We start from the raw sequence: 52,094 nt of genomic DNA, 5'->3' as shown, positions 1-52,094 counted from the left end.
TTAAATTGTTAAAGAGCTTTACTTGTTGAGCCTTCCTTTTAGTAAGGAGCCTCTCGAAGTGGACGGCCATTCTAGCGGATTAGATTCCAGTGTCAAACACTTTTTCCAGCTAATTTTTCAAAGCATCTTAAATGCTTATCACCGTCTTGTTACTCAGTTCAAACCGCTTGGTTATCCTTGGCAACGGAGGCGCATTATAGAGAGAATAATCCTTTGTACAAGGCTAAAAACGAAAAAAAGCCGCCACCGGCGACCGTTCGAACACCATTCATACAAAGCGTTTAAAATAGGTACGATTAAGCCTTAATTTCGGCCAATCGTACCTACCGCTCTTACTTCAACTATTGGTGAGCAATAATGCGGTCGCTGTTTACTAATAGCTGCACTTTCTTATCTGGATTAATTTTTCCTGCCAGTATCGCTTTCGCTAACGGGTTCTCGACACTTTGTTGAATCGCTCTTTTCAAAGGTCGCGCGCCATATACTGGATCAAAGCCAACTTGAGAAATCAACTTGAGTGCTTTATCCGAAACTTCAAGCTCATAACCATTGTCTTCCATTCGCTTCTTAAGGTGCTCAAGCTGAATAGCAGCTATCGACTGAATGTGCTCTTGACCCAATGGATGGAACACCACGCTTTCATCAACTCGGTTCAAAAACTCAGGACGGAAATGTTTACCTACCACTTCCATCACTTCATTCTTTATTCCTTGGTAGTCGAGCGTATTGAAGTTCTCTTGAATTCTCGAAGAGCCAAGGTTGGATGTCATGATCACTACCGTGTTTCTAAAATCGACTGTACGACCTTGTCCATCAGTTAAGCGTCCATCATCAAGCACCTGCAATAAGATATTGAAAACATCCGGATGCGCTTTCTCTACTTCATCTAACAAAATCACCGAGTAAGGCTTGCGACGTACCGCTTCTGTTAAGTAGCCACCTTCTTCATATCCAACGTAACCCGGAGGAGCACCAACTAAGCGAGCAACAGAGTGTTTCTCCATAAATTCAGACATGTCGATACGCACCATTGCATCGTCACTATCAAACATGAAGTTCGCGAGTGTTTTACACAACTCGGTTTTACCAACGCCGGTTGGGCCAAGGAATAAGAAAGAGCCAATCGGCTTGTTCGGATCAGATAAACCTGCACGGCTACGACGAATCGCATTCGATACCACTTCGACTGCTTCCGCTTGGCCAATAACGCGCTTATGCAGAACACCTTCCATTTTAAGAAGCTTCTCTTTCTCAGCTTCTAGCATTTTAGAAACAGGGATGCCTGTTTGCTTCGATAACACATCTGCAATTTCTGCATCCGTGACCTTATTACGCAGCAGTGTCATTTCTTGCATTTCAGCTTGAGTCGCAAGATCTAACTGCTTCTCTAATTCTGGGATTCGACCGTATTGCAATTCAGACATTCGGTTAAGATCACCAGCACGTCTCGCAAAATCCATATCCATACGAGCCTGTTCTAGCTCTGACTTGATGTGTTGCGTGCCTGAAAGCGCGGCTTTCTCTGCATTCCACACTTCTTCAAGCTCTGCGAAATCGCGTTCTTTGTCAGAAAGCTCTTCTTGTAATGTTCGAAGACGTTTTTCACTGGCTTCATCATTTTCATTGGTAAGAGCTTGCTGCTCGATCTTCAATTGAATGATCTTACGCTCGAGCTTATCTAGCGACTCAGGTTTTGAGTCGATCTGCATACGGATACTCGAAGCCGCTTCATCAATCAGATCAATCGCCTTATCTGGCAGCTGACGATCAGAAACGTATCGATGAGATAATGTTGCCGCCGCAACAATCGCTGGGTCGGTAATTTCTACATGATGGTGAAGTTCATAGCGCTCTTTCAAACCGCGGAGAATTGCGACCGTGTCTTCCACGGTTGGCTCATCGACAAGCACTTTTTGGAATCGACGCTCTAACGCAGGATCTTTCTCTATATACTGGCGATATTCATCGAGTGTGGTTGCCCCTACACAGTGAAGCTCACCACGAGCCAATGCTGGTTTTAGCATATTACCCGCATCCATAGAGCCTTCGCCTTTACCCGCACCTACCATGGTGTGAATTTCATCGATGAAGAGAATGATATTGCCCTCTTCTTTCGATAATTCGTTAAGAACTGATTTCAAACGTTCTTCAAATTCACCACGATATTTAGCGCCTGCAATCAAAGAGCCCATATCTAACGAAAGTACACGTCGGCCTCTCAAGCCTTCAGGTACTTCATTATTGATAATACGCTGTGCTAAACCTTCGACTATCGCTGTTTTACCAACACCTGGTTCACCGATAATGACGGGGTTGTTCTTAGTGCGGCGTTGAAGTACTTGGATCGTGCGACGGATTTCGTCGTCTCGGCCAATTACCGGATCCAGCTTGCCTTGCTCTGCTCTTTCGGTCAGATCAATGGTGAACTTCTCGAGCGCTTGGCGTCTATCTTCCGCATTCGGGTCATCGACCTTCTGACCACCGCGAACTTGTTCAATAGCTTGAGATAATTTTGGCTCAGTAAGACCTAGTTCTTTAAGTAGGTTTCCTAAAGGACCTTTGTCTTCAATAGCAGCAAGTAGGAATACTTCTGAAGATATGTAACTGTCTTGACGCTTTTGCGCGACCTTATCACATAGGTTAAACAACGTTCCCATCGCATTCGATAGCTGAACGTCACCACCGATGCCGCTTACTTTAGGCACTCGGTCTAATATTTCGCTCAATTTAGAACGCAATTGAACCACATCAATATTCAGCATGGTGAGCAATGGGCGAATTGCACTACCATCTTGATTAAGCAAAGACACCATTAGGTGTACAGGTTCTATATATTGGTGATCACGACCTAATGCGAGCGACTGAGCATCAGATATCGCAATTTGGAATTTACTAGTGAATCGATCGAGACGCATGCCAACCTTCCTACTCTTAGATATGTTTATCTTATGGTTAGAAGATGGATACGGTAACGCGGATTTTCAAGGGATAAGAATGAAGAATAGAGCTGATATAAAAATATAAATTAACTGGATGACTAGTTGCACTAGCTAAAGGTTACTCTAGCCAAATAAAAGTAGCTTGGCGCCCAGTAATACCATCACGACGATAAGAATAGAACGCATCCGCATCAGCGAAGGTACATAGATTGGAGTCTGTCACAGAAGTGACACCAACTTTGTTCAGTCGTTGCGTTGCAAGCTGAGACATATTCGCTAGCCATTTGCCTGGTTCAGCTTTGGCTTCAAATGCGAGCTTAGCTTGAGGGTCAAAACTAACGAAAGCTTCCAACACATCATCGCCTACTTCAAAGGCTTGTTTGCCTATTGCAGGACCAAGCCAAGCAATGAGCTTATTCTCTGAATCTAGGTTTGAAAACTTTGCGACGGCATTTTCAAGAATTCCACCAGCAAGACCACGCCAACCAGCATGAACAGCAGCAACTTGAGTGCCTTTGGTATCAGTAAGGATTACAGGTAAGCAATCGGCTGTCATCGCAGAACAAACAACACCTTTAGCTGTGGTAAATGCACCGTCAGCATTAAGAATATCTGCCGTAGATTGTAAAACCGTAACGACATCTGTTGAGTGAGTTTGATTTAGCCATACCGGAGCTGCAGGCATATTAGCGTGTTGCTTGAGCCAGGTTCTGTTGTTTTCAACAAGCGAAGTATCATCCCCAACATGCGTACCTAGGTTTAATCCTTGATACTCACCAGTTGAAAAACCATCAAAACGTGTCGAAGCAAATGCTTTCACGTTTTTTGGTGCATTCCAGTTAGGGATGATCATCGACATGATTAAATGTCGTCTTCCAAGTTTTCGCGAGCATCAACACGTAACGCTTCAGCCATCACAACCATGTCATTTGGCACAGGAGCGTGGAACTCAACTTCTTCACCTGTAATTGGGTGAACAAATTTAAGCATAACGGCGTGCAGTGCTTGGCGATCAAAAGAACGAATCATAGTTGTTAGTTCTTCAGATGCACCTTTTGGAATACGAGCACGACCACCGTATGCAACATCACCTAGCAGCGGGTGCTGAAGGTATGACATGTGAACACGAATTTGGTGAGTACGACCCGTTTCTAGGCGTAGACGAATACGAGTATGCTCGCGGAAGTGCTCAGCAACACGGTAGTGAGTTACCGCAGGCTTTCCTAATTCATTTACGTCCATCAAGGTACGCTTAGTTGCATGACGGCTAATGCCTTTCTCTACCACACCACCAGCGGTCATTTTGCCAATTGCAATTGCTTCATATTCACGAGTAATACGACGCTTAGCAAGAGCACGCACAAGACGAGTTTGAGCTGGAACCGTTTTAGCCACAACCATAAGGCCTGTTGTGTCTTTATCAAGACGGTGCACAATACCTGCACGAGGCACTTCTGCAATCTGTGGGTAATGGAAAAGCAATGCGTTTAGTATGGTTCCATCCGGTGTGCCTGCGCCTGGGTGTACAACCAGATCGCGAGGCTTATTGATAACCAATAAGTCATCATCTTCGTAGACAATGTCTAGAGGAATATCTTGTGCTTCCCAGCGCTCTTCATCTGCAAGTTCAGCTTGCAAGATGATCTCTTCACCGCCCAAAACCTTAACGCGCGGCTTAGTAATAACTTCGCCATCCACTTGGATTTTGCCGTCAAGAAGCCACTCTTTAATGCGAGAGCGAGAAAAATCGGTAAATAGTTCAGCGACAGCTTGGTCTAAACGTTGACCTAACTGGCTGCTTTTTACTGTGTCTGTTAATGTGATCTGCTGAGCCATATCGAACTTTTTTAAAAACCGTGAGACTAATACCCATTAGTATGGATAAAATAGAATAATTGCATCATTGTATCTGTTACTGGTTAGAAAGTAACGGAAGCTTACGAAATATTTAATTCAAGGAATCGACGCCTGACATGAAACACCTTACTTTATCGGGTCTATTAGCCGTATCACTCTTGGTTGGTTGTTCAAGTAGTGAAGAGATAGTGCCAGATGTACCACCATCGGTTCTCTACTCTGACGCGCAAGAATCACTGCAGAGCGGTAGCTGGCTTTCAGCAATAGAAAAGCTAGAAGCCCTAGACTCACGTTACCCATTCGGCGCCTATTCTGAGCAAGTACAGCTCGATCTGATTTACGCTTACTACAAAAATGATGACTTGGCACTTGGCCTTGCTACCATTTCACGTTTCCTACGTTTGAACCCAACGCATGAGAAACAAGACTGGGTTCTTTACATGCGCGGCTTAACGCACATGGCACAAGATCGAAACTTCATGCACGATATTTTTAATATCGACCGTAGTGACCGAGATCCTGAACCAGTGAAGCTTGCGTTTGCTGACTTCAAGCGACTACTCGAACGTTTCCCTAGCAGCCCTTATGCTGAAGATGCACAAAAACGCATGTTCGCACTTAAGAACCGCCTAGCAGAGTATGACTTAGCAACCGCTGATTTCTACCTACGCCGCGAAGCTTGGATTGCTGCGATCAACAGAACGCAAGAGCTGCAAAAAACTTACCCAGACACCATTGCTGCGCGTAAGTCTTTAGATATCCAGCTAAAAGCTTATCAACAACTCGGCCTAGATGACGCTGTGTTAAGAACAGAAAAGTTGATTGAGTTAAACCCACTACCTTAATCAAACCTCTTACATCTCAATCCTAAAAGCGCGCTAATTTACTAGCGCGCTTTTTTTCATCTACATATCGCAAACTTGATGGATCGCATAATACACGGTATCTTCAAAAGATAACTTTTAACAAAACATCAACATGGAGTGTGGATGTGAGTAGGTTGTTATTATTTATCTGGATATCGCTGTTTAGCCACTTATCCTACGCATTAGAACTGTCTCCATTAAGCAATAAGCCTTACATGGGTGACTTGGATGTGCTCAAAACCAAAGGAACGGTTAGAGTGCTAGTGTCTGCCGATCTTGGTTTCTATTACATCGAGGATGGCAAGCCAAAAGGCATCGTGGCAGAAATGCTCTACCACTTTGAGAAAAGCCTTCGTAAGAAACATCCCTATCTCAATGTTCAAATCATCCCCGTGCAACGAGATGATCTACTTCCCTCTTTAGAGTCTGGCTATGGTGATGTCGCTGTCGCTAACCTAACGATCACCGATAAACGATTACGAACCATCGATTTTTCGGATCCGATGATTAAAGATGGTAAAGAACTCATTATCACAGGGAAAAAGGCCGAACCTATCACCGAAATCAAGCAATTGAGTGGCAAAGAGGTGTGGATACGAGCAAGCTCGAGTTACTTCGAGAGTGTACAAAGAGTTAATAAGGAGCTTAACGAGCTAGGTTTACCACCACTGCATGTCCACTTTATCGAGGAGTCATTACAAGACTACGAGCTGATAGAACTGGTTAACCAAGGTTATATACAAGGCACAATTCTGGATAACCATAAAGCCAAGCTCTGGATCGATGTAATGGAAAACATTCAAGTCCATAACGACTTACCTTTACGAGAAAATGGTCGTATTGCTTGGGCTTTAAGAAAAGACAGCCCTCAACTGAAGAAAGAGATAAACAAATACGTCAAGACCGCACGAACAGGCACCCTGCTTGGGAATGTCATCTACCAGAAATACATCGACAATACTCGCTGGTTAGGCCGAGCACTCAACCCCAATAAAGTAGACCGAGTAGCTAAACTCTCAGATGTCTTTGAAAAGTATTCGAGCAAGTATGAATTTGATCCTTTGATGATGTCAGCTCAAGGTTTCCAAGAATCAGGACTGGATCAGAGCCGGATTTCTCATCGCGGGGCTATTGGTGTGATGCAGGTATTACCGAGTACCGCCAAAGATAAAAACGTCAACATCAAGAACATCCATAAGGTGGATAACAACATCCATGCGGGTGTGAAGTATATGCGCTTTATCAAAGACCGATATTTTGACGACCCGGCAATATCACCCGACAATCAAATCTACTTTACCTTGGCTTCTTACAACGCTGGTCCTGCTAAGATCAGAAAGATGAGGAGCATTGCCAAGCAGAAAGGTTACAACCCAAACATCTGGTTTAAAAACGTAGAAATCATCACTCGCAAATACGTGAGTAAAGAACCCGTAACCTATGTTGCCAACATCAATCGTTACTTCGTAATCTATAAACAATTACAAGCTATCAATGCTATCCGAGAGGACGGCACAGCGAGATTACTGAACACTAACGATTAAGATCGCCTCCATCCCAGAGCTGGGGAGCCAAAGGTATTAGGTAAAGCTAAAAAACACAAAAGCCGCATAAGAATACTTATGCGGCTTTTGTTTATCTAATTCTGAAGAAGCTTATGTAGCGACCTATATTACAAGACCTATATCACAAAACACTATTGAGTAAATTTCAATCAAGCACTTTCCATAGGCTGTAGGACGCCCCTAAAAACTGATTTAATTTTTAGCGAAGCCTTGCCTCCAAGTTATCGTTTTTCATAAGGATAACAAGCATTTTTCGCCAAAAAGATACTAAGACTTGCGTAAGATCACATTTGATTTTAATGCTTATCCCACCCAACCAAAAAAAGATCTAGATCACATTCTTTATTCCTAAAAGTCGTAATCTGAAGTTAACCCATGAGGGATACAACAGAGGAAAACTTCTATGAAAATGAACATCACTGGTAAAAACATCGACATTACCTCTGCAATCCGTGATCACATAGAAAGCAAATTTAAAAAGCTAGATAAATGGCAAGTAGACATCATTGGCTGCCAAGCGAGCTTTAGCGAAGAACCAAACAAGAAGAAGAAATTTGAAGCGGTACTAACCGTACCAAAAGGCCAACTTGTTGCTTCATCAATCCATGACGACCTCTACGTAGCGATCAACGAAGTAGAACAAAAACTAGAGCGTCAACTCAACAAGCTACGCCATAAACCAGAAGCGCGCCGCGCTGAAAAGCCTGAAATCGAAGAGCTAGAAGCTGAAGTAGAATAAGGAAAGAGAACAGATTAAAAAATAGCGCCTCAGGGCGCTATTTTTTTGCTTGACGCTCGTAGCTCGCTTGCTTATTGTGTTTAAACATTCATAAAACAATCACTTTTTATGCACACTCAATCTTTGTTTATTTTTGACTTCTTTTTTCTTCCGTAAATCGGAGGCTAAGTCGTTTTAGAAAAACAAGTCAAAAACGAACAAGAAGCCTCCCACACTAGGGAGGCTTTTTTATAAGGACACATTTATGACTGACCGCTCAATTTCACTGGATGATATCCGCCTTCGTCTTAATGATTTAGACGACGAACTCCTGAAGTTACTTTCAGAGCGTCGCAAGCTAAGTATCGAAGTCGCTAAAAGCAAAGTAGAGACATCAAAACCAGTTCGTGATGCAGTACGAGAACAACAACTATTAGTTAAGCTGATCAACAACGGCAAAGATAAATACGAACTTGATGCGCAGTACATTACCAAGCTGTTTCACACCATCATCGAAGATTCCGTTTTACTACAACAGTCATACTTACAAAACCTAGCGAACCCGCAAAGCCGTAAACCATTGGCTCGCGTTGCATTCTTAGGTTCTAAGGGATCGTATTCTCACCTTGCGAGCCGCGAATACTTCAGCCGCAAGAATATGGAATTGATTGAGCTGAACTGTAATCACTTCAAAGAAGTCGCATCAACAGTAGAGTCTGGCCATGCCGACTACGGTGTCCTGCCGATTGAGAACACCAGTTCAGGGTCAATTAACGAGGTCTACGACCTGTTACAGCATACGACTCTATACATTGTTGGCGAACTTTCTCAACCGATTGAGCACTGCCTTGTTGCTAAAAGTGATATCCGTTTAGAAGACATCAAAACACTCTACTCGCATCCACAACCTCATCAACAATGCAGTGAGTTCTTGAGCCGCCTTAAGGGTGTCAACCTTGAGTCTTGCGCAAGCACCGCTGATGCAATGAAAAAAGTTAAAGAATTGGGTGGTAATGACGTAGCTGCTATTGGTAATGCATCGAGCGGTAAGCTTTATGGACTACAGCCAATCCAGAGCAATATTGCAAACCAAACAGAGAACCACACTCGTTTCATCGTTGTGGCGCGTAAGCCTGTTGAAGTATCGACTCAAATACCAGCGAAAACAACGCTCATCATGTCGACATCTCAAGAGGCGGGTTCTTTGGTAGAAACACTACTGATCCTGCAACGCTTAGGCATCAACATGACTAAGCTAGAATCTCGTCCTATCATGGGTAACCCTTGGGAAGAGATGTTCTATGTCGATTTAGAGGCGCATCTGGATTCAGATAATATGCAACAAGCGATAACGGAACTAACAGCCATTACTCGCCACCTTAAAGTGTTGGGTTGCTACCCAAGTGAGAACATCAAAGCGACTCAAGTTAAGTTGTCATAGCTGAAAGTGAGTATCAGCTTTTAGCTAACATAAGTATTTGGCCTACAGCAGGCCAAATACTTAAATCACCCTCTAGTCGAGTACTATTCTCGCTAAGAAAACTCACCCTAGCATGCCTGAAACACAATTCACTTGTTTCGCACATTCGGCACGCTTACTCTCTCCACTACTTGAGCCTTTCTAACAAAAACTCATTAGTGGCTTTTTTTATCAATAAAGACAAAACCTTACCCCCTTCACAGGAAATCATCGAACTACGTATAATTAATAGCGAGTAAGCATTAAGTAACATAAACTTATGCGCTTAATTTATAAATAGTGTTGTCATTAACTATGAAGCTAAGTACTAAAATCTTACTACTAATAGCCCCTGTGATACTGATCAGTACCGCGGCTTCTAGCTATATTATTTATTCGACGCAAAAAAGCAGTTTCATCAAACGCGAAGACAACGCACTTCAACTGAACATGGAAAAACTAGCCGGATACTTTCGCCAATCTCGTTCGTTCCTCAATAGCTACTCTTACACCTTGACCCAGAGTGATATGGTGAAGCGTTATTTTCTCACTGATCAAAATCTATCTCGCGATCTTGAACTGGTCAGTAATCTTCGAGAAGCCATTCATTTCCTGCAAGATGACGATGAAAGCTATACAGGTTTAGCGCTTCTTAATGGTGATCGAAAACTGCGTTATTACGCGGATAATAGCAATGACTCACGCACTCAGATTGACAGTAAGATATTGGAATATGTTGACCTGCACTATCAAGACACCTTAGCAACATCGAGTACCAACTATATTCAAAACTCCCAAGGCGAAGGGATGTTGGTTCACTATGACAAGGTAGATAGAAAAGCGATTTTCCCAACCGTTAACAATCAACCCGACGATGTGTTCTTTGTTGTTGTCTCTGTCTCTCTCGACAAATTTAATGCGCTGAGAAAACAGATAGAGTTCGACTACCAAACCAGTTTATTCTTCACATCCATAGCGGTTTCTTTGGAAAATGATGTCACCCACTCAGTCAAGCTTGCTCCAGAACTTTACGCCACAGTCGATCCGGCGCAATTCCTATTAGAAAACAAGCTCGATTCAATTTGGAACAAGCTGAGTTTGTCGTTTGCCCTGTCTGCGTTTGTGACTGTCGCTCTGCTACTCATGCTTCTGTCTCGCACTGTGATTACTCCAATAACGCGGCTCGATCGACAGCTACAGCAAGTCGAAAAAAAACAACGTAAGAACATTGAACGCTTAGGCACTCGTGATGAACTTGGCCGCTTATCACAGCGTTTTTATGACATGTACCAAGAGCTAGACAACACCTACCAGCAAACCAAGCTCTTGGCCGAAAATGATCAGTTAACCCAAATAGCCAATAGGCATCAGTTTCAAACCTTCGTTCAGCAATCGTTGCCAAAACCGAGTTCGAATACCGAAACCTGGGTTCTCTATTTTGACTTGGACAACTTCAAGTTTGTGAACGACAAATACGGGCATCAAATCGGCGACTCGATTCTGGTTTCTTTTGCTCAGCGTATTTCAGATATTTGTCGTCATTATAAAGAGGAATTCGACGCTCATTGTATGCCAGCCCGACTTTCTGGAGACGAGTTCGTTGTCTACATTAACGCTCCTAGTCACCGAGGAAATGTCGCGCATCGATTCTCGAACGATTTGCTCACTCCACTGCAAAAAGGCTTTGTCACCGAATCAGGCAGCTTTCCGATCACGGTCAGTATTGGTATTGCGACCTACCCTAATGATGGCAACTCAATCGAGAAGCTTCTGTCCAACGCGGATACCGCGATGTACCAAGCCAAGCGTGCCGGTAAAAACCAATTTGCTGACTATTCACGGGATTTAGACAAAGCCATTCAGCGCCAAGCAGACATTGAACGTGCGCTTAGAGGTAAGAATTTTGATGATGAATTCAGGCTCGTTTACATGCCCTACATGGATTCTACCGGGACTGATGTTATTGGCGTTGAGGTGTTATTACGTTGGAATTCAAAGCAACTTGGTTTGGTTCCACCGGATGAGTTCATTCCAATAGCCGAACAAACCGGGCTGTTCGAACATGTTGACCGCTGGGTAATACAGAATGCGTTTGCTTCATTCCATCGACTTCAGACTCAATTTGATCACTCGATTCAATTGTCGATCAACTTATCTTCTGCTGGCATTGAAACCACTCACCTTGCGGGTTTCATTAAAGAACACGCGGAGTTAAATCGAATTCCACCAAGCCTAATCGATTTTGAAATCACTGAAACCTTTTACTCAAACTCAGAAGGCTTCCCATTGCTGAATGAGCTGTCATGCATGGGTTATCGACTGGCGATTGATGACTTTGGTTCCGGTTACACCTCTATCACTCAACTGGTGCAGTATCCAACTCAGAAAATTAAATTGGATAAAGCGTTTTTGGATACCTTAATTGAAACCGATAACCAGAACATCGTAAAACCAGTTATCGGGTTGTGTCATGCTCAGGGGAAAAAGGTCACCGCCGAAGGGATTGAAACTCAAGACATGCACCAGTGGTTACAGGATGCACAGTGCGATATGCTGCAAGGCTATTACTTTGGTAAACCCATGCCACTAGAAGAATTGAGTGACTGGTACCGACAACATCAACTCAATCTAATCGACAACAAAAAGAATCCGACACATGAAATCTGTAATCATCGCATCGCTGAACCCAGCTAAAATAAACGCCGTTAAAAGTGCGTTCTTATCTGCTTTTCCTGATACTGAATTTGATTTCAAAGGCATCAGCGTCCCTAGTGGTGTCGCCGATCAACCGATGAGCAATGATGAAACCTATCAAGGTGCCGTGAATCGAGTTCACAACGCAACTCAAGCTCAGCCTGATGCAGACTTCTATGTTGGTCTAGAAGCGGGAATAGAAACAAACGTCACCTTTGCCTGGATGGTGATCGAAACGAATGGCCAACGTGGCGAGTCTCGTTCAGCAAGTCTGATGCTGCCACCAGCCGTGCTTGAGAAACTAGAGCATGCAAACGAGTTAGGGGATGTGATGGATGAAGTGTTTGGTACCGACAATATCAAACAGAAAGGTGGTGCCATTGGCCTACTGACACATAACCAATTATCACGCAGTTCGGTCTATCATCAAGCTTTAATTTTGGCTCTGATCCCATTTGTGAATCCTGAACACTTTCCTATTTAGTATTTGAGGCTTCCTTAAACTTCAAAAGATTCCAAGAACAATCTTCAGAAACAAAAAACGCTAACATCCAGTTAGCGTTTTTTATCGAATTCGTATTCATACTATCGCGTGATAGCTTAATTCCATTATTACTTTAGCAATAGGTCGGCGATCACGATTTTCTCTTGCTCAGATTTGGCCTTTAGCTCATTTGAGCCTCTGGTTATCGTCGCTACGCCTACGCCCAGCATTTGACTCACCTGTCGTTGAGACATATCGCCTTTCATCAGCTCACAGAAGATATTAATTCGAGCAACCAGAGCATCTCGCTCGTCTGGTGTCATCATCATAGTCAACAACAGCTCGTGCTGATCTTTTTCGACAGCCGTCTTTACCAAGTCCATCAGTTGTTGCCAATTATCATATTCAGGTTGTGATGCCATATCTCTACACTTACTTTTAAATTCTGACTTTAAAGAGTCGCTTAACGATTGAAAGCGTTTAACACTTTATACCGAAACACTTGATGCGATCCAATGTAAAAAGGCAGTAAGTGGAAATGGTTCGCACTCACTGCCTTTATTCTTACTCAGTTTCGGGCCAAATGCCGAAGGCTTAGTATTTCGTTTTTGCCTCATGGGGCGCTAAAAACGTCCCTTTCTCACCCAAGATATCTCGATAGTAGGTCTCAAACATCAAGATATTCTGAACGTAGCCACGTGTCTCTTTGAATGGGATCATTTCGATAAATGCAAAGGCATCGAGCTTTTCATCGCTGCGTGAACGCCACTGTTTCACACGGCTAGGTCCAGCATTATAAGCCGCAAACGCAAAGATACGGTTGTCATCATATTGAGCGAGTAAACCATCTAAGTAGTGACTGCCAATCTCAATGTTTTTGCCGACATCATAAAGATCATCGCTGCCCTGATACTTAATCTTATGTTTGTTCGCTGTGTATTGCGCCGTCTTGGGCATAATTTGCATAATGCCACGCGCGCCAACTGGAGAGCGAGCTTCTGAATCCATCGCACTCTCTTGTCTTGCTAAAGACATCAAAGTGATTGGATCGAGATCGTGCTTTTCAGCGTAGAAGTTAAACCACCACTTATGAGCAACAGGGAAGCGCAGCGCAATGTTATCCCACATCTTCGCAGAGATACTCGCTGTTACGGTAAAGTGATTCCAACGCTGTGTCGCAGCGTAAGCGGCAAGCATCTCTTTTTGCTCTTTATCTGCATTGGTCAGTAACCAGCGCCATTCACTTTTCGCTGCCGCAATTTTGTCTCGGTCAATCAGTTCACCAATACGCACCAAAGAGGTGTCGAATGGCTTCACTGTTTCAGCATTGTATTTAAGTGTCGATGTTGGATATTGAACTGGCTTACCTAACTGCTTAGCCGCAGCCACACTGTAGAAATTACGCTGACCCAAGATATCTGACAGTCGCTTATTGCCTTTGTCAGTATCGCCCGTCGCGATTTCAGCTCTGCCCTGCCAATATTGCCAACGAAGCGAAGCCTGATGTTTATCATCCAAGCGCGCTATCCACTCTTTCAAACCCGTCCAATCGGCATGTTGAATTGCTAAGCGAGCACGTCGTTCCAGCAGAACTTGCTTTGATGAACTCGCGAGCATTTTGTCGCGCCACACCATTAACTCTTCAGAGTCGGTGTTGATCAGACGAAACGTTAGGTAATCAGCGAGCTCTTGAGATTTCTCTTTCGAAAACTTCTGAGCCTTGATGACATCATCAAACACCTTTTGAGCACTGCTTGATGATTTCCTTGCTAGCTTCTCGAAAGCAAACTCGGTTTGAGCTTGGTAGAATTCATTCGCTGGATGTTTTTTAGCAAACGCGAGTACATTTTCAGGCTTGTTGTACAACGCCTTCATCTGCTTCGCTTGAGCAATTGACTCATCATGATCCAATTGCTTAATCAGATAGCTCATTAACTTACCGTTACGGCCCTCGAACGCTAGCAGCATTCTATCCAGAATCAGCTCATCAGTTCTTAGCCCAGCTTGATCCCAGCTTTTAAATAAAGGGTCACAAGCGTCATCAACACCACTACCACTCAACCAAAGTTGTTTAGCTCCTTTAAAGGCAAGCTCTTGGTTACCTTGCTCGTAATGCGCTCGATAATAAATACATTGGTATTTTTCACCGACAGGCTCTTTGGTTTGAAACTCAAGGATCGTCTTCCACTGTTTTTGAGAAGCCAATGAGTCCAAATAAGGTGCGCGCATTCGATTGGAGAAAGGCAATGCCTTGTTCTCTTCAATGAAAGCATCGACCTCAGCAGGTGTGCGATCACCTAAGCCAATCAGAAAGGCCCGATAATCGGTGTAAGGTGTTAAAGGGTATGTTTGAATTTTGTTACGCAGCGCGGAGTAAGCTTTTAGATCACGGCTGTCTAAAACCTCTTGCGCTTTGTCATAAACGTCACGCTGCATTTCAAGCTCGGATGCATTGCTAGCCATAGCGACCGGAGCCAGTGAAACCGAAGACAAAATTGCCGATGCAGCCACAGCAATTTTCGTATTACCAATGCGGAAAAACATTCGCTCTTTCCTTAGTGCGTGTATGAATACGTGAAGTCTATTTACGCCCGACATCACATCAAATGTAAAGGATTTGAGTGTAAATATTATTAATATTTAACACTTCGCCTCAGAAGCCCATTAAATATAGTTTTAATGACCAATGTGACAATAATAGGTAAGGATTTGTTCAAGAGTGGCTTTTCTGCCCTAGGAGTAACATCTTTGAGGATATTGGTATAAAATAACAGACAATTTTGAACAATAATTAGGATCGATCGGCAATGGCTGAATACGTATATACCATGTCTCGGGTGAGCAAAACTGTTCCACCTAAGCGTCAAATTCTTAAAGACATTTCTCTTAGCTTTTTTCCTGGCGCTAAAATCGGTGTTTTGGGTCTAAATGGTTCAGGTAAATCTACCCTACTACGTATCATGGCTGGTATTGATACTGATATTGATGGTGAAGCACGTGCACAACAAGGCCTTAAAGTAGGTTATCTACCACAAGAGCCTGTGCTAGACGAATCAAAAACTGTTCGTGAAATCGTAGAAGAAGCGGTTTCTGACGTTGCTGACGCACTTAAGCGTATTGATGCGGTTTACGCAGCTTACGCAGAACCAGATGCAGACTTCGATGCACTGGCAAAAGAGCAAGGCGAACTAGAAGCTCTGATTCAAGCAAAAGACGGTCACAACTTAGAGACTGCTCTAGAGCGTGCTGCTGATGCACTTCGTCTTCCTGAGTGGGATGCGAAAATTGAATTCCTATCAGGTGGTGAGCGTCGTCGTGTTGCTATCTGTCGTCTACTTCTTGAAAAGCCAGACATGCTGCTTCTTGATGAACCAACCAACCACTTGGATGCAGAATCAGTAGCATGGCTTGAGCACTTCCTTGTTGATTACAGTGGTACTGTTGTGGCGATTACCCACGACCGTTACTTCCTAGACAACGCAGCTGGCTGGATTCTAGAACTTGACCGTGGTGAAGGTATCCCATGGGAAGGTAACTACACGTCTTGGCTAGAGCAAAAAGACGAGCGTCTTAAGCAAGAAAAAGCGGGCGAAAGCGCACGTCAAAAGACAATCGAGAAAGAACTTGAATGGGTTCGTCAAAACCCTAAAGGCCGTCAAGCTAAGTCTAAAGCTCGTATGGCTCGTTTTGAAGAACTGACAACTGGCCAATACCAGAAGCGTAACGAAACTAACGAACTGTTTATCCCGCCAGGTGAGCGTCTAGGTGACAAAGTTCTTGAAGTGAACAACCTAACTAAATCGTTTGGTGATCGCGTTCTTATCGACGACCTATCGTTCAGCATGCCTAAGGGTGCAATCGTCGGTATCGTTGGTGCCAACGGTGCAGGTAAATCAACACTATTCAAGATGCTAAGCGGTGCAGAACAGCCAGATTCAGGTACAGTTGAACTAGGCGAAACCGTTAAGCTTGCTTCTGTTGATCAGTTCCGTGACAGCATGGACGACACTAAGACAGTATTCCAAGAGATCTCTGAAGGCGCTGATATCATTAAGATCAACAACTTCGAAATCCCTGCGCGTGCTTACTGTTCTCGTTTCAACTTTAAAGGCAACGACCAACAGAAGATCATCGGTGAGCTTTCTGGTGGTGAACGTAACCGTGTTCACTTAGCGAAACTGCTAAAAGCGGGCGGTAACGTACTGCTACTCGATGAGCCTACCAACGACCTTGACGTTGAAACGCTACGTGCTCTTGAAGAAGCACTGCTTGAATTCCCGGGCTGTGCAATGGTTATCTCGCATGACCGTTGGTTCCTTGACCGTATTGCGACCCATATCTTAGACTACCGTGATGAAGGTCAAGTTAACTTCTACGAAGGTAACTATACTGAGTACACTGAGTGGCTTAAGCAGACTCTAGGCGCACAAGCGGCAGAGCCGCACCGTATCAAGTACAAGCGTATAGCTAAGTAAATAAGCTTGTATTTTGAACAAAGGCCGCGATAATAGCGGCCTTTGATATATCTGGCTTACGTGTAATGCATCGATATAGAGAGATTACTTATGGTTGAAAGACGTCAATTTTCACGAGTTATTTATCAAGTCCCGACTGAGATCTCACAAGGACAAGTAAAGGTATCAGGCTCAGTGCAAGACTTATCACTCCATGGTTTACTCATTCAATGCAATGAATCAAAACAACTTAGCCATGATGTCCCTGTTCAAGTGAGCTTTAAACTCGAAAACAGTGATATCAATATTCAGTTAGAAGCAACGATAGTCTCTACCATCAATACCTCAATGCGTTTACGCATAGAGCATTTAGATATTGATAGTATCAGCCACCTTAAGCGCCTTGTTGAGCTTAATGTTGGTGACAATGACCTGCTTTATAGAGAGATTGAACACCTTACCGACTTAGGCAAGGAATAATATCTCCATTACCCTTTTTCTATTAGAAGCATTTAGTTAATACAGAACCATGTCTAAAAAAGTGTCCATTACTATTCCCTCTAGTCAGGGGGAACAGACGTTTTACTTCGGCCGTAAAGCCGTGCTCATTTGCACTACTGCCATTTTTTCAGTACCGCTATTGATTGGCGGAGCGGCGTACATGCACTTCGAGAGTAAACAAGAACTCGCACTGCAAGCGGGTGATGCCCAACAGTTGATTGAAACACTGATTGTTGAAAAAGAACAAACAGAATTTCTTTATGCTGAGCAAGTAGAAACCAACCATTCGCTATCGCAAACACTGACCGAGAAAGAAGGCACGATTCAGCTACTTGGTAAGCGTGTATTCGATGTGGAATCAGTACTGGGTCTTGCTGATGAAGATCTGCTTACCGATGATATTTCTTTAGAAGATCGCATTGATGCGGCTGCAGTCGATTCAGCAGTAAGAGCCACAATGTTCCGCTTGATTCCAAACGACAGTCCGATGGCTTATCAACGTATATCTTCTTCTTATGGTAGCCGCACTAACCCTATTTCAGGGAAACGCCATGTACATACTGGTATCGATCTAACGTGTAAGCGTGGTGAAGATATTGTCGCGCCCGCAGATGGAGTCATTGAAACGGTACGCCCAAGTAAAAAAGGCTTCGGCAACTTTATTACTATGCGTCACTCGTTTGGTTTCATGAGTTCTTATGCGCACCTACAGAAGTTCAAGGTACGTAGCGGTCAGTTTGTGAGTAAAGGCGATGTGATTGCGAGCTGTGGTAACTCAGGTAACTCAACCGGCCCACACTTGCATTATGAAGTACGCTTCCTTGGTCGTTCATTGAACCCTCAATACTTGATGGATTGGACACCGGAAAACTTCAACTACGTGTTCGAGAAAGAGAAAAAGGTTAAGTGGGGCCCACTCGTTCAGCTGATTGATAATGTGGTTCGCTTGCAGATCAACCTGACTAACGTGCCTTACATTAGCTCGACCATCGACACCGTATCGAGTGAAGATAGCAAAAAACCTATCACGACTAACTAGTTGTTAATAGCTAAGACCTGTTGATTTGGCCTATGATGGTCTAATTGCTTTTAGTCTACTGTAGGCAAAATGCTTTCATAGCGTTCAGCACAAACAAAAAGAGCGACCAGATGGTCGCTCTTTTTTATGATTTCAAATCAGTATTAACCACGATGAATCGAGTCATGTGCTTGTTTTAGAAGACTTTGGCTCTCTTGCAAGAATTGTTGTGAGTAGTCACCAAACCAATCACTCACTTGGTTGAAGCTCTCAACAAACTTAGCCTTATCTTTGCCATCTAGGATTTCTAACGCTTCTCCGAAACAGCTATGGAAGCGTCGAATCATCTCTATATTCTCATCCGAAGACAGAATGATATCACCGTACAAGTTCGGGTCTTGAGCAAATAGACGACCAACCATCGCAATCTCAAGTCGGTAGATTGGTGAGCTTAGTTTCAGAAGTTGATCAATGTTCGGGTTCTCTTTACTCAGGTGCAAGCCGTAAGCAAAAGAGGTGAAGTGACGAAGTGCTTGAATCAAGGTCATGCCGTGATCGTGTTCAGCTGCATCCATCTGGCAAAGGCTCGCGCCCCAAATACCAAATTGATTCAGTAGCCATTGGTAACTTTCAGAACCACGACCATCACTGTAAACAATCACCTGCTTAGCAAGGCTAGGAACATCAGGACCAAACATTGGGTGCAATCCAACTACTGGGCCTTGATGCATGTTCATCATTGCTTGTAGAGGTTTAGATTTAATTGACGTCAAATCACATAGAATACAATCGCTTGGTAGATTACCTAGCTTCGCAATCACACCTTCCGTTAGGTGAATTGGAACCGTAACAACCACAAGCCCAGCATTATCTAAGATTTCGTCGGCCTTATCCCAATCTTGGCTGCCAAGGATTTTTACTTCGTAGCCAGACAGTTTGAACATACGACCAAACAAGCCACCAAGTTGACCATTACCACCAACGATAACCACTGAACGTAACTCTGGGTTTAGACACTTAAAACCAGAATCTTTCTCACTGGCATAAGACTCACGCATAGTACGACGCAAAATATCTTCGATTAGCTGTGGTGGAACCCCTATTTTCTCGGCTTCTTGACGACGAGATGCCAGCATTGCAGCCTCACGCTCTGGTACATAAATAGGTAAACCATGTTCACTTTTTACTTCACCGACTTTCTCTACTAGAGCCAATCGCTGAGCAAGTAAATCCAACATTTGTTTATCGACAGCATCGATTTGGTCGCGTAATTCGTTCAGTTCAACGGCCATTTTATTCCTTACTAATCTATAAGCCCGTACTAACGCTGATTTCGCTAGTAACAGATCTTAAAATGCCCCATTAGATGAGGCACTTAAATTTAAAACTCTGACTAACCTTTCAAACGGTTCTCTAAGAACGGGACTAATTCCGTATGTGCATGCTTCAATAGTGCCTCAGTTGAATCCCAATTGATACACGCGTCGGTAATAGAAACGCCGTATTTCATCTCATTGAGAGGTATATCCGAAGATTGGTTTCCTTCGTTAATATGGCTTTCAATCATCAGGCCGATAATCGACTTGTTGCCTTCACGAATTTGGTGAATCACATCTTCTGCAACTAAAGGTTGGCGACGGAAATCTTTACGAGAGTTCGCGTGGCTACAGTCGACCATTAGCGCTGCCTCTAAACCAGATTTACCCAGCTCTTGCTCACATTCGTGTACCGATACTGAATCGTAGTTCGTCTGCTTACCGCCACGTAAAATCACGTGACCATTTGGGTTACCTTGCGTTGTTAGTAGTGCAACCTGACCTTCGCGGCTGATACCCATGAAACGGTGGCTAGAAGAAGCCGCCTGCATTGCGTTGATTGCAGTGCCTAGGTTGCCATCGGTGCCGTTTTTAAAACCGATTGGCATTGAAAGACCACTTGCCATCTCACGGTGAGTTTGAGATTCAGTCGTACGAGCGCCAATAGCCGCCCAGCTGAAGGTATCTGCTAGGTATTGCGGGCTAATTGGGTCTAATGCTTCAGTCGCTAGTGGGATTTCCATCTCAGCGAGTTCAACAAGTAGTTCACGACCAACATGCAGACCATGCTCAATATCGAAAGTGCCGTCTAGATGTGGGTCATTGATCAAACCTTTCCAACCGACAGTGGTACGAGGTTTCTCAAAGTAAACACGCATAACAATATACAGTTGATCGCTAAGTTGCTCAGATAAGGCTTTTAGGCGTTTCGCGTACTCTTTCGCAGCTTCAATGTCATGGATAGAACATGGGCCACATACAACAAGCATGCGATGATCTTTCTTATGAATGATGTTTGCGATAGTTTGACGAGACTCTTGAATGAAACGACGAGCATTATCACTCAAAGGCAGTTTTGCTTTTAACTCCTCAGGAGTAATCAGTACCTGTTCGTCGATGATATTGACATTGCTTAATTCACTTTTCTGCATAACTCAACCTGTATATTTATTTTTACACCCAACATTTCCATTTGGGCTAACAATCTTTAAAAACACAATAACAGCTAAAAAAACGATTGCAAGTGTAAACAATAAAAAACATTAACTGTAAATTTTATCTTACACATTGAATTTAGCTCACTCTAAGAGATAAATAGGTTTAAACCATGGATCACACATACAAAAAAGGCGATATTTATCATATCGCCTTATCTAAAATTATTATGTGTTTATTTATCACTCACTGCCTAGCATTCGCTTAATCGTCTCTGAGGTCTCTTTCCACCTAGCATCCGAGTGAAGTTTCGACAAATCAAAGCTGTGTTTTTTAAGCAATGAGTTGGCTAAAGGCACCTCTTGAATCGCTAAGTTATCCAGAGCTTCAATTTGTGCATCTCGTTTATTACACATCAACACCATGTCACAACCTGCATTCAAGGCCGCTTTCGCTCTGTCGGCTGGTCCACCCATTATGGCAGCGCCTTCCATCGTTAAATCATCAGAGAACACCAAGCCTTTAAACCCAAGCTGCTGCTTCAATACTTTCTGCAGCCAATACTGTGAACCGCTCGCAGGTTGATCATCATAGTGAGAGAAAACCACGTGAGCTGGCATCATGGCATCCAATATTCCAGCTTCAATTTGCGCCTTGAAGATTGCCATGTCTGTTTCAAAGATGTCGTCTCTAGGGTCATATGGCGTCTCTAAGTGTGAGTCAGCAATCACGCCACCGTGTCCAGGGAAGTGCTTGCCTGTCGTCGCCATGCCAACCGACTTCATGCCTTTGATGAAAGCGCTGCTATGACGAACAATAGTATCAATATCTTCGCCAAACGCTCGGCTACCAATCGCTTTACAGTCATGGCTTTTGTCTAATACTGGCGCAAAGCTCAGATCGATATCGTGGGCAATCAATTCTGCCGCCATCAGCCAGCCCGCTTGTTCTGCTAACTGTTCGCCATTATTCTTAGTCGCGAATTCTTGAGCAGCTGGGATAATTGAAAAGCCATCGCGGAAGCGCTGAACTCGGCCACCTTCTTGATCGACACCAATCAAAATAGGACGTTTCGCTACCTTACGAATTTCTTTGTTTAACGCCGATAACTGTTTGCTATCGTGGTAGTTTCGAGCAAATAAGATGAGACCACCAACAGTTGGGTGATCTAAAATTTCTCTGTCTTCAGCTGTCAGCTCGTAGCCTGCAACATCAACCCACAACGGTCCCATATTTATCCCTTATTAAACCTAATTTCATAAACTTCCCGAGATTATTCTCTTTAAATTTGCTTTACAATGTTTTTAAACCAATCTGTGGAAGACTTTAAGAATGCAGTGCAAGAGCTTAGAAATGGATCATAAAGAACTGTATATCGGTGTGATGTCAGGGACGAGTATGGACGGTGTTGATACTGCCTTAGTGTCGATTGAAGATACGCGCATCACATTGCTTGCTCATGATGAGTTCCCAATGCCTGACGACCTCAAAGCGCGTCTGCTTGAAGTTTGTATTGGTCAGAAAACCGATTTAATTGCCATTGGAGAACTCGACCACCAGCTTGGCCATCTGTTTGGCGATGCGGTTTTGCAACTTCTCGAAAAGTCAGGTACACCTGCATCTTCTGTGACTGCGATTGGTAATCATGGTCAAACGGTATTCCACCAGCCAAGCGGCGAATCTCCATTTACCATGCAGTTGGGTGATGCCAACATCATTGCCGCTAAAACACAGATTCAAACGGTTGCCGATTTCAGGCGTAAAGACATGGCATTAGGCGGACAAGGTGCGCCATTAGTCCCTGCCTTCCACCATACTATTTTCCAGCCACAAGACAGCTCAGTTGTGGTGTTGAATATTGGTGGTATCTCGAATATTTCAGTGCTGCGCCCTAATCAGCCAACGCTTGGTTATGATACAGGTCCGGGCAATATGTTGATGGACGCTTGGGTTGATAAACACACGGGTGAGAAGTTTGACCGTGATGCGCAATTTGCGCTTAAAGGTCAACTCAATCAAGCTTTACTCGAACAGTTGTTAAATGAGTCTTATCTATCTCAAATGCCACCGAAAAGTACTGGTAGAGAACTATTCAACCTACCTTGGCTAGAGCAACAATTAACAGAATTTAAAGATCTTGCAGTAGAAGATGTTCAGCGCACGCTTTGTGAATACACCGCATTGACGATAGCCAATGAAGTGGAGACTTATCGCTTGGGTAACCAGCCTGCACTGTATGTGTGTGGCGGTGGTACAAGAAACCCATTGTTGATGAAGAGACTGTCTGAACTGCTTCCAAGTTGGGAGGTTGACTCAACCACCAGTAAAGGCGTGGATGCCGATTACATGGAAGCAATGGCCTTTGCGTGGCTTGCTCAGCGTCATGTTCATAAACTGCCAAGCAATTTACCAGAAGTGACTGGCGCAAGCAGAGCGGCCTCTCTAGGCGTTCTCTATCGAGCTGACTAAACAACTTTAGAACCATAATTTTAGAATCACCATTTAAGGATCATTATGAGTAACGACGCTCTCATATCAGCGCTCTCGCACCTCGTTTCGGAGGGGAGAAACCCTGACACTATGGATATTGATCTGCTCACCTCTCTCGAAGTGGTTGAAAAGATTAACCAACAAGACAAACAAGTCCCACTGGCGATTGAAGCGGAACTGCCACAGATCGCGAAAGCGGTCGATAAAATTGCTCATGCCTTTCAAAACGGTGGTCGACTGATTTATATGGGCGCAGGCACCAGTGGTCGATTAGGTGTGTTAGACGCCTCAGAATGCCCACCGACTTTCGGTGTTTCGGACAAAATGGTTATCGGCTTAATTGCAGGCGGACCAGAGGCGATTTTAAAAGCCAAAGAAGGTGCAGAAGACTCGCTAACTCTCGGCATTGAAGATCTGAAAGCGATTCAGTTTTCAGAAAATGATGTCGTGGTAGGTATTGCTGCGAGCGGTCGCACACCTTACGTGATTGGTGCACTCAACTATGCCAATCAGCTTGGCGCAGTAACGGTTGCATTATCTTGTAACCCTGACTCTCCAATTGCTGAAATCGCTCAAATCGCAATTAGCCCGGTGGTTGGCCCAGAAGCATTGACTGGTTCAACACGACTCAAATCAGGTACAGCACAAAAGCTGGTGCTTAATATGCTGACCACTGCCAGCATGATTCGCATTGGTAAGAGCTACCAAAACCTTATGGTCGACGTAAAAGCGACCAATGAAAAGTTGGTTGCCCGCGCCGCTCGTATCGTTATCCAAGCAACGGAGTGCGATAAAGCACTGGCGGTGTCGACACTTAAAGCGACTGATTACGATGTGAAGTTATCTATTTTGATGATTCTAACAGGGCTAGATTTAGAGTTAGCCAAGGCTCAGCTTGATAAGCAAAATGGCTTCTTGAGAAAAGCCGTCGAGAATAATCAGTAATCTGCTTCTGTTACTCTCACTACAAACAAAAAGACCAGTACACATGCGGTACTGGTCTTTTTAGTTTTAATTTTTTATCGCTAGCTTGGGCTTAATAGTCGTTTGAGAACTCATCCCAGCCACGTTGCCATTCCATGCGGAAACGTTGAGCATCTTCCGTACCAGAGCACACGCCTTCATACACCTGACCAGATAAACCAATCTGATAAGCATGGTTCGGATTACAATATTCAGTCACACCTAGGTGATAACCTTCTGTGTAACTCGCTTGATCAACTGCGCCAAGCTCAGTCATCTCTGAATACGAACGCTGAGTGTGGCCTTTGATACCATCACGATAGCCAATCTCTTGCCAATTGCCCTCAGCGGCTAAATCTTGAACATTGGCGCTGCATCCTGCAAGGCTAAATGCCACGGCGAATAGTACGATTATTTTTTTCATTTCAATCCTTTATATTGTTACTTCACCACTTTCTGACGAAGCGCTGCCTTTGTGGTGATTCTCCGCTGAACACGTACTGATGTCCACTCATTGTCTGTTGTTGTCCTCTTAAGCAAGAGAACAAACCGCTCAATCAGTTATAACACCACTTAATTAGCTATTCGACCACTCACTCTCATAGCGGAAGTTTCTTCTCATACACTCCTTTAATATACACCCTGACTTAATTAATACATTCAGGGATAACAAATTATGATGTGGTTTCTTACCTGTGTTGCAGCACTCATTGGTGGCTACTTTATTTACGGTGCCTTTATCGAGAAGATTTTCGGTATCAATGAAAAGCGTCAAACACCCGCTCACACCAAGCAAGACGGCGTGGACTTCGTTCCAATGTCGACGCCAAAGGTTTACCTAGTTCAACTGCTTAACATTGCAGGTGTAGGTCCAATCTTCGGCCCTATCATGGGTGCCCTTTACGGCCCAGCAGCAATGCTTTGGATCGTGCTAGGTTGTATCTTCGCAGGTGCCGTACACGACTACTTCTCAGGTATGTTATCTATCCGCAATGGTGGCGCTTCGGTTCCAACCATCACTGGACGTTACCTAGGCAATGGCGCAAAACACTTTATGAACATCTTTGCCATTGTTCTACTGCTTCTTGTTGGTGTGGTGTTCGTTTCTGCTCCAGCAGGCATGATCACTAACCTAGTGAACGACCAAACTGATTTCGTAATGTCTACGAGCACCATGGTTGTCATCATCTTTGCTTACTACATCATCGCAACGATTGTCCCTGTCGATAAAATCATTGGTCGCTTCTACCCATTGTTCGGTGCACTGCTTATCTTTATGTCTGTTGGCCTAATCACTGCGATTGGTCTATCTGACGAGCACCAAATCATGGGTGGCTTCGAGATGAAAGACATGTTCACCAACATGAACCCTAACGATCTACCACTTTGGCCTGCTCTATTTATTACCATCGCTTGTGGTGCTATCTCTGGCTTCCACGCAACTCAGTCTCCACTAATGGCGCGTTGCATGGAAAACGAGAAAAATGGTCGCTTCGTATTCTACGGTGCAATGATTGGTGAAGGCATCATCGCTCTAATCTGGTGTGCGCTTGCTCTGTCATTCTTCGGTTCAGTTGAATCTTTATCTGACGCGATTGCAAACGGCGGCCCTGGTAACGTGGTATACAGCGCTTCATTTGGCCTACTGGGTGTATTTGGCGGTATCCTTGCTTTCCTTGGCGTGGTTATCCTGCCAATCACTTCTGGTGACACAGCGTTCCGTTCAAGCCGTCTTATCCTTGCTGAATACTTCAACATGGAACAGAAAACACTGCGTAACCGTCTACTAATGGCGTTACCACTGTTCGTTATCGGTGGCATCCTGACTCAAGTTGATTTCGGTATCATCTGGCGCTACTTCGGTTTTGCTAACCAATCAACAGCAGTCATGATGCTATGGACAGCTTCGGCTTACCTACTTCGTCACAATAAACTGCACTGGGTAACAACGGTTCCAGCTGTGTTCATGACATCTGTGTGTATCACATTCATCCTGAACAACAGCCAACTGGGCTTCGGTCTACCAATGCAGCTTTCAACCATCATCGGCGTGGTGAGTGCATTCGGAATTGCGGCTTACGTTATCAAAATTTCAAAAGGCAAAGGCGATATCGACCTTGCTGATGAAGAAGAAAAAGAAGCAAAAGGCGTCACCAAAACCGCCTAGTTCTTTCAGACTCTTGAGAACAAGAGACACGTCTTCATAGAGAGACAAAAGAACAAGCCAAACACACTTCGCTTGCTCCCGTATCACCCAGTGATTCGTGGAAATTAAGACTAAAGCCCGTCCTCTGTGATGGGCTTTAGTGTTTTCAGGCGTTAGTGCTTTCGACTCTGGGAAGCGAATATAACCTACGAAAACACAAGCAAAGCTACCGTTACCAAGCAATGAGCTTTACACTTAACAAGCGTCTCAATAGGTGAAAATATGGAACTCATTCTCTCTCTGCTGCAACAAACCTGCGTCTACTTAGTGATTGCTTACATGCTGAGTAAAACCCCACTGATTCTCCCTTTGTTGAGCATCTCATCTCGCTTAAGCCATAAGATCAGCTGCTACGTTCTGTTTTCCCTGTTCTGCATTATGGGTACCTATTTCGGACTGCAGATCAATGATGCCATCGCCAACACGCGTGCGATGGGTGCGGTAATGGGAGGTCTGTTTGGCGGCCCTGTCGTTGGCTTTGCCGTCGGCTTTACTGGTGGAATTCACCGTTACTCATTAGGCGGCTTCACAGACTTGGCTTGTGCGATTTCAACCACAGCAGAAGGCTTGATTGGCGGCCTGTTACACGTTTATCTCGTGAGAAAGAACAAAGCCAGCCAACTGTTTAATCCGTTAGTGGTTTTCTCGGTAACCCTGTTTGCAGAGATCATTCAGATGCTGATTCTGCTGGCGGTCGCAAAACCCTTCGAACAATCCTATGCTCTGGTCTCCGATATTGCGGCGCCAATGATCATCGCTAACTCGGTCGGTGCAGCACTGTTCATGAGCATCATCCAAGACAGAAAAACCATCTTCGAAAAGTACTCGGCTACCTTCTCACGCCGCGCACTGACCATTGCCGAACGTTCGGTGGGTATTTTGCATGGTGGGTTCAATTCCGATAACGCACAAAAAATCGTACGTATCGTTTATGAAGAGACCAACGTAGGGGCGGTAGCGATTACCGACCGAGAGAAAATCCTCGCGTTCGTTGGTATTGGTGATGAACACCATATTCCGAACACCCCGATTTCATCGCAAAGCACGCTCACTTCGATGGAACAGAACGACATCATCTACCTTGATGGCAAAGAGAACCCATACCAATGCTCCTTGTCGCAGGATTGTAAATTGGGTTCTGCGTTGATTATTCCATTGCGCGCGGGTAACGAAGTGGTCGGCACCATCAAGCTCTATGAGCCAAAGCTGAAACTATTCTCAACTATCAATATGTCGATGGGTGAAGGTATCGCTCAACTATTATCGAGCCAGATCCTATTTAGCAACTACCAGCAGCAGCAAACGCTACTGACACAAGCAGAAATCAAACTGCTGCACGCTCAAGTGAACCCGCACTTCTTGTTCAATGCGCTTAATACTATCAGCGCAGTAACACGTCGTGACCCAGATAAAGCTCGAGAGTTGATTCAACACCTGTCTCACTTCTTTAGAAGCAACCTAAAGCAGAACATCAACACCGTGAAGCTCAAAGACGAACTGGCACACGTCAACGCTTACCTGACCATAGAGAAAGCACGCTTTACCGATCGACTAGAAGTGGAATGGGATATCGACCCGCAGTTATATGAATCTCAATTGCCGAGCTTTACACTGCAACCGCTGGTAGAAAACGCCATCAAACATGGTATTTCGAACATGTTGGAAGGTGGCACAGTAAAGATCTACAGCGAACCTTTCGGAGGTGGATTCAAACTGATCGTCGAAGACAATGCAGGCAACTATCAGAAACCATCTCAAGATCATGTCGGATTAGGTATGGAGATTGTTGATAAACGACTCACTAATTTCTTTGGACAAGACTCAGCACTAAAAATAGAATCTCAACCACAGCAATTTACTCGAATGAGCTTTATCATACCTATACTAAAATAACGGTCTTTTCGTGGGTGATAGCTTCTCGGTAAGCATATTTAGAAGACATATATAGAAACAAGCAGGGATAGAATCAAGATGAAGATTGTAGGATGTTAAAAGCACTAGTTGTCGATGATGAGCTTTTTGCTCGCGAAGAGTTGATTGAGCTGCTGACTGAAACAGGAGAAGTGGAAGTCATTGGCCAAGCGAGTAATGCAATTGAAGGGCTAAAGCAAATCAACCTTCTCAAGCCTGACGTGGTGTATTTGGACATTCAAATGCCTCAGGTTACTGGGATTGAATTGCTGAGCATGCTTGACCCGGAAACCATGCCTTATGTGGTGTTTGTGACCGCCTACGATCAATATGCGATTCAAGCCTTTGAAGACAATGCCTTTGACTACCTACTCAAACCCGTCGAACCTTGTCGATTAAACAAGAGTGTTTGCCGTCTGAATAAGGTCATCAAGCAGAATCAGAAAGCGCCAGCACAAGACATCTCTGCGATTGCTCCCTGCCACTTAGAGCAGATTCCGTGTATTGGTCATAACCGCATTGTGATCATGGCAAGCCAAACGGTTGAATGCGCCTATTCTGATATCAGTGGCGTGCATGTTCGTAGCTCATCACAAACAGCAACCTCGCAACTAACCCTGAAGATCTTGGAAGAAAAGACCGATTTGATCCGCTGCCATCGACAATATTTGATCAACATAAAATCGATCCAAGAGATCAAGTTACTAGAGAATGGATTAGCCGAGATCATCACACTGACGGGCTTTGAAGTCCCGGTGAGTCGTCGCTATCTCAAGACGTTAAAAGAGCAACTCGGCCTCCAGTAAACAAATTTCAGGTTTAGATATAGCACGATCAAAAAAGCCAACGCATCAACGTTGGCTTTTTACTGTTTAAGAATCGATAGAAATTAGTCGACTTGTTTAATCTGTAGCTCTTTTGGTACTTCGAAGAACATGTTCTCTTCACGACCTTGAATCTCTTCAACATCGGTAGCACCTAGCTCGCGGATACGATCTAAGATTTGGTTAACTAGCTCTTCAGGAGCAGAAGCACCGGCTGTTACACCGATTTTCTTTTTCCCTTCAACCCACTCGGTTTGAATGTCTTCAGGACAGTCAGTTAGGTAGCCTGGTGTGCCTAGTTTCTCAGCTAGCTCTTTTAGACGAGTTGAATTCGATGAGTTCTTAGAACCAACCACTATCACCACATCAACGTCATTCGCCATCTCACGCACAGCGTCTTGACGGTTTTGAGTCGCGTAGCAGATGTCGTCTTTACGTGGGCCTTGAATCTCAGGGAACACTCGACGTAGCTCTTCAATCACATCTGCAGTTTCATCTACTGATAGCGTAGTTTGGCTAACATAGTGCAGGTTACTTGGATCATTCACCACGAGGTTCTGTACGTCCTCTGGTCTTTCAACCAAGTACATACCACCAGTTTGGCTCGCGTACTGACCCATAGTGCCTTCCACTTCAGGGTGACCTGCGTGGCCAATCAGTACCACTTCCATATGTTTGCGGCTCGCACGAGCAACCTCCATATGAACTTTAGTCACCAAAGGACACGTCGCATCAAATACCGTTAACTCACGCTCTTTCGCTTCTTTACGAACCGCTTGAGAAACACCGTGAGCCGAAAAGATCACGATGTTGTCGTCTGGCACCTCACTCAGTTCTTCGACAAAAATAGCACCACGCTGCTTGAGCCCCTCAACAACAAAGCGGTTGTGTACCACTTCATGGCGAACATAGATCGGTGGCTGATACATTTCGAGTGCACGCTCTACGATGCTGATCGCACGATCGACACCGGCACAAAAGCCACGAGGGTTAGCTAACATTATTTTCATTTCATTGCTCATCATTTACCGCGGTACTAAGGTTGCTTCTATAGAGTTCGCCGTCAGCGAGGTTCGCATTCTACAGTGAAGCGTCTAGACAGTGAAGCTCTGGGTGAGATCACAGCTGTAAGGCTATCTTATTCTAGCGTGAAGACAGCTATTCTAACGTTAAGAGAGTTATTCTAACGTTAAGATATTGACGTCAAAGCTAACGTCTTGACCAGCGAGTGGGTGATTAAAATCAACCGTCACTGAATCACCTGCGATCTCAGTAATAATACCTGGAATTTCCATACCGTCAGGACCTGAAAATGCCATGATAGTGCCCACTTCAACTTCAGAGTCGCCAACAAACTTAGCACGATCCATATAGTGAATATGATCTGGGTTTGGCATACCAAACGCGTCTTCCGCCTTCAGTTCGATAGACTTTTCAGTGCCGGCTTCAAGTCCAAGTAAGCACGCTTCAAAGTTCTCACTTAGGCTGCCATCACCCATGACGAACTTCGCTGGTTTGCCCATGTTCTCCGTACTATCGGCAACTGAACCATCCTTCATTTTAATCGTAAAATGTAGAGTTACTGCTGAATCATTTTTAATTGCTGCCACGTTACTTTCCTTAGACTTCTTTATTATTTGAGGATGCGCTGTGCTTTGCTTCCTTGTTGACTGAAGCATAAAAAAAAGCGCCGTCGGAATCAACCGACAGCGCTTAGGGCTATTCTATTCTGTGAGTCATAGACTGACTTTGAAGCAAGCTATTTGCTTTCGTCTTTCTTACGGAAACCATCTAAGATGATCATCGCAGCACCGATACAGATTCCCATATCAGCTAAGTTAAATGCAGGCCAGTGGTAAGTGCCCCAGTAGAAGTCTAAGTAATCGACAACAAAGCCATGTACGACTCGGTCAAACACATTACCTACTGCACCACCAATGATGATCGCATAAGCAATGTTATTCCACTTCTCTGTTGCTGGTAGTTTGCTCATCCAGTACGTCAGCATACCTGTTACCGCAAATGCGATACCCGTAAATAACCAACGCTGCCAACCACTTTGATCACTCAAGAAGCTAAACGCTGCACCGTAGTTATGCACGTACAAAAAGTTAAAGAATGGCAGCACCTCAATACGGTTTGCCCAACCATAACCCATATTGTCCATGACAAAGAGTTTAATGCCGATATCAGCCAAGAAGACCAATAGAGCCAGCCATAACCAACGTACACCAGATTGTTTTAACGAAACTTCACTCATTTCTATTCCTAGTATTTACGAAGTTGGTATTCATTGTTAGTCACCTTACGTGACCTTGATTACCAACTTGGTTAAACACATTTCCTATAACTAAAAATAACCCCAGTTGATACTGGGGCTATGATTTTTACAAAAAGTTCAGTCTTTCTCTGAGTCGTTATGCGAACTTACGCACTTCGCCTTCACCGTCGATGTTCGACACACAACGACCACAAACTTTCTCGTGACCTTCGATAGTGCCTACATCTGGAGTGTGGTGCCAGCAACGGTCACACTTCTCAGCTTCAGTAGCCGCAACTTCAACGAATAGACCAGCAACGTCTGTCGCTTGCGCTGCATCAGACTTCTCGCTCAGTGGCTTAACAACAGCTGCAGAGGTGATAAGTACGAAACGTAGCTCATCTTCTAGCTTGTTGATTTTAGCCGCTAGTGCATCGTCAGCGTATAGAGTAACTTCAGCTTGCAGTGCACCACCGATCGTTTTCTCTTTACGAGCATCTTCAAGAAGCTTGTTCACTGCGCCACGAACAGACTGGATTTCAGTCCAGAATTCGTTGCTTAGCTCTTCGCCTTCTGCAAGACCAAATAGACCTTCGAACCACTCACCTGTGAATACGAACGTGTCGCGCTGCTCTCCAGTTGGTAAAGAGCTTGGCATTTCGTTCCAAATTTCATCTGCAGTGAACGACATGATAGGTGCCATCCAACGAACTAGAGCTTCTACGATGTAGTAAAGCGCCGTTTGACAGCTACGTTGAGCATGGCTGCCCTGCTTCGCTGTGTACTGACGGTCTTTGATTACGTCTAGGTAGAAAGAACCCATTTCGATAGAACAGAACTGCATTAGACGTTGAGTCACACCGTGAGTGTTGTACTCGCCGTATGCTTTAACAATCTCTTCTTGTGCAGCTTGAGCACGGCCAACAGCCCAGCGATCAAGTGCAACCATCTCTTCAGCAGGAACTAGGTCAGTTTCAGGGTTGAAACCGTTCAAGTTCGCTAGGAAGAAACGAGCCGTGTTACGAATACGACGGTAAGCATCCGCTGAACGCTTCAGGATTTCATCAGAAACCGCAACTTCACCCGTGTAGTCTGTAGAAGCAACCCATAGACGCAGGATATCTGCACCTAGCTTGTTGGTTACGTCTTTAGGAGCAACAACGTTACCGATAGATTTAGACATCTTACGGCCGTTACCATCCACTACGAAACCGTGCGTTAGTACTTGCTTGTACGGTGCTTCGTCTTTCATCGCGATAGATGAAATTAGAGAAGACTGGAACCAACCACGGTGTTGGTCTGAACCTTCAAGGTAAAGATCAGCACTGTGAGTGCGCTCTTCGTTCGGGAAGTTGTACTCTTCACGAGAATCAACAACAGAGAAGTGCGTAACACCTGAGTCGAACCATACGTCTAACGTATCCATTACTTTTTCGTACTTATCAGCGTCTTCTGCGCCCATAAGTTCAGCAGCGTCTACATCCCACCAAGCTTGAATGCCTTTCTCTTCAACTAGCTTCGCAACTTTTTCAATAAGCGCTGGGCTTTCTGGGTGAAGTTCTGCTGTTTCTTTATGAACAAACAAAGCAATTGGCACACCCCAAGTACGTTGACGAGAGATACACCACTCAGGACGACCTTCAACCATGCCTTCGATACGGCTTTGACCCCATTCAGGCAACCACTCAACACTCTTGATTGACTCTAGTGCTTTAGCACGTAGGCCAGCTTGATCCATAGAGATGAACCATTGTGGTGTTGCGCGGAAGATGATTGGAGTTTTGTGTCTCCAACAGTGTGGGTAGCTGTGCTCGTAAGCGTGGTGATGCAGAAGTGCACCTTTCTCTTTTAGAACTTCTAAAACAGAGTCGTTCGCTTTGAATACGTGCTGACCAGCAAATAGCTCTGTATCTGGCAGGTAAACGCCGTTAGAACCAACTGGGTTAGCGATTTCTAGGTTGTACTTTTTACCAACCACGAAATCTTCTTGACCGTGACCAGGCGCAGTGTGAACCACACCAGTACCTGAATCTGTTGTTACGTGATCGCCAAGAACTGCAGGAACAGTAAAGTCGTAGAACGGGTGGTTGAACTGAGAAAGCTCAAGATCAGCACCTGTAGCAAAACCAAGGTTGTGGAAGTGCTCGATACCTGCACGATCCATTACGTCTTTTGCTAGTTCAGAAGCAACAACGATACGTTGAGCAGGCTGGTCGCCATTCGCTTCAACTTGGATAAGCACGTATTCAAGATCATCACGTAGACATACTGCGCGGTTAGCAGGCAGAGTCCATGGTGTTGTTGTCCAGATAACGATAGAAATTTCGCCTTGACCCGCATGACCTTCAGCTAGAGTAAATTTCTCTAGAAGCGCCGCTTCGTCAGCTGCTGTAAATTTCACATCGATAGATGGAGAAACTTTATCTTTGTATTCAACTTCAGCTTCAGCCAGAGCAGAACCACAATCAGTACACCAGTGAACGGGTTTGAAACCTTTAAGAAGGTGACCTTTGTCTGCGATTTTGCCAAGAGAACGAATGATGTTCGCTTCTGTGCCAAAATCCATAGTGCGATAAGGTTTGTCCCACTCGCCCATGATGCCAAGACGTTTGAAGCTCTCTTTCTGACCTTCAACTTGACCCGCAGCGTACTTTCGACACTCTTCGCGGAATTCAGCCGCCGAAATCTTCTGACCAGGCTTACCTTTCTTCTTCTCAACCATTAGCTCGATTGGAAGACCGTGACAGTCCCAACCAGGGATGTACGGTGCATCAAAACCAGAAAGGGTCTTAGATTTGATAATAATGTCTTTAAGAATCTTATTCAGCGCGTGGCCAATGTGAATATCGCCGTTCGCGTATGGAGGGCCATCATGCAGTACGAAAGATTTTTTACCTTTCTTTGCCTTACGGATTTCGCCGTAAAGATCTTCTTTGTACCAACGCTTCAGCATTTCTGGCTCACGATTTGCCAGATTGCCGCGCATTGGGAACCCTGTTTCTGGTAAGTTCAGGGTATCTTTATAATCACTCATCGATTCTTAATTCCGTTATATTGGGCGAAGTTAGACATTATGTTAATCGGTGGAATCATCCGATTAATTCTTTAGCTGAAGCAGCCACACCCTTGCGGCTTCAGCATCCAATTCTATTTGATTCTTTAGTGCGTCGAACGATTCAAATTTTATCTCGTCGCGCAGTTTGTGCAAAAGTCGTACTTCTAACTGTTTACCATATAAATTGGCTTTAAAGTCAAAAAAATGCACTTCCAATTGCTGCCTTACCCCATTAACTGTTGGTCGTTGTCCAATATTAGCAACGCCACCGACAGGAACACCGTCGATATCCAAAGCTTCAACAACATACACTCCCGATACAGGAGAAACACAACGCTTTAATGGAATATTAGCGGTAGGGAAACCGATAGTTCTCCCTAGTTTTCGACCATGGGACACTCGACCACTAATACTGTAATCACGTCCTAACATGGTAGCACTTGCAGCCAAGTCATCGACCGCTAATGCATTTCGTATCTCAGTACTGCTTACTCGTAATTGGTTTAAGCAATAGCTTTGGGTGCTGACCACCTCAAAACCGTACTTCTCGCCCGCCTCTTTGAGCATAGCGAAATTACCGGTACGACCTTTACCAAAGCAAAAATCGTCACCAACCACCAAGAACTTCACACCAAGCTTATCAACCAAAAGATCCTTAATGAATGCTTCCGCGGATAAACTTGCAAAATACTGATTAAAATTAACACACAATAAGCGACTGATATCTAGCTTACTCAGTTGCACGTATTTGTCTCGTAAACGAGTTAAACGTGCTGGCGCTCTATCTCGGGCAAACAGCTCCATAGGCTGCGGTTCAAACGTCATAACAACAGAAGGTAGCCCTAATGCTGCAGCTTGTTTAGAAACCTGACTCAAAACCTCTTGATGTCCTAAATGAACACCATCGAAGTTACCTATGGTTAATACACAGCCATGATGCTGCGCTTTAATATTGTGTATACCTCGGATCAGTTCCATTATGATCAGCTAAAACCTGTTATTTGCATCATTTATTGTGTGAAACCGACGGATTATATACTAATCAGTATTAATCTGTCGCTGCTTTTAAATGTTTTACTCGGATACCTAAAATCAGTACCGAAACAATATAAACAAAGCCACCAAGTCCAATCAAGCCAGTTAATGTCAGCGCTCTCTGGCTAAAGCTCCATTCAAGCCAATGTTGCATATTATCCAGCTGCCATAAAATAGCCGCTACCATCACCACACCTGAGATAATTAATTTGGCACTGAACAACAAGGTTGTCTTAGTTAATTGATACACACCAGCAAGGTGCAATCCTCGATATAACAAGGCCATATTCACAAAGGCAGACAGTGCCGTCGCAATCGCCAAACCCACATAGCCATAAAAATAAGCAAAGATCGCGTTAAACACCATATTGGTCACCATAGCGATAATGCCGTACTTAACCGGTGTTTTGGTATCTTGGCGAGAGTAATAGCCCGGAGCTAAAACTTTAATCAGCATGAAATTAAGCAAGCCTGATGCGTAAACTACCAATGACATCGATGCTTGCTGTACATCGTGTGGAGAGAACTCACCACGCATAAATAGCACCATCAACATGGGTTTAGCTAAAACGATAAGACCTAACATCGCAGGAATACCAAGCAGCAACACCATGCGCACGCCCCAATCCATGGTATGCGCGAACCCTTCCCCTTGAGCATCTACGTGTTTACGAGACAAAGCAGGAAGAATCACAGTCGCAATCGCGATACCGAATAAACCGAGAGGAAATTCAAGCAGTCGGTCTGAGTAGTACAACCAACTGATAGAGCCTGTTGCGAGGAAGCTGGCAATAAAGGTATCAAACAATAAGTTGATTTGGCTGACCGATACACCGAACAGAGCAGGGATCATTAATGTGCGGATCTTAACCACACCCGGGTCTCTCCATCCCCACTTCGGCTTAACCAACACACCCGCTTTGATCAAGAAAGGCATTTGGAAAAGGAATTGGACTAAGCCACCAAGAAACACACCAATAGCCAAACCAATTTCTGGTTGTTCTAAATTAGGTGAGATAAACCATGCAGCGCCTATGATCATCACGTTCAAGAACACAGGAGTAAAAGAAGAGACCGCAAATTTACCTAATGTATTAAGAATGGCACCAGATAAAGCGACGAAGGTGATAAACCATAAATAAGGAAAGGTAATCTTGAGCATAAAGCTCGCTAGCTCAAATTTGGGTGCTGATGGGCCATCATTTAGCCAGTCGATAAACCAACCCGCACCAAACATCGCGGTGATCACGCCAGAGCCCAATACCCCGATGACGGTGACAATAGAAACTAAAACCCCGAGCGTCCCCGACACCTTAGCAATTAAATCTCGTGTCTTATCTTTATCACCTGCGGCGTGATATTCCGTTAATACAGGAACAAACGCTTGAGAAAACGCACCTTCTGCAAAAAGTCGACGTAAGAAATTAGGAATTTTATTAGCGAAGAAAAATACGTCGGCACTCGCTCCTGCCCCCATCAAATTTGCTACTACTACATCACGTACTAGCCCCAATACACGGGAAACAAAAGTCATTGCGCTGACAATCAGGCCTGACTTTAATAGTCGTTTACTCACAGAAACCTCTGACACTGGTTGATTACTTTCAAGCGAGGATAAATACTATCCTGTCCTAAGAAGCATATTTATTAGCATTGGTCTAAAAATGCTGTTAGAATCCCCGCCATCTTAACCGCGATGACCTTTCCATACCAAAGTTTGTTTGGCTACGATTGGTTTTTGCACAAATCATTTGACAATTAAGCGCTAATGAGGGATAGTCCTCGCCCTTAAATTGTCACCGAACTAAGTTTTTGGGAGTTAGACCCTTGGCAAACAGTAAATCTGCTAAGAAGCGCGCTATCCAAGCTGAGAAACGTCGCCAGCACAATGCTAGCCGTCGTTCTATGATGCGCACTTACATGAAAAAGACTATCGCAGCTATCGCAGCTGGTGATAAAGAAGCTGCAACTGCTGCTCTTGTAGAAGTTACACCACTTCTTGACCGTATGGCGACTAAAGGCCTTATTCATAAGAATAAAGCTGCACGTCATAAGTCTCGTTTCGCTGCTGCAATCAAAGCTCTTTAATAGAAATTTGATTACAACGCAAAACGAAAAAAACCGGCCTAGGCCGGTTTTTTTATATCTAAATTTTGAGTAACGCTTTTATTTTACGTGCTAACAGCCGTTTTTCTGACCGATAAACAATTTAAGCAGATAGATAAAACAAACAATCAGAAAAATAAATAGAGAAGCAAATTGGTACGTAGATAGGTAGATAGATAGATAGATAGGTAAACACTAACGTTCAATGTGAAATGCTAACACTTCCTTGTGTCATTCTATCGCTGATAAGAAATCCCCCTCCCACCAGCAATAAGCTACTTGCAGTAAATACCATGCAGTAGGTTAATCATCGCTTTTACTTCTTCACTACTCAATGTGTAATACACAGTTTGAGCTTCTTTGCGAGTTTCGACCAAACCATCTCTTCTCAACCAAGCAAGATGTTGAGATAAAGCAGACTGACTCAGTTCCAACTTGCCACACAACTCCCCAACCGACAGTTCAGTGCCATGTAATAGGCACAAAATCTGTAAGCGACGCTCGTTAGCCATGGCTTTGAGTAGAATCACAGCTTGTGCTGAGTTCTTCTCCATCTCTTTTAAGTTCATAGTTTGGCTCCCTACAACCTTTACGCCAACTACGGGCTATCAGTATTTCCGGCATATTGCGGAGTTATGATAATCGATATCAATTCATTAACAAACTATCTCACTCGAACAATTTGCTAAAATCTGCGTCACATACGTTTTTTACTGCTGGATGTTGGATCATCCTCTCAGCAAATATGACGTAGTACTCCTCTTTTAACTCTTCAATACCGCCTAATAGTTGCAGTGATGTGTCGTCTTCCACTTCAGACATATAAATCGTCGGTGCTAAAAATATTACGTCATGATGGTAACGAGCAAAAGCCTTCATCAATGCGGCATCATCAAACTCACCTAAAATATCTGGCTTAAGCCCTTGTCTATCAAACCATTGCAGCACTTTACGACCCATTGAGGTTCGGCTGCCAGGGATCAAAAGCTTTCTTTGCTCCAATACAGCAGGGAAATTAACCCCTTCAACCTGACCTGAACTAAAAAAGCTCATTCCACTCTCACCCAGCTTTTTACTGAACAGGCCCGGGCTTTGACTAGAGTCCACCGGACAGTCAGACAAAATCATATCGAGCTTATGTTGAGAGAGTTGCTCAAGTAGCATTTCATGGGTCGATTCAAAACAGCGCAAGTGAATGCTGTTATCTGGAGGGATGGTCGACATCAGTATCTTACTGACGAGTCTTTTAGAGAGCGCATCCGCGACGCCAACATCAAACAGAATATTGGAGTGCTGGCTGTAATTCACGATGTCCAGCATCTCGTAACTCAGGCCAAACATACGATCGGCATATTTAAAGACCAGTTGCCCAAGCTCTGTAGGCTCAACACTTCGGCCATTACGCTTGGTCAACTTGCCATCCATGCGTTCTTCTAAGGCTTTTATCTGCCCCGTTACCGTTTGTGGTGTTAGGAATAGGGCTTCTGCAGCTTTAGTAACAGAGCCTTGCTTGCAAACCATCCAGAAGTAATACAGATGGTTGTAGTTGAGATGCGACATAGATGTGCCGTAATAAAAGAGTAGATACCCTTTTATATCAAATATGACACCGCCACTCAACAAACTCGGAAAAACCTAACCAAACATAGATTTACCACTTATTTTTTCGAAGTGTCTGATTTCATAATGTAATATTTCATCGATTATTTTCAATTTTTTTCTAACTTTTAAGATCTATATCACCTATAGAATTTCCATTAAAAAAACAATTCAAAACAACAACTTAAAACAACCACATTAGCAATTGGAATATTTAAAGAGTAAATCATCACAAAAAAGTCGCACCTAAACCAAAATGTAATATTACTGAAATATTTCCCCTCTAACATCACGCTCAGATTAAACAAACAGACCAAACACAGACTTAAACGGTCCAATGGAGAAAACATTATGAACCAAGCTACTACTGCAGCAGCGCCTATCTCGAGCACTACTCGTTGGCTACGCTGGGCTAACTTGGCATTCATGCTTTACCTACTATTACTTTCAGTTTCAATGGTTGGTACAGGCTTCAAATGGGCAACAGGCGAGCAAGCAAAGGTTCTTTTCGAATTTGCTTCACACCCAGTTGCAGGCTTAATGATTGGTTTAGTAGCAACAGCGCTTATTCAATCATCAAGTACAGTTACTTCAATTATCGTTGGCCTTGTGGCAGGTGGTTTACCTGTTGAGCTAGCAATTCCTATGATCATGGGTGCTAACATTGGTACTACGGTAACCAATACGCTAGTTAGCCTTGGTCACGTTCGTTGTAAAGAAGAGTTCAAACGTGCATTCGCAAGTGCGACAATCCACGACTTCTTTAACCTATTAGCCGTTGCTATCTTCCTACCACTAGAGATGGCGTTTGGAATTCTAGAGAAAATTTCTCACTGGTTAGTATCACCGATGCTAGCAACAGGTGATATGAGCATGGGTGGTCTTAACTTCATCAAGCCAATCACTAAGCCTGTTGTAAGTGCGATTAAAGAACCACTATCAACGTTTGGCGACACTGTTGGCGGCATCATGCTTATCGCTCTAGGTATCGCAACTATCTTCGTAGCTATTACTGTAATGGGTAAGCTGATGAAGAGCCTAATGGTTGGTCGTGCTCGTGAGATTCTAAAGAACGCAATCGGTCGTGGTCCAATCCACGGTATCGCTTCTGGCTCTATCGTGACTATCCTTGTTCAGTCTTCTTCTACGACAACAAGCTTGATGGTTCCACTAGTAGGTTCAGGTGTTCTTAAAGTACGTGACGTTTACCCATTCACTCTGGGTGCAAACATCGGTACATGTATTACGGCTCTACTTGCAGCTACAGCAGTGTCTGGTGAGTTCGCAGTATTCGCACTACAAATTGCTCTAGTACACTTGGTGTTCAACATCATGTCAACGGTATTCATCTTCGGTATCCCGTTCCTACGTGAACTTCCAGTTAAAGCGGCAGACATGATTTCAGACATGGCTGTGAAGAACAAAGCTGTAGTGGCTGGTTACCTTGTTGCGGTATTCCTTGTACTGCCTGGTAGCGTGTTAGCTCTTACCGCTTAATAGCAAAATAAACATCGCTTATAGCAAAGCCCGCTACCTCCTAGGTTGCGGGCTTTTTCTTTTTAAGAGCAGATACGGGATTCGGGTAAACGAGTAACGAAGAGCTAAAATCAAATTCGAGATATGAGTAAGCTTGTGACAAGAGCTGAAACTGATACGATATAAGAGTAAATCGGTAAGGTAAGCATTACTCACCAAAGAAGTCCGTTCTAGCTCTTCGTATCCCGCATCTCGTTTACCCGCATCTATATATTTCCGTCATTCCCTACAGCGAGGAACGAGCGTGATAGGGAATCCCACAAACACACCACGAAAGAGACTCCCAACTCCTTCCTTCGTCAGTCTAGGGAATGATGAATCGAAAAAAGATTCGAGATGCGTGTAAGCGAGTATCGAAGAGAAAGAGCCAATGCGCGTTGAGAGTATACGAGTAACATAAAGCATCACACAGCATATGATTTCTCTGCTCTTCGAATCTCGATTACTCGTCACTGTAACTTAGATACAAAAAAGGCTGCACAGAGGCAGCCTTTCAATCAAACAAAGCGAGTGAGATTAAACCGAGAATGGGTACTTAATCGCTTCGTGGCATTCGTAACCTTCAACCCAGAAGTCATCCATCGTTACCCATGTTTCCAAATCTTCTAGAGACTTAATCTGAGGATTGATATGGAATGTTGGGCCAGCTAACGGCTCACGCTTTAACTGGATATCACGCATAGGTGCAAGTTGATCTTCGTAAATATGAGCATTTACTAGCTTATGGTAAGCCACGCCAGCTTTCTTACCCGTGATTTGCGCTATGATAGCTAGGAAGACATACACTTGAACCATGTTGAAGTTCAGGCCTAGGGGTACATCGCAAGAGCGCTGAGTGCTGTTTAGGTACAGAGTATCACCAAGTAGTGAGAAGTGATGGCTGTACATACACGGACGCAAACATCCCATGTGGAACTCACCTGGGTTGTAGAAGTTTAAGATCTCGCCGCGGTCATCAATACCGTTAGTTAGATCATCAACAATCTTCTTCAGTTGGTCGATATGACCGCCGTCAGGTTTTGCCCATGCACGTCCTTGAACGCCATAAACACGGCCCATGTCATCTTCACCCTTGCGGTAAGGGTTATTCAGCCATGCTTCATTCAGGTTAGAATTCGCATCCCAAGTTTTAGTCCCTAGCTTACGAAAATCTTCAGCATTGTCGTAACCACGGATATAGCCAAGCAGCTCAGCAACTGCGGCTTTCCAAAAACTCTTACGCGTTGTTACCAGTGGGAATTGGTTATTACCAACATCATATTCAAGGTCAGCATTGATCACGGTTAGGCAACGCTTGCCCGTGCGTTCATTTTCAATCCAAGTACCGTCATCAACGATACGCTGACAGAGATCTAAATACTGTTTCACACCAATTCCTTACTTCGTTTGTTGTGGTAATTCGTCTTTGTAGTGACCACGCTTGTATGCCCACACCATCATCAGCACACCGATGATAACCATTGGCAGTGACAAAATTTGTCCCATAGAGATAAATCCACCGAACAAACCTAGGTGAGCATCAGGTTCACGTACGTATTCTACTAAGAAGCGGAATGTACCATATCCAGCTAGGAATAACCCTGATACAGAACCAAGAGGACGCGGCTTTTTGATAAACCAGTTCAAGATGAAGAACAGCACGATACCTTCAAGCGCCATCTCGTAAAGTTGAGATGGGTGACGAGGAAGTGGACCACCGTTAGGGAACACAATCGCCCATGGCACATCAGTCACACGGCCCCAAAGCTCGCTGTTCATGAAGTTACCTAGACGGCCCATACCTAAACCAAATGGGACGAGTGGTGCAATCATGTCTGCCACGCCAAAGAAGGTGCGACCATTCTTTTTCGCATACCAGAACATTGCGGTGATAACACCCAGCAAGCCACCGTGGAAAGACATACCGCCAGTCCATACCTTAAATAGGTACAGTGGGTCTGCTAGGAAAAGGTCAAAGTTGTAGAAAAGTACGTAGCCAATACGACCACCCAACACCACACCTAGAAAGCCAGCAAACAGTAAGTCTGATACTTGCTCTCGAGTCCAACCACTACCCGGTTGATCAGCTCGGCGATTTGCTAACCAAAGAGCAAACATAAAACCGACAAGGTACATTAGGCCGTACCAACGAACTGAGATTGGTCCTAGTTCAATAAGAACAGGATCGATATTTGGGAATTCGATAAAACCCTGAGACATACTTGGCTCTCTATCTAAATTGATTAACGGTTAGCTCAATGACTAACAGAAAAGACACTACAGCAGCATTGTGGCTGCTATAAACATTAAAAATACCGCAAAGAATTTCTTCAGCACAGGGGTTGGCAATTGAGTGGCCAGTTTCGCACCCACTCGAGTGGTCAAAACTGAGGTACAAGATATCGCGATCAAAGCCGGTAGATAAACATAACCCAAGCTATACGCAGGAAGATCATCGACAGAAGATCCATGCCAAATGAAACCTAGCATTCCCGAAATCGCGATAACACAACCGCATACCGAAGATGAGCCGACGGCTTTACGCATTTCCACACCGTGATGGTTAAGGAAAGGTACCGATAAAGACCCACCGCCAATGCCCGCTAAGCTTGATACCAAACCAATCCCGCCGCCACACAACACGGTTTTAGCTGAACCCGGCATCGATTTTTGGCTCTTGGAGCGAATCGACAATAGCATTTGCAACGCCAACACCAAAACAATCACACCAAAGACTTTTGGTAAGTATTGAGCTGGAATTACATCGGCCACGAAAGAGCCGAGGAAGCCACCTATCACCACACCTGGCATCAACCATTTAACGACAAACATCTCTACGTTACCCAACTTTAGATGGTTAATCGCAGACGATCCCGACGTAACGATGATGGTTGATAGCGAAGTAGCCAATGCCATTTGCATCGCAAACTCTTGGGGGATACCCGCTTTAGGAAGCAAAAACAGTAAGGCAGGAACAACCAGCAAACCACCACCAATGCCTAGCAAGCCTGCTAAAACACCAACAATAGCACCAAGGCCCGCTAACAAGCCTATCAGTTCATATGACACGTTAAATCCTATTTTTTACCTGCTCGAATGAAGCCTGTAAATTCACGCTCTTCGAAATAGTTCAGCATCATACTATAGATGTCACTACCATACGGTTTTGAAAGTGCCTTATTTGCCAAATCCTGTAATTCAGCCAAGTTCGACTGACGAATCAAATATTTGGTTCTTGCGACATTCGAGGTATTCATACTTAACGTCTCATACCCCAATCCAATCAATAGCAGCGCGCCCATCGGGTCACCGGCTAACTCGCCACAAATACAAACAGGTAATTGATATTGCTTACAAGTATCATGAATTTGTTTTAATGCCATGATCACCGCAGGGTGCATTGATTCATAGACATCGGATACTCGTGAATTGTTCCGATCAACCGCTAATAAATATTGGGTTAAGTCGTTGGTACCGACTGAAACAAAGTCGACCTTATGCGCAATCAGCGGCAGTATGTACAGCATGGATGGCACTTCAATCATGATACCAACGCGAGGCATACGCACTCGGTTATCAAGCTCATGCACTTCATCATACGCTTGTTCAATCAACTGTAGCGCGTCATCCAACTCCTGTGCACCAGAGATCATCGGCAGCAAAATACTCAAGTTATGGCTTTCACAGCTCGCACGTAGCATGGCACGTAACTGAATAATAAAGATGTCAGGATGATCGAGCGTAAACCGAATACCACGCCAACCAAGGAATGGATTGTCCTCTTCGATAGGAAAATACGGTAAGGCCTTATCACCACCGATATCGAGTGTACGCATCACCACTTGTTTCTCTGGGTAGCTTGCCAGTACAGAACGATACTGCTTGAATTGTTCATCCTCTGACGGGAATCTTTGCTGCAACAAGAAAGAAATTTCAGTTCGATACAGCCCTACGCCATCAACGCCTTGGTTGATAGCGATGTTAGTGTCTGCACTTAAACCCGCATTAAGCAGAATCTCGACTTGCTTGTTGTCTTGCGTTTTTGCCGGTAGGTACAGCTCGCGATTGACCATAGAGGAGAGCTCACTCTCTTCTAGAATCAGCCCTCGATACTCTTTGAGCAGGCTTTTAGTCGGCTCAATAAAGATCTCACCGCTATACCCATCAACAATCGCTCGCTTGCCATTAGCTTGAGCTAGGTTGAGGTTTACCCCCATGACGGAAGGTATGCCAAGCGCTCGAGATAAAATCGCTGCGTGCGAGTTCGCCGCCCCTTCCAAGGAAATCACCGCTAAGAGCTTTTCTTTGGGAATAGACGCTAATACCGAAGCGGTTAACTCACGAACCACTAGGATAATCGGCTTATCTAACGTGCGAAGTTCATGTTCAGAGTTGTGGAGGAAATAGAGCAGCCTTTGTCCGAGCTCTCGGATGTCTTGTGCTCTCTCACGAAGATACACGTCCGACATACGAGCAAAGCGATTAGAATAACTCTCTACAACCTGTCTTAGTGCCCAATCGGCTTTATCGCCTTTCTGGATTTGGCTTTTTAGATCCTTACGCAGCATAGGATCGTTGAGTAAGTGAGTAAACAGGTCAAAGATCGCCAACGCATCTTTATTGATTTCGCTATCTAAGCGCTTTCGCATGCGCTTAAAGTCATTGAGGGCGTTTTCAACCGCTACCGCCAACAACTCATGCTCTCTCTCTATATTGAGCGTCGAAGCAGGATAAACATCGGTGAGTTCAGGCTGAGTGTTGTCCCACCATAAGTCACCAATCGCCACGCCCGATGAAGCTGCAATACCTTTAGTAGCCGGTAGCTTCTGTTGCTCTAACAGCCAATGGCCTTGAGTTTGGGCGTGCGCCACAATAACGGCAAGTTGTGCAGAGAGCGTGACAAGGAAGGATTCTTCCATCTCACTAAATAAACGTGGGGTCTTCTGTTGAATGACCAATACACCGAGCACTTGCTTGCGGTGGATAATCGGAGTACCGAGAAAAGAGTGATAGACGTTTTCTCCAAGCTCTGGAAAAAACTTATAAGCAGGGTGAGCAGACGCTTGTGCAAGGTTGATAGGTTCAGCACTTCTTTTAACAAGGCCAACCAGACCTTCGTCAAAACCAATGTGAATGCTATTGCCTTTGAAGATCAGGCCTTGAGTTGCCATCAACTCAAGGCGCTGCATATCATTATTTGCCAAATACACGGTGCAACATTCCGTCTGCATCGCACTGCATGTCTCTTTAACCAAAATATCAAGAGCCGTCGACACATCTTCAACTCTTGATACGTGTTCAACTATTTCCCTTAGTTGACTGAGCATGCTTAACCTCTACGCAATTTGCGCTTTCCTTTTATTTTTCGCTCTTTAAACGGCATTGCTAAAGATGCGAACTCTTTCATCGCTCGACGGTAAACATCTCGCTTGAAAGAAACAACTTGTCGAACTGGGTACCAGTAACTCACCCAACGCCAACCATCAAACTCAGGTGTACTTCCACGCTGCATATTGATATGCGATTCATCGCAATCTAAGCGCAAAAGGAACCACTTCTGTTTTTGTCCAATACAGACAGGTTTAGAATCCCACCGAACCAGTCGTTTGGGTAGCTTGTAGCGTAACCAATGACGACTTGTCGCGACGATCTTTACATCCTTTTTAGTAAGGCCAACCTCTTCATACAACTCGCGGTACATTGCCTGTTCCGGAGTCTCACCTTCATCTATTCCCCCTTGAGGGAATTGCCATGAATGTTGCCCGTATCGTTTAGCCCAGAAGACCTGACCATGGTTGTTACAGATTACAATACCAACATTTAATCGGTAACCATCGCCATCTATCACTGGCCAACCTCTATCTAAATTTTTAATTACTCTGATTTTTCCACATATCCCCAATCGGAGCAAACTTAGTGACGTGATAAGCGCTATATTTATGAATAATAACTAGGAATATGGATAAGTTTTGCTCAAATTCTAGTTACCCACACAATAGTGAGACATAGACCACATTTATTCACCTTTTCTGTGAATAACTATGTGAAGAATTACCCGCAATCGTTTTTTTTAATCCATAGATTCATCAACACCAAAAACAACAAATCAGTCAAAATAATTTTATTATTATATAAATCAGTAAATTAAAATAAAATTCTAGTTTTAAAAAACATTAGAAATGTAAAAGATCTTTCAGAAACCTGACATGGTTAAAGATCAACCACTCCGATGTTTATCCACACTACTAAGTGAAAGATTCATTTTGAACCCCATTTGGCAAGCATTTTATCCACCATAAACCCCTGTTTATTTATCCACTAAATTAATATTTCAATTAATTACCTTTATGTCCTGTGGATAACCCTGAGTTTGATCCCTTTTCTCGCAAGGAGATCATTTCTTAACCAGTCGTCATTTGGTGATAACTTCTGATAAAATCATTTTTTTTGATCATGCCTTTTATTATGAAACCAGAACCACAAACACAACAAGAGCTGTTAGAGCGCGCGTATGCCATCGCCGGAATGACCTTTAAAGAGCTCGCTGACGAAGCTGAGATGGTGATGCCAAACGACCTTAAGCGTGATAAAGGCTGGGTTGGGCAGCTATTGGAATGGCACTTGGGTGCACCTGCAGGCAGTAAGCCAGAACAAGATTTTGCCAAGCTCGGTATTGAGCTAAAAAGCATTCCGATTAGCTACTCTGGCAAGCCACTCGAAACCACCTTTGTGTGTGTTGCTCCTTTGATGGGTGTGCAAGGCATAACTTGGGAAACCAGCCACGTTCGAAACAAGCTGTCTAAGGTGTTGTGGATCCCTGTCGAGGGAGAAAGAGAGATCCCGCTAGCAGAGAGGCATGTAGGATCCCCATTATTATGGACACCTAGCCAAGCTGAAGACGAACTCTTGAAGCGAGATTGGGAAGAACTGATGGAGTTGATCGTTTTAGGCAATGTTGAACAGATAACAGCAAGACACGGTGAAGCACTGCATTTACGTCCGAAGGCTGCTAACAGTCGTGTGTTAACGGAAGCTTACGGTGCAAGCGGAAAACCTATCAAAACTAAACCACGTGGTTTCTATCTGCGAACTCAATTCACCCATAAATTACTGACAACACATTACGCATAGATCGTTTAATCGAGCCTCGATAGCCAAAACTATCAGTGCGTTAAAAAACAGTCTGGAATTAGAATCAATATCTCGCTACCAACGCCTCTTAATGAGGTTTGAGCGCCAGTTCAATATCACAGTAGCTTTGGCTTGGCTCATTACCAAACTCATCATAGGCGTTGTGTAAGCGAAGATACGCCTTTTCAAAGCCGAGCCGGAGTAACTCCTCTTTCACTTGATCCAAGGATCCAAAGTGAAGCGGCTCGCCGTCTTGCTTTACCGGTTCTAGCTTATGTTTGTACTCCACCGCCAATAGATATTCTGAAATATCAGAACAGCCAATAACGTACACTTTGGGTGTTTGATAAGAGTCTTTGTGCTCTCCATGTAACCACATGTCTAACTGATGCTTTTGCATAACCGGCCTCCCTTGCTCTCTATAGCTTAGTAGAACTCTATTTCTTTACTAGGGCACGTTGATTTTTCTCGATTAAAAAACAAAAAAGAGAAGCCAATGCTTCTCTTTTTTGTCCAGTTCTAGTTCAAAAGCGCTCACTTTTGACACCTAACTATCACCGTCAATGATTTAGGGGGTTGAAAGGTGCGATCAACCCCGAAAGATTACGTCGGTATTCGCGCGCTAAGAACACGACGAAGATGACGTACTCGACGTTCAATCGTGACGACTTCTGGTTCAGAAAAACCAATCGGTCGACCGTCAGCTTCAAGACCAATATCTCTTAGTAAGTGAGTATTGTTCCATGGTAGATCATATGAACTGCGACGAACTTTTCGTTGCCATTCACGCTCTTCACGACGAAGATCGGCACGGATAAGGACTGTTGCTAATTTTAAATATACTGAGTGACGCATAATAACTCTCCAGTTGTTGAATAAACTGAGGAAAAATAGCGTGTTAGATCGTATGAGGGTTTCTCACTTAGCTGCTATTTTTCCGCAGCCAAATAAGGATACGGATCTATTAGTTAGGTTTATCTTGGGTGTTTCGATCGGCCATGGCTGATGTTTGTGACATAACAGTCACCATGTCAGAACACGGATCAAACGAAGCGCAAATATGCTGTATAAAATCGAAATGTTTCATTTGCGCCTCCAAGCTAACTAAAAAATCCAAAAAAAATGGGGAAGTAAAAGCAGACAAGTCTTTGTTAAATCGTTGCTTTAACGGTTAAAGTCTAACCAAGTGAGTATATTATTCAACCGCTAATTGATTAACATTTTTAAAACAATGCATTCGCCTGAAATATTAGTTGCATATTCATTTACATATAACATATTCACTATGATTATATAAAATCACAGCATATCTCTCTTAGGGTCTAACTAGAAAACAACGGACTACCCTTCAGAAACAAAAAAGCCACGTAGATACGTGGCCTTTAATTTACGGTGACTGAATAAAGTCATGTAGAGAAGAGTCTAAACAACACCTTCAGAGATTAGGCTGTGTTTATTCAGCAAGCGGTACATCGTCGCTCGTGATACACCGAGCTCCTTAGCCGCCAATGAAACCTGACCACCGTAAGATTCCAATACAATCAGTAACGCATCGCGCTCTGAGCGCTCTCGAATACTCTTCAAGCTTCGGCGTTCATCATTCTGTTTTGGTAAATCCAGTTGGTGATCCTCAATGATCACAGCATCAGACATCAACACAACACGCTTAATTTGATTCATCAACTCACGCACATTGCCCGGCCAGTGATAACGATTCATCGAGCGGATAGCATCGTCTGAAAAGCTCTTCGCTTGAGCATTAAACTCTTTTGAATACTCACGTAGAAAATGATTAGCCAATACTGAAATATCACTCACTCGCTCTTTTAAGCTCGGAACGTGAATGCGCAGAACATTGATGTAATGATAAAGTTCTTCATTGAAGTCGCCCTCGATCAATGCCTTTTCGATATCAGAAGAGTTCGCGGCCAGAATACGCACATCGACTGGCTTAGGACCATCCGTAGTTTCAATTTTACCTTCTTGTAAGAAACGCAGCAGGTTCAACTGCTGATTACGTGGCATCGCCAATACATCATTGAGTAAAATGGTTCCGCCATCGGCTTCTTCCAACAGACAAGGTGCTGCAGCGGGCTGTGCAGAGATACCAAATACCTCGGCCTCTATTCTCATTTCAGACAAGGCACGACAATTGACCGTTAAAAATGGCTTTTGCGCTCGCGAAGAGTTTTGATGAATTGAGCGCGCAACCGTCTCTTTTCCTGCTCCACTCTCTCCGTAAATCAGGATACTGACATCAGTCGGCCCAATGCGCTTTACTTGGTCTCTCAAACGCTTCACAGCCACAGAGTCGCCAAGCAAACCCATATTGTTGTTGATGCCGTAGTTTGGCCATACTTTCTGCTCAAGCTTGAGCATACCCAATTGGTGACCAATGGTACTCAATAACTGGGCATCTGGGATTGGCGCCGTGAAAAAGTCGATACAGAAGTTGACGATAAATTGGCAAATGGTATCAGAGCTCAATTGCGATTCACGAATAAAGGCGAGCCATCTTACTTGCTTGTTGTTGCTCACGAGATTAGCGATACCGTTAAGGCTAAACTCATCATGACTAAGATCCACAATGCCAATGCATGGGCCAATGTCAGCAATCAAGGCATCGGCTTTTCGTAAATCTGCACACTGGGTACATTGCCAACCTACTTGCTCTAACACTGATAACCAGGGTTCGTACGCACCACCAACGACGATAAGAGAACCTGGTAAGGAATCCATCTTAAATTGAGTTCCCATCCTTCTTCCTTATTCTATTTTTATTTAAATCAAGCTAATACGAGTCACTGCTTCATCGTTCGACAAAATGCCACGAGATCGTATTCAGCGCAGGACGTATAGTAGTGAGACTATCTTAGATTTTATGTCTCAATAGTAAGACTATGTCAGAAATAATGGTTTTTCGAATCAAGAGTGCGGTACAGGCTAGGTTTTGCAGCCTAAAAACAGAAAAAGCCACCCGAAGGTGGCTTTTTAATTACATAGGCTGTTACGCCCTATAAGCGAGAATTACGCCTGTGGACGCATTGCCGGGAACAAGATCACGTCACGGATTGTGTGCGTGTTTGTAAATAGCATTGCTAGACGGTCGATACCGATACCTTGACCCGCTGTTGGCGGTAGGCCGTGCTCTAGTGCAGTAATGTAGTCTGCATCGTAGTACATCGCTTCGTCATCACCCGCGTCTTTCGCGTTAACTTGCGCTTTGAAACGCTCGTCTTGGTCTTGTGCATCGTTAAGCTCAGAGAAACCATTCGCAACTTCACGGCCACCGATGAAGAACTCAAAACGGTCTGTGAAGAACGGGTTGTCATCGCTACGACGAGCTAGAGGAGAGATGTCCGCTGGGTAGCCAGTGATGAACGTTGGTTGAATTAGCTGAGGCTCAGCCGTTTCACCAAAGATCTCTTCTAGAAGCTGACCACATGTCCAGAACGTTTCTACGTCTACGTGTACAGATTTTGCGATAGCAACCATCTTCTCACGGTCTTGTAGGTCTGCTTCTGTTAGCGCTTGAATCTCAGCGTGCTCAGGGTTGTAGTGCTTGATTGCATCGAACATGCTCATTCGAGCGTAAGTGCCACCGAACTCAACCGTTTCGTCACCGTAAGGCATAGAAGTAGAACCAAGAACGTCCATTGCTGCCGTGCTTAGCATCTCTTCAGTCAGATCCATAAGGTCTTTGTAGTCAGAGTACGCTTGGTAGAATTCCATCATTGTGAATTCTGGGTTGTGACGTGGAGATAGACCTTCGTTACGGAAGTTACGGTTGATCTCGAATACACGGTCAAAACCACCAACCACTAGACGCTTAAGGTAAAGCTCTGGTGCAACACGTAGGTACATATCGATGTCTAGTGCATTGTGGTGAGTGATGAATGGACGTGCAGTTGCACCACCCGGGATCACGTGCATCATTGGCGTTTCAACTTCTAGGTAGCCTTTAGCGCTCATG

General features: G+C 44.2%; 43 protein-coding genes and 1 other annotated feature (1 of these 44 cut by a window edge). Of the genes, 17 read left to right on the top strand and 26 right to left on the bottom strand.

Annotation, left to right across the window (positions count from 1 at the left end):
* Positions 1 to 341: 341 nt before the first annotated feature.
* The 3 genes from clpB to rluD form a co-directional block, all read right to left on the bottom strand.
* Positions 342 to 2,915 carry an ATP-dependent chaperone ClpB gene (gene clpB, locus AB4307_RS07835; RefSeq protein ID WP_372131560.1) on the bottom strand — a complete coding sequence of 858 codons (2,574 nt, stop codon included), beginning with the start codon at positions 2,913 to 2,915 and terminating at the stop codon, positions 342 to 344.
* A gap of 142 nt (positions 2,916 to 3,057) precedes the next feature.
* Entirely contained in the window at positions 3,058 to 3,798 is a 741-nt protein-coding gene (pgeF, locus tag AB4307_RS07830; protein WP_372131558.1) for a peptidoglycan editing factor PgeF, read from the bottom strand.
* 2 nt (positions 3,799 to 3,800) lie between these two features.
* On the bottom strand, positions 3,801 to 4,775 hold the full coding sequence (rluD, locus tag AB4307_RS07825; RefSeq protein WP_017056156.1) for a 23S rRNA pseudouridine(1911/1915/1917) synthase RluD: 975 nt from the start codon (positions 4,773 to 4,775) through the stop codon (positions 3,801 to 3,803).
* Positions 4,776 to 4,912: 137 nt separating this feature from the next.
* Here rluD and bamD point away from each other — a divergent pair, with 137 nt between their 5' ends.
* From bamD to yjjX, 6 genes are all read left to right on the top strand, one after another.
* Positions 4,913 to 5,641 (top strand): outer membrane protein assembly factor BamD, encoded by a 729-nt coding sequence (gene bamD / locus AB4307_RS07820; protein ID WP_017059363.1) that lies wholly within the window; start codon positions 4,913 to 4,915, stop codon positions 5,639 to 5,641.
* A 140-nt stretch (positions 5,642 to 5,781) separates the two neighbouring features.
* Positions 5,782 to 7,206, top strand: a complete 1,425-nt coding sequence (locus AB4307_RS07815; protein WP_346393666.1) for an MltF family protein — start codon at positions 5,782 to 5,784, stop codon at positions 7,204 to 7,206.
* Between the two features lie 424 nt (positions 7,207 to 7,630).
* Positions 7,631 to 7,966 carry a ribosome hibernation-promoting factor, HPF/YfiA family gene (gene hpf / locus AB4307_RS07810; protein ID WP_004735034.1) on the top strand — a complete coding sequence of 112 codons (336 nt, stop codon included), beginning with the start codon at positions 7,631 to 7,633 and terminating at the stop codon, positions 7,964 to 7,966.
* A 110-nt stretch (positions 7,967 to 8,076) separates the two neighbouring features.
* Positions 8,077 to 8,198: a sequence feature (Phe leader region), on the top strand.
* 12 nt (positions 8,199 to 8,210) lie between these two features.
* Complete coding sequence (gene pheA, locus AB4307_RS07805) at positions 8,211 to 9,386, top strand: prephenate dehydratase (RefSeq protein WP_017059361.1); 1,176 nt, start codon at positions 8,211 to 8,213, stop codon at positions 9,384 to 9,386.
* 333 nt (positions 9,387 to 9,719) lie between these two features.
* Positions 9,720 to 12,098 (top strand): putative bifunctional diguanylate cyclase/phosphodiesterase, encoded by a 2,379-nt coding sequence (locus AB4307_RS07800; RefSeq protein ID WP_017059360.1) that lies wholly within the window; start codon positions 9,720 to 9,722, stop codon positions 12,096 to 12,098.
* Positions 12,061 to 12,582, top strand: coding sequence for an inosine/xanthosine triphosphatase (gene yjjX / locus AB4307_RS07795; protein ID WP_017059359.1), 522 nt, complete (start codon positions 12,061 to 12,063; stop codon positions 12,580 to 12,582). Before AB4307_RS07800 ends, yjjX begins: the two co-directional genes overlap by 38 nt.
* A 128-nt stretch (positions 12,583 to 12,710) precedes the next feature.
* On the opposite strand, the gene trpR is transcribed toward yjjX, so the two are convergent.
* Entirely contained in the window at positions 12,711 to 13,004 is a 294-nt protein-coding gene (gene trpR / locus AB4307_RS07790) for a trp operon repressor (protein ID WP_102394033.1), read from the bottom strand.
* Positions 13,005 to 13,176: 172 nt separating this feature from the next.
* A complete protein-coding gene (gene sltY / locus AB4307_RS07785; protein ID WP_102321444.1) occupies positions 13,177 to 15,126 on the bottom strand; it encodes a murein transglycosylase in 1,950 nt (649 codons plus the stop codon).
* A gap of 263 nt (positions 15,127 to 15,389) precedes the next feature.
* Between sltY and ettA the strand changes: the two genes are divergently transcribed.
* From ettA to AB4307_RS07770, 3 genes are all read left to right on the top strand, one after another.
* A complete protein-coding gene (ettA, locus tag AB4307_RS07780; RefSeq protein WP_017056147.1) occupies positions 15,390 to 17,057 on the top strand; it encodes an energy-dependent translational throttle protein EttA in 1,668 nt (555 codons plus the stop codon).
* A 90-nt stretch (positions 17,058 to 17,147) separates the two neighbouring features.
* Positions 17,148 to 17,516 carry a PilZ domain-containing protein gene (locus AB4307_RS07775; RefSeq protein WP_371724422.1) on the top strand — a complete coding sequence of 123 codons (369 nt, stop codon included), beginning with the start codon at positions 17,148 to 17,150 and terminating at the stop codon, positions 17,514 to 17,516.
* A 49-nt stretch (positions 17,517 to 17,565) separates the two neighbouring features.
* A complete protein-coding gene (locus AB4307_RS07770; protein WP_102321445.1) occupies positions 17,566 to 18,576 on the top strand; it encodes a M23 family metallopeptidase in 1,011 nt (336 codons plus the stop codon).
* Between the two features lie 143 nt (positions 18,577 to 18,719).
* Here AB4307_RS07770 and tyrA read toward each other — a convergent pair whose 3' ends face one another.
* The 3 genes from tyrA to nagZ form a co-directional block, all read right to left on the bottom strand.
* A complete protein-coding gene (tyrA, locus tag AB4307_RS07765; protein WP_017056144.1) occupies positions 18,720 to 19,847 on the bottom strand; it encodes a bifunctional chorismate mutase/prephenate dehydrogenase in 1,128 nt (375 codons plus the stop codon).
* Between the two features lie 101 nt (positions 19,848 to 19,948).
* The gene (locus AB4307_RS07760; protein WP_017059354.1) at positions 19,949 to 21,022 is read right to left on the bottom strand and encodes a 3-deoxy-7-phosphoheptulonate synthase; all 1,074 of its coding nucleotides are present in this window, start codon (positions 21,020 to 21,022) and stop codon (positions 19,949 to 19,951) included.
* A 246-nt stretch (positions 21,023 to 21,268) separates the two neighbouring features.
* Positions 21,269 to 22,258 carry a beta-N-acetylhexosaminidase gene (nagZ, locus tag AB4307_RS07755; RefSeq protein ID WP_372131556.1) on the bottom strand — a complete coding sequence of 330 codons (990 nt, stop codon included), beginning with the start codon at positions 22,256 to 22,258 and terminating at the stop codon, positions 21,269 to 21,271.
* A gap of 121 nt (positions 22,259 to 22,379) precedes the next feature.
* Between nagZ and AB4307_RS07750 the strand changes: the two genes are divergently transcribed.
* Positions 22,380 to 23,495 carry an anhydro-N-acetylmuramic acid kinase gene (locus AB4307_RS07750; RefSeq protein WP_372131554.1) on the top strand — a complete coding sequence of 372 codons (1,116 nt, stop codon included), beginning with the start codon at positions 22,380 to 22,382 and terminating at the stop codon, positions 23,493 to 23,495.
* Between the two features lie 45 nt (positions 23,496 to 23,540).
* Positions 23,541 to 24,461 (top strand): N-acetylmuramic acid 6-phosphate etherase, encoded by a 921-nt coding sequence (gene murQ, locus AB4307_RS07745; protein WP_050651903.1) that lies wholly within the window; start codon positions 23,541 to 23,543, stop codon positions 24,459 to 24,461.
* A 91-nt stretch (positions 24,462 to 24,552) separates the two neighbouring features.
* On the opposite strand, the gene AB4307_RS07740 is transcribed toward murQ, so the two are convergent.
* Positions 24,553 to 24,903, bottom strand: a complete 351-nt coding sequence (locus tag AB4307_RS07740; RefSeq protein ID WP_017059350.1) for a DUF2799 domain-containing protein — start codon at positions 24,901 to 24,903, stop codon at positions 24,553 to 24,555.
* 252 nt (positions 24,904 to 25,155) lie between these two features.
* Here AB4307_RS07740 and AB4307_RS07735 point away from each other — a divergent pair, with 252 nt between their 5' ends.
* From AB4307_RS07735 to btsR, 3 genes are all read left to right on the top strand, one after another.
* Entirely contained in the window at positions 25,156 to 26,646 is a 1,491-nt protein-coding gene (locus AB4307_RS07735) for a carbon starvation CstA family protein (protein ID WP_017077728.1), read from the top strand.
* Between the two features lie 261 nt (positions 26,647 to 26,907).
* Positions 26,908 to 28,578: a LytS/YhcK type 5TM receptor domain-containing protein gene (locus tag AB4307_RS07730; protein WP_372117836.1), complete on the top strand. Its 1,671-nt coding sequence runs from the start codon at positions 26,908 to 26,910 to the stop codon at positions 28,576 to 28,578.
* 92 nt (positions 28,579 to 28,670) lie between these two features.
* Positions 28,671 to 29,402, top strand: a complete 732-nt coding sequence (btsR, locus tag AB4307_RS07725; RefSeq protein ID WP_132744213.1) for a two-component system response regulator BtsR — start codon at positions 28,671 to 28,673, stop codon at positions 29,400 to 29,402.
* 83 nt (positions 29,403 to 29,485) lie between these two features.
* Here the strand turns inward: btsR and ispH are convergent, their stop codons facing one another.
* The 6 genes from ispH to murJ form a co-directional block, all read right to left on the bottom strand.
* Positions 29,486 to 30,442: a 4-hydroxy-3-methylbut-2-enyl diphosphate reductase gene (gene ispH, locus AB4307_RS07720; protein WP_029235087.1), complete on the bottom strand. Its 957-nt coding sequence runs from the start codon at positions 30,440 to 30,442 to the stop codon at positions 29,486 to 29,488.
* A gap of 156 nt (positions 30,443 to 30,598) precedes the next feature.
* The gene (gene fkpB, locus AB4307_RS07715; RefSeq protein WP_372131552.1) at positions 30,599 to 31,030 is read right to left on the bottom strand and encodes an FKBP-type peptidyl-prolyl cis-trans isomerase; all 432 of its coding nucleotides are present in this window, start codon (positions 31,028 to 31,030) and stop codon (positions 30,599 to 30,601) included.
* Between the two features lie 149 nt (positions 31,031 to 31,179).
* Complete coding sequence (lspA, locus tag AB4307_RS07710) at positions 31,180 to 31,680, bottom strand: signal peptidase II (protein ID WP_004739521.1); 501 nt, start codon at positions 31,678 to 31,680, stop codon at positions 31,180 to 31,182.
* Between the two features lie 157 nt (positions 31,681 to 31,837).
* Positions 31,838 to 34,714, bottom strand: coding sequence for an isoleucine--tRNA ligase (gene ileS / locus AB4307_RS07705; RefSeq protein ID WP_017059344.1), 2,877 nt, complete (start codon positions 34,712 to 34,714; stop codon positions 31,838 to 31,840).
* A 63-nt stretch (positions 34,715 to 34,777) separates the two neighbouring features.
* The gene (gene ribF, locus AB4307_RS07700; protein ID WP_017062867.1) at positions 34,778 to 35,713 is read right to left on the bottom strand and encodes a bifunctional riboflavin kinase/FAD synthetase; all 936 of its coding nucleotides are present in this window, start codon (positions 35,711 to 35,713) and stop codon (positions 34,778 to 34,780) included.
* Between the two features lie 70 nt (positions 35,714 to 35,783).
* Positions 35,784 to 37,346 (bottom strand): murein biosynthesis integral membrane protein MurJ, encoded by a 1,563-nt coding sequence (gene murJ / locus AB4307_RS07695; protein WP_372131550.1) that lies wholly within the window; start codon positions 37,344 to 37,346, stop codon positions 35,784 to 35,786.
* Between the two features lie 251 nt (positions 37,347 to 37,597).
* On the opposite strand from murJ, the gene rpsT reads away from it, so the two are divergent.
* Positions 37,598 to 37,858, top strand: a complete 261-nt coding sequence (gene rpsT / locus AB4307_RS07690; protein WP_004739529.1) for a 30S ribosomal protein S20 — start codon at positions 37,598 to 37,600, stop codon at positions 37,856 to 37,858.
* Positions 37,859 to 38,151: 293 nt separating this feature from the next.
* Here the strand turns inward: rpsT and AB4307_RS07685 are convergent, their stop codons facing one another.
* Both AB4307_RS07685 and nhaR read right to left on the bottom strand, forming a co-directional pair.
* Positions 38,152 to 38,445: an ArsR/SmtB family transcription factor gene (locus tag AB4307_RS07685; protein ID WP_004735028.1), complete on the bottom strand. Its 294-nt coding sequence runs from the start codon at positions 38,443 to 38,445 to the stop codon at positions 38,152 to 38,154.
* Positions 38,446 to 38,545: 100 nt separating this feature from the next.
* Positions 38,546 to 39,436: a transcriptional activator NhaR gene (gene nhaR, locus AB4307_RS07680; protein WP_017059341.1), complete on the bottom strand. Its 891-nt coding sequence runs from the start codon at positions 39,434 to 39,436 to the stop codon at positions 38,546 to 38,548.
* A 390-nt stretch (positions 39,437 to 39,826) separates the two neighbouring features.
* Here nhaR and AB4307_RS07675 point away from each other — a divergent pair, with 390 nt between their 5' ends.
* A complete protein-coding gene (locus AB4307_RS07675) occupies positions 39,827 to 40,972 on the top strand; it encodes a Na/Pi symporter (protein ID WP_017059340.1) in 1,146 nt (381 codons plus the stop codon).
* Positions 40,973 to 41,527: 555 nt separating this feature from the next.
* Here AB4307_RS07675 and AB4307_RS07670 read toward each other — a convergent pair.
* From AB4307_RS07670 to rppH, 5 genes are read right to left on the bottom strand one after another with little or no spacing between them, the layout of a single operon-like run.
* Entirely contained in the window at positions 41,528 to 42,379 is an 852-nt protein-coding gene (locus AB4307_RS07670; protein WP_372074517.1) for a thymidylate synthase, read from the bottom strand.
* Positions 42,380 to 42,388: 9 nt separating this feature from the next.
* Positions 42,389 to 43,210 (bottom strand): prolipoprotein diacylglyceryl transferase, encoded by an 822-nt coding sequence (gene lgt, locus AB4307_RS07665; protein WP_017059338.1) that lies wholly within the window; start codon positions 43,208 to 43,210, stop codon positions 42,389 to 42,391.
* A gap of 57 nt (positions 43,211 to 43,267) precedes the next feature.
* A complete protein-coding gene (locus AB4307_RS07660; RefSeq protein WP_017059337.1) occupies positions 43,268 to 44,059 on the bottom strand; it encodes a sulfite exporter TauE/SafE family protein in 792 nt (263 codons plus the stop codon).
* 8 nt (positions 44,060 to 44,067) lie between these two features.
* Complete coding sequence (ptsP, locus tag AB4307_RS07655; RefSeq protein ID WP_017059336.1) at positions 44,068 to 46,317, bottom strand: phosphoenolpyruvate--protein phosphotransferase; 2,250 nt, start codon at positions 46,315 to 46,317, stop codon at positions 44,068 to 44,070.
* 2 nt (positions 46,318 to 46,319) lie between these two features.
* Positions 46,320 to 46,838 (bottom strand): RNA pyrophosphohydrolase, encoded by a 519-nt coding sequence (gene rppH, locus AB4307_RS07650; protein WP_017059335.1) that lies wholly within the window; start codon positions 46,836 to 46,838, stop codon positions 46,320 to 46,322.
* Positions 46,839 to 47,455: 617 nt separating this feature from the next.
* Here rppH and mutH point away from each other — a divergent pair.
* Positions 47,456 to 48,121: a DNA mismatch repair endonuclease MutH gene (gene mutH / locus AB4307_RS07645; protein WP_032546406.1), complete on the top strand. Its 666-nt coding sequence runs from the start codon at positions 47,456 to 47,458 to the stop codon at positions 48,119 to 48,121.
* Between the two features lie 88 nt (positions 48,122 to 48,209).
* On the opposite strand, the gene AB4307_RS07640 is transcribed toward mutH, so the two are convergent.
* From AB4307_RS07640 to lysS, 4 genes are all read right to left on the bottom strand, one after another.
* Complete coding sequence (locus tag AB4307_RS07640) at positions 48,210 to 48,521, bottom strand: DUF6482 family protein (protein ID WP_004735016.1); 312 nt, start codon at positions 48,519 to 48,521, stop codon at positions 48,210 to 48,212.
* A 203-nt stretch (positions 48,522 to 48,724) separates the two neighbouring features.
* Positions 48,725 to 48,976: a hypothetical protein gene (locus tag AB4307_RS07635; protein ID WP_004735015.1), complete on the bottom strand. Its 252-nt coding sequence runs from the start codon at positions 48,974 to 48,976 to the stop codon at positions 48,725 to 48,727.
* A gap of 567 nt (positions 48,977 to 49,543) precedes the next feature.
* Positions 49,544 to 50,878: a cyclic-di-GMP-binding transcriptional regulator VpsR gene (gene vpsR / locus AB4307_RS07630; RefSeq protein ID WP_372131548.1), complete on the bottom strand. Its 1,335-nt coding sequence runs from the start codon at positions 50,876 to 50,878 to the stop codon at positions 49,544 to 49,546.
* 270 nt (positions 50,879 to 51,148) lie between these two features.
* Positions 51,149 to 52,094, bottom strand: partial view of a lysine--tRNA ligase gene (gene lysS / locus AB4307_RS07625; protein ID WP_017059330.1) — the 3' portion only. The gene runs 587 nt beyond the window's last position; only the last 946 of its 1,533 coding nucleotides appear in the window; its start codon lies off the right edge, out of view; the stop codon is at positions 51,149 to 51,151.

Origin of the sequence: Vibrio sp. 10N.261.52.C2 (assembly GCF_041471425.1) — a bacterium.
Taxonomy (GTDB): domain Bacteria; phylum Pseudomonadota; class Gammaproteobacteria; order Enterobacterales; family Vibrionaceae; genus Vibrio; species Vibrio crassostreae_C.
This window is presented reverse-complemented; position numbering and strand designations above follow the sequence as displayed.

What these genes read in the sequence shown, in the direction of transcription:
- ileS (WP_017059344.1), bottom strand. Translation starts at nt 34,714, where the DNA reads ATGAGTGATTATAAAGATACCCTGAACTTACCAGAAACAGGGTTCCCA.
- AB4307_RS07685 (WP_004735028.1), bottom strand. Translation starts at nt 38,445, where the DNA reads ATGAACTTAAAAGAGATGGAGAAGAACTCAGCACAAGCTGTGATTCTA.
- nagZ (WP_372131556.1), bottom strand. Translation starts at nt 22,258, where the DNA reads ATGGGACCGTTGTGGGTTGATGTTGCAGGCTACGAGCTGACAGCTGAA.
- murQ (WP_050651903.1), top strand. Translation starts at nt 23,541, where the DNA reads ATGAGTAACGACGCTCTCATATCAGCGCTCTCGCACCTCGTTTCGGAG.
- AB4307_RS07750 (WP_372131554.1), top strand. Translation starts at nt 22,380, where the DNA reads ATGGATCATAAAGAACTGTATATCGGTGTGATGTCAGGGACGAGTATG.
- ptsP (WP_017059336.1), bottom strand. Translation starts at nt 46,317, where the DNA reads ATGCTCAGTCAACTAAGGGAAATAGTTGAACACGTATCAAGAGTTGAA.
- sltY (WP_102321444.1), bottom strand. Translation starts at nt 15,126, where the DNA reads ATGTTTTTCCGCATTGGTAATACGAAAATTGCTGTGGCTGCATCGGCA.
- AB4307_RS07730 (WP_372117836.1), top strand. Translation starts at nt 26,908, where the DNA reads ATGGAACTCATTCTCTCTCTGCTGCAACAAACCTGCGTCTACTTAGTG.
- AB4307_RS07740 (WP_017059350.1), bottom strand. Translation starts at nt 24,903, where the DNA reads ATGAAAAAAATAATCGTACTATTCGCCGTGGCATTTAGCCTTGCAGGA.
- AB4307_RS07775 (WP_371724422.1), top strand. Translation starts at nt 17,148, where the DNA reads ATGGTTGAAAGACGTCAATTTTCACGAGTTATTTATCAAGTCCCGACT.
- ettA (WP_017056147.1), top strand. Translation starts at nt 15,390, where the DNA reads ATGGCTGAATACGTATATACCATGTCTCGGGTGAGCAAAACTGTTCCA.
- tyrA (WP_017056144.1), bottom strand. Translation starts at nt 19,847, where the DNA reads ATGGCCGTTGAACTGAACGAATTACGCGACCAAATCGATGCTGTCGAT.
- bamD (WP_017059363.1), top strand. Translation starts at nt 4,913, where the DNA reads ATGAAACACCTTACTTTATCGGGTCTATTAGCCGTATCACTCTTGGTT.
- ispH (WP_029235087.1), bottom strand. Translation starts at nt 30,442, where the DNA reads ATGAGCAATGAAATGAAAATAATGTTAGCTAACCCTCGTGGCTTTTGT.
- rluD (WP_017056156.1), bottom strand. Translation starts at nt 4,775, where the DNA reads ATGGCTCAGCAGATCACATTAACAGACACAGTAAAAAGCAGCCAGTTA.
- AB4307_RS07800 (WP_017059360.1), top strand. Translation starts at nt 9,720, where the DNA reads ATGAAGCTAAGTACTAAAATCTTACTACTAATAGCCCCTGTGATACTG.
- clpB (WP_372131560.1), bottom strand. Translation starts at nt 2,915, where the DNA reads ATGCGTCTCGATCGATTCACTAGTAAATTCCAAATTGCGATATCTGAT.
- AB4307_RS07770 (WP_102321445.1), top strand. Translation starts at nt 17,566, where the DNA reads ATGTCTAAAAAAGTGTCCATTACTATTCCCTCTAGTCAGGGGGAACAG.
- yjjX (WP_017059359.1), top strand. Translation starts at nt 12,061, where the DNA reads ATGAAATCTGTAATCATCGCATCGCTGAACCCAGCTAAAATAAACGCC.
- AB4307_RS07635 (WP_004735015.1), bottom strand. Translation starts at nt 48,976, where the DNA reads ATGCGTCACTCAGTATATTTAAAATTAGCAACAGTCCTTATCCGTGCC.
- AB4307_RS07675 (WP_017059340.1), top strand. Translation starts at nt 39,827, where the DNA reads ATGAACCAAGCTACTACTGCAGCAGCGCCTATCTCGAGCACTACTCGT.
- mutH (WP_032546406.1), top strand. Translation starts at nt 47,456, where the DNA reads ATGAAACCAGAACCACAAACACAACAAGAGCTGTTAGAGCGCGCGTAT.
- pgeF (WP_372131558.1), bottom strand. Translation starts at nt 3,798, where the DNA reads ATGTCGATGATCATCCCTAACTGGAATGCACCAAAAAACGTGAAAGCA.
- AB4307_RS07735 (WP_017077728.1), top strand. Translation starts at nt 25,156, where the DNA reads ATGATGTGGTTTCTTACCTGTGTTGCAGCACTCATTGGTGGCTACTTT.
- lgt (WP_017059338.1), bottom strand. Translation starts at nt 43,210, where the DNA reads ATGTCTCAGGGTTTTATCGAATTCCCAAATATCGATCCTGTTCTTATT.
- hpf (WP_004735034.1), top strand. Translation starts at nt 7,631, where the DNA reads ATGAAAATGAACATCACTGGTAAAAACATCGACATTACCTCTGCAATC.
- trpR (WP_102394033.1), bottom strand. Translation starts at nt 13,004, where the DNA reads ATGGCATCACAACCTGAATATGATAATTGGCAACAACTGATGGACTTG.
- pheA (WP_017059361.1), top strand. Translation starts at nt 8,211, where the DNA reads ATGACTGACCGCTCAATTTCACTGGATGATATCCGCCTTCGTCTTAAT.
- vpsR (WP_372131548.1), bottom strand. Translation starts at nt 50,878, where the DNA reads ATGGGAACTCAATTTAAGATGGATTCCTTACCAGGTTCTCTTATCGTC.
- AB4307_RS07640 (WP_004735016.1), bottom strand. Translation starts at nt 48,521, where the DNA reads ATGCAAAAGCATCAGTTAGACATGTGGTTACATGGAGAGCACAAAGAC.
- nhaR (WP_017059341.1), bottom strand. Translation starts at nt 39,436, where the DNA reads ATGTCGCATCTCAACTACAACCATCTGTATTACTTCTGGATGGTTTGC.
- AB4307_RS07760 (WP_017059354.1), bottom strand. Translation starts at nt 21,022, where the DNA reads ATGCAGAAAAGTGAATTAAGCAATGTCAATATCATCGACGAACAGGTA.
- lspA (WP_004739521.1), bottom strand. Translation starts at nt 31,680, where the DNA reads ATGAGTGAAGTTTCGTTAAAACAATCTGGTGTACGTTGGTTATGGCTG.
- ribF (WP_017062867.1), bottom strand. Translation starts at nt 35,713, where the DNA reads ATGGAACTGATCCGAGGTATACACAATATTAAAGCGCAGCATCATGGC.
- btsR (WP_132744213.1), top strand. Translation starts at nt 28,671, where the DNA reads ATGTTAAAAGCACTAGTTGTCGATGATGAGCTTTTTGCTCGCGAAGAG.